The organism is Streptomyces sp. NPDC059037, from assembly GCF_042740015.1.
Taxonomy (GTDB): domain Bacteria; phylum Actinomycetota; class Actinomycetes; order Streptomycetales; family Streptomycetaceae; genus Streptomyces.
Genome location: NZ_JBHYIG010000023.1, coordinates 1 through 54475 on the forward strand (window position 1 = coordinate 1; position 54475 = coordinate 54475).

The 54475-nt window shown below is 71.6% G+C and carries 52 protein-coding genes, 1 other RNA gene and 1 pseudogene; 27 read left to right on the forward strand and 27 right to left on the reverse strand.

Annotated features, from left to right (window positions below):
• The first annotated feature begins 176 nt into the window (after nt 1–176).
• The 3 genes from ACFWY6_RS07665 to ACFWY6_RS07675 are packed head-to-tail and all read left to right on the forward strand — an operon-like array spanning nt 177 to nt 3036.
• Nucleotides 177–1031 carry a Nif3-like dinuclear metal center hexameric protein gene (locus ACFWY6_RS07665; RefSeq protein WP_384687334.1) on the forward strand — a complete coding sequence of 285 codons (855 nt, stop codon included), beginning with the start codon at nt 177–179 and terminating at the stop codon, nt 1029–1031.
• A complete protein-coding gene (locus tag ACFWY6_RS07670; RefSeq protein ID WP_361824283.1) occupies nt 1028–1771 on the forward strand; it encodes a C4-type zinc ribbon domain-containing protein in 744 nt (247 codons plus the stop codon). Before ACFWY6_RS07665 ends, ACFWY6_RS07670 begins: the two co-directional genes overlap by 4 nt.
• Before the next feature lie 11 nt (nt 1772–1782).
• Nucleotides 1783–3036, forward strand: a complete 1254-nt coding sequence (locus tag ACFWY6_RS07675) for a bifunctional RNase H/acid phosphatase (RefSeq protein WP_384687335.1) — start codon at nt 1783–1785, stop codon at nt 3034–3036.
• Nucleotides 3037–3196: 160 nt separating this feature from the next.
• On the opposite strand, the gene eda is transcribed toward ACFWY6_RS07675, so the two are convergent.
• A complete protein-coding gene (gene eda / locus ACFWY6_RS07680; RefSeq protein WP_384687336.1) occupies nt 3197–3850 on the reverse strand; it encodes a bifunctional 4-hydroxy-2-oxoglutarate aldolase/2-dehydro-3-deoxy-phosphogluconate aldolase in 654 nt (217 codons plus the stop codon).
• Nucleotides 3851–4164: 314 nt separating this feature from the next.
• Between eda and yaaA the strand changes: the two genes are divergently transcribed.
• The 3 genes from yaaA to ACFWY6_RS07695 all read left to right on the forward strand — a co-directional run bounded on the left by yaaA (nt 4165) and on the right by ACFWY6_RS07695 (nt 6971).
• Nucleotides 4165–4971, forward strand: coding sequence for a peroxide stress protein YaaA (gene yaaA, locus ACFWY6_RS07685; protein WP_384687337.1), 807 nt, complete (start codon nt 4165–4167; stop codon nt 4969–4971).
• 88 nt (nt 4972–5059) lie between these two features.
• On the forward strand, nt 5060–6502 hold the full coding sequence (locus ACFWY6_RS07690) for an RNB domain-containing ribonuclease (protein ID WP_384687338.1): 1443 nt from the start codon (nt 5060–5062) through the stop codon (nt 6500–6502).
• A gap of 58 nt (nt 6503–6560) precedes the next feature.
• On the forward strand, nt 6561–6971 hold the full coding sequence (locus ACFWY6_RS07695) for a VOC family protein (protein ID WP_384687339.1): 411 nt from the start codon (nt 6561–6563) through the stop codon (nt 6969–6971).
• On the opposite strand, the gene ACFWY6_RS07700 is transcribed toward ACFWY6_RS07695, so the two are convergent.
• Together ACFWY6_RS07700 and ACFWY6_RS07705 are read right to left on the reverse strand one after the other, a co-directional pair.
• Nucleotides 6968–7762 carry a hypothetical protein gene (locus ACFWY6_RS07700; protein WP_384687340.1) on the reverse strand — a complete coding sequence of 265 codons (795 nt, stop codon included), beginning with the start codon at nt 7760–7762 and terminating at the stop codon, nt 6968–6970. The genes ACFWY6_RS07695 and ACFWY6_RS07700 overlap by 4 nt on opposite strands.
• A complete protein-coding gene (locus ACFWY6_RS07705; protein WP_384687382.1) occupies nt 7759–8595 on the reverse strand; it encodes a MerR family transcriptional regulator in 837 nt (278 codons plus the stop codon). The genes ACFWY6_RS07700 and ACFWY6_RS07705 overlap by 4 nt, the downstream gene beginning before the upstream one ends.
• Nucleotides 8596–8788: 193 nt before the next feature.
• On the opposite strand from ACFWY6_RS07705, the gene ACFWY6_RS07710 reads away from it, so the two are divergent.
• From ACFWY6_RS07710 to ACFWY6_RS07735, 6 genes and pseudogenes are all read left to right on the forward strand, one after another.
• Entirely contained in the window at nt 8789–9358 is a 570-nt protein-coding gene (locus tag ACFWY6_RS07710; RefSeq protein ID WP_384687383.1) for a Uma2 family endonuclease, read from the forward strand.
• An 82-nt stretch (nt 9359–9440) separates the two neighbouring features.
• Nucleotides 9441–10340: an AraC family ligand binding domain-containing protein gene (locus ACFWY6_RS07715; RefSeq protein ID WP_384687341.1), complete on the forward strand. Its 900-nt coding sequence runs from the start codon at nt 9441–9443 to the stop codon at nt 10338–10340.
• 82 nt (nt 10341–10422) lie between these two features.
• Nucleotides 10423–11139 (forward strand): annotated as a pseudogene (locus tag ACFWY6_RS07720) (DMT family transporter); the annotation flags it as partial.
• 121 nt (nt 11140–11260) lie between these two features.
• Nucleotides 11261–11680: RNase P RNA component class A (rnpB, locus tag ACFWY6_RS07725), an RNA gene on the forward strand.
• Between the two features lie 240 nt (nt 11681–11920).
• On the forward strand, nt 11921–12349 hold the full coding sequence (locus tag ACFWY6_RS07730; RefSeq protein ID WP_384687342.1) for a DUF6299 family protein: 429 nt from the start codon (nt 11921–11923) through the stop codon (nt 12347–12349).
• Nucleotides 12350–12691: 342 nt separating this feature from the next.
• Nucleotides 12692–13096 (forward strand): hypothetical protein, encoded by a 405-nt coding sequence (locus ACFWY6_RS07735; protein ID WP_384687343.1) that lies wholly within the window; start codon nt 12692–12694, stop codon nt 13094–13096.
• A gap of 32 nt (nt 13097–13128) precedes the next feature.
• Here the strand turns inward: ACFWY6_RS07735 and ACFWY6_RS07740 are convergent, their stop codons facing one another.
• A complete protein-coding gene (locus ACFWY6_RS07740) occupies nt 13129–13932 on the reverse strand; it encodes a hypothetical protein (RefSeq protein WP_384687344.1) in 804 nt (267 codons plus the stop codon).
• Between the two features lie 123 nt (nt 13933–14055).
• Here ACFWY6_RS07740 and ACFWY6_RS07745 point away from each other — a divergent pair, with 123 nt between their 5' ends.
• Nucleotides 14056–15033, forward strand: a complete 978-nt coding sequence (locus tag ACFWY6_RS07745) for an aminoglycoside phosphotransferase family protein (protein WP_384687345.1) — start codon at nt 14056–14058, stop codon at nt 15031–15033.
• Between the two features lie 59 nt (nt 15034–15092).
• On the opposite strand, the gene ACFWY6_RS07750 is transcribed toward ACFWY6_RS07745, so the two are convergent.
• A complete protein-coding gene (locus ACFWY6_RS07750; protein WP_384687346.1) occupies nt 15093–15860 on the reverse strand; it encodes an SAM-dependent methyltransferase in 768 nt (255 codons plus the stop codon).
• Nucleotides 15861–16024: 164 nt separating this feature from the next.
• Complete coding sequence (locus tag ACFWY6_RS07755; protein WP_384687347.1) at nt 16025–16591, reverse strand: DoxX family protein; 567 nt, start codon at nt 16589–16591, stop codon at nt 16025–16027.
• 152 nt (nt 16592–16743) lie between these two features.
• Here ACFWY6_RS07755 and ACFWY6_RS07760 point away from each other — a divergent pair, with 152 nt between their 5' ends.
• A complete protein-coding gene (locus ACFWY6_RS07760) occupies nt 16744–17067 on the forward strand; it encodes a nuclear transport factor 2 family protein (protein ID WP_384687348.1) in 324 nt (107 codons plus the stop codon).
• Nucleotides 17068–17249: 182 nt separating this feature from the next.
• On the opposite strand, the gene ACFWY6_RS07765 is transcribed toward ACFWY6_RS07760, so the two are convergent.
• Together ACFWY6_RS07765 and ACFWY6_RS07770 are read right to left on the reverse strand one after the other, a co-directional pair.
• Nucleotides 17250–17717 carry a lamin tail domain-containing protein gene (locus ACFWY6_RS07765; protein WP_384687349.1) on the reverse strand — a complete coding sequence of 156 codons (468 nt, stop codon included), beginning with the start codon at nt 17715–17717 and terminating at the stop codon, nt 17250–17252.
• 181 nt (nt 17718–17898) lie between these two features.
• The gene (locus ACFWY6_RS07770; RefSeq protein ID WP_384687350.1) at nt 17899–18678 is read right to left on the reverse strand and encodes an SDR family oxidoreductase; all 780 of its coding nucleotides are present in this window, start codon (nt 18676–18678) and stop codon (nt 17899–17901) included.
• 133 nt (nt 18679–18811) lie between these two features.
• Between ACFWY6_RS07770 and ACFWY6_RS07775 the strand changes: the two genes are divergently transcribed.
• A complete protein-coding gene (locus ACFWY6_RS07775) occupies nt 18812–20446 on the forward strand; it encodes an alkaline phosphatase D family protein (protein WP_384687351.1) in 1635 nt (544 codons plus the stop codon).
• 92 nt (nt 20447–20538) lie between these two features.
• On the opposite strand, the gene ACFWY6_RS07780 is transcribed toward ACFWY6_RS07775, so the two are convergent.
• On the reverse strand, nt 20539–21543 hold the full coding sequence (locus ACFWY6_RS07780; protein WP_384687352.1) for a Gfo/Idh/MocA family protein: 1005 nt from the start codon (nt 21541–21543) through the stop codon (nt 20539–20541).
• A gap of 106 nt (nt 21544–21649) precedes the next feature.
• On the opposite strand from ACFWY6_RS07780, the gene ACFWY6_RS07785 reads away from it, so the two are divergent.
• The 3 genes from ACFWY6_RS07785 to ACFWY6_RS07795 all read left to right on the forward strand — a co-directional run bounded on the left by ACFWY6_RS07785 (nt 21650) and on the right by ACFWY6_RS07795 (nt 25649).
• Nucleotides 21650–23173 carry a Bcr/CflA family efflux MFS transporter gene (locus ACFWY6_RS07785; protein WP_384687353.1) on the forward strand — a complete coding sequence of 508 codons (1524 nt, stop codon included), beginning with the start codon at nt 21650–21652 and terminating at the stop codon, nt 23171–23173.
• Nucleotides 23128–24297: a serine hydrolase domain-containing protein gene (locus ACFWY6_RS07790; RefSeq protein ID WP_384687354.1), complete on the forward strand. Its 1170-nt coding sequence runs from the start codon at nt 23128–23130 to the stop codon at nt 24295–24297. Before ACFWY6_RS07785 ends, ACFWY6_RS07790 begins: the two co-directional genes overlap by 46 nt.
• Before the next feature lie 344 nt (nt 24298–24641).
• Nucleotides 24642–25649 carry a small ribosomal subunit Rsm22 family protein gene (locus ACFWY6_RS07795; protein WP_384687355.1) on the forward strand — a complete coding sequence of 336 codons (1008 nt, stop codon included), beginning with the start codon at nt 24642–24644 and terminating at the stop codon, nt 25647–25649.
• Nucleotides 25650–25656: 7 nt separating this feature from the next.
• On the opposite strand, the gene ddaH is transcribed toward ACFWY6_RS07795, so the two are convergent.
• Together ddaH and ACFWY6_RS07805 are read right to left on the reverse strand one after the other, a co-directional pair.
• Nucleotides 25657–26481: a dimethylargininase gene (ddaH, locus tag ACFWY6_RS07800; RefSeq protein ID WP_384687356.1), complete on the reverse strand. Its 825-nt coding sequence runs from the start codon at nt 26479–26481 to the stop codon at nt 25657–25659.
• 165 nt (nt 26482–26646) lie between these two features.
• Nucleotides 26647–26829 (reverse strand): DUF6243 family protein, encoded by a 183-nt coding sequence (locus ACFWY6_RS07805; RefSeq protein ID WP_266867620.1) that lies wholly within the window; start codon nt 26827–26829, stop codon nt 26647–26649.
• A gap of 138 nt (nt 26830–26967) precedes the next feature.
• Between ACFWY6_RS07805 and ACFWY6_RS07810 the strand changes: the two genes are divergently transcribed.
• Nucleotides 26968–27600 carry a TetR/AcrR family transcriptional regulator gene (locus ACFWY6_RS07810; RefSeq protein WP_384687357.1) on the forward strand — a complete coding sequence of 211 codons (633 nt, stop codon included), beginning with the start codon at nt 26968–26970 and terminating at the stop codon, nt 27598–27600.
• Between the two features lie 13 nt (nt 27601–27613).
• Here the strand turns inward: ACFWY6_RS07810 and ACFWY6_RS07815 are convergent, their stop codons facing one another.
• Nucleotides 27614–28507: a glycerophosphodiester phosphodiesterase gene (locus ACFWY6_RS07815; RefSeq protein ID WP_384687358.1), complete on the reverse strand. Its 894-nt coding sequence runs from the start codon at nt 28505–28507 to the stop codon at nt 27614–27616.
• A gap of 170 nt (nt 28508–28677) precedes the next feature.
• Between ACFWY6_RS07815 and ACFWY6_RS07820 the strand changes: the two genes are divergently transcribed.
• Nucleotides 28678–29427: a bifunctional DNA primase/polymerase gene (locus tag ACFWY6_RS07820; RefSeq protein ID WP_384687359.1), complete on the forward strand. Its 750-nt coding sequence runs from the start codon at nt 28678–28680 to the stop codon at nt 29425–29427.
• A gap of 44 nt (nt 29428–29471) precedes the next feature.
• On the opposite strand, the gene ACFWY6_RS07825 is transcribed toward ACFWY6_RS07820, so the two are convergent.
• The 7 genes from ACFWY6_RS07825 to ACFWY6_RS07855 form a co-directional block, all read right to left on the reverse strand.
• On the reverse strand, nt 29472–30410 hold the full coding sequence (locus tag ACFWY6_RS07825) for a hypothetical protein (RefSeq protein WP_384687384.1): 939 nt from the start codon (nt 30408–30410) through the stop codon (nt 29472–29474).
• Nucleotides 30313–31323, reverse strand: coding sequence for an iron uptake transporter permease EfeU (efeU, locus tag ACFWY6_RS07830; RefSeq protein WP_384687360.1), 1011 nt, complete (start codon nt 31321–31323; stop codon nt 30313–30315). The genes ACFWY6_RS07825 and efeU overlap by 98 nt, the downstream gene beginning before the upstream one ends.
• 17 nt (nt 31324–31340) lie before the next feature.
• Nucleotides 31341–32621, reverse strand: coding sequence for an iron uptake transporter deferrochelatase/peroxidase subunit (efeB, locus tag ACFWY6_RS07835; RefSeq protein ID WP_384687361.1), 1281 nt, complete (start codon nt 32619–32621; stop codon nt 31341–31343).
• 33 nt (nt 32622–32654) lie between these two features.
• On the reverse strand, nt 32655–33824 hold the full coding sequence (gene efeO / locus ACFWY6_RS07840) for an iron uptake system protein EfeO (RefSeq protein WP_384687362.1): 1170 nt from the start codon (nt 33822–33824) through the stop codon (nt 32655–32657).
• Nucleotides 33825–34061: 237 nt separating this feature from the next.
• Nucleotides 34062–34907, reverse strand: coding sequence for a heme ABC transporter ATP-binding protein (locus tag ACFWY6_RS07845; RefSeq protein WP_384687363.1), 846 nt, complete (start codon nt 34905–34907; stop codon nt 34062–34064).
• Nucleotides 34904–35989 (reverse strand): FecCD family ABC transporter permease, encoded by a 1086-nt coding sequence (locus ACFWY6_RS07850; RefSeq protein WP_384687364.1) that lies wholly within the window; start codon nt 35987–35989, stop codon nt 34904–34906. Before ACFWY6_RS07850 ends, ACFWY6_RS07845 begins: the two co-directional genes overlap by 4 nt.
• Nucleotides 35990–36033: 44 nt before the next feature.
• Nucleotides 36034–37050: a hemin ABC transporter substrate-binding protein gene (locus tag ACFWY6_RS07855; protein WP_384687365.1), complete on the reverse strand. Its 1017-nt coding sequence runs from the start codon at nt 37048–37050 to the stop codon at nt 36034–36036.
• Nucleotides 37051–37185: 135 nt separating this feature from the next.
• On the opposite strand from ACFWY6_RS07855, the gene ACFWY6_RS07860 reads away from it, so the two are divergent.
• The 3 genes from ACFWY6_RS07860 to ACFWY6_RS07870 all read left to right on the forward strand — a co-directional run bounded on the left by ACFWY6_RS07860 (nt 37186) and on the right by ACFWY6_RS07870 (nt 40906).
• Nucleotides 37186–38637, forward strand: a complete 1452-nt coding sequence (locus tag ACFWY6_RS07860) for an HtaA domain-containing protein (protein ID WP_384687366.1) — start codon at nt 37186–37188, stop codon at nt 38635–38637.
• Nucleotides 38638–38698: 61 nt separating this feature from the next.
• Nucleotides 38699–40213, forward strand: a complete 1515-nt coding sequence (locus ACFWY6_RS07865; RefSeq protein ID WP_384687367.1) for an HtaA domain-containing protein — start codon at nt 38699–38701, stop codon at nt 40211–40213.
• A 33-nt stretch (nt 40214–40246) separates the two neighbouring features.
• Complete coding sequence (locus ACFWY6_RS07870; RefSeq protein WP_384687368.1) at nt 40247–40906, forward strand: PhzF family phenazine biosynthesis protein; 660 nt, start codon at nt 40247–40249, stop codon at nt 40904–40906.
• Between the two features lie 304 nt (nt 40907–41210).
• Here ACFWY6_RS07870 and ACFWY6_RS07875 read toward each other — a convergent pair whose 3' ends face one another.
• From ACFWY6_RS07875 to ACFWY6_RS07885, 3 genes are read right to left on the reverse strand one after another with little or no spacing between them, the layout of a single operon-like run.
• On the reverse strand, nt 41211–42170 hold the full coding sequence (locus ACFWY6_RS07875) for a 3-oxoacyl-ACP reductase (protein ID WP_384687369.1): 960 nt from the start codon (nt 42168–42170) through the stop codon (nt 41211–41213).
• A 47-nt stretch (nt 42171–42217) separates the two neighbouring features.
• The gene (locus ACFWY6_RS07880) at nt 42218–43294 is read right to left on the reverse strand and encodes a Zn-dependent alcohol dehydrogenase (protein WP_384687370.1); all 1077 of its coding nucleotides are present in this window, start codon (nt 43292–43294) and stop codon (nt 42218–42220) included.
• 47 nt (nt 43295–43341) lie between these two features.
• Nucleotides 43342–44196: a MaoC/PaaZ C-terminal domain-containing protein gene (locus ACFWY6_RS07885; protein WP_384687371.1), complete on the reverse strand. Its 855-nt coding sequence runs from the start codon at nt 44194–44196 to the stop codon at nt 43342–43344.
• Between the two features lie 291 nt (nt 44197–44487).
• On the opposite strand from ACFWY6_RS07885, the gene ACFWY6_RS07890 reads away from it, so the two are divergent.
• Genes ACFWY6_RS07890 through ACFWY6_RS07905 form a run of 4 tightly spaced genes read left to right on the forward strand, consistent with a single transcriptional unit; the run spans nt 44488 to nt 48030 of the window.
• The gene (locus tag ACFWY6_RS07890) at nt 44488–45429 is read left to right on the forward strand and encodes an ABC transporter ATP-binding protein (RefSeq protein WP_384687372.1); all 942 of its coding nucleotides are present in this window, start codon (nt 44488–44490) and stop codon (nt 45427–45429) included.
• Nucleotides 45429–46151: an ABC transporter permease gene (locus tag ACFWY6_RS07895; protein WP_384687373.1), complete on the forward strand. Its 723-nt coding sequence runs from the start codon at nt 45429–45431 to the stop codon at nt 46149–46151. The genes ACFWY6_RS07890 and ACFWY6_RS07895 overlap by 1 nt, the downstream gene beginning before the upstream one ends.
• 38 nt (nt 46152–46189) lie before the next feature.
• Complete coding sequence (locus ACFWY6_RS07900) at nt 46190–47428, forward strand: sensor histidine kinase (RefSeq protein WP_384687374.1); 1239 nt, start codon at nt 46190–46192, stop codon at nt 47426–47428.
• Entirely contained in the window at nt 47425–48030 is a 606-nt protein-coding gene (locus ACFWY6_RS07905) for a response regulator (protein WP_384687375.1), read from the forward strand. Before ACFWY6_RS07900 ends, ACFWY6_RS07905 begins: the two co-directional genes overlap by 4 nt.
• Nucleotides 48031–48093: 63 nt before the next feature.
• On the opposite strand, the gene ACFWY6_RS07910 is transcribed toward ACFWY6_RS07905, so the two are convergent.
• The 5 genes from ACFWY6_RS07910 to ACFWY6_RS07930 form a co-directional block, all read right to left on the reverse strand.
• A complete protein-coding gene (locus tag ACFWY6_RS07910) occupies nt 48094–48897 on the reverse strand; it encodes a hypothetical protein (protein WP_384687376.1) in 804 nt (267 codons plus the stop codon).
• Entirely contained in the window at nt 48897–49433 is a 537-nt protein-coding gene (locus ACFWY6_RS07915; protein WP_384687377.1) for a SigE family RNA polymerase sigma factor, read from the reverse strand. The genes ACFWY6_RS07910 and ACFWY6_RS07915 overlap by 1 nt, the downstream gene beginning before the upstream one ends.
• Nucleotides 49434–49515: 82 nt before the next feature.
• On the reverse strand, nt 49516–50958 hold the full coding sequence (locus ACFWY6_RS07920) for an MFS transporter (RefSeq protein ID WP_384687378.1): 1443 nt from the start codon (nt 50956–50958) through the stop codon (nt 49516–49518).
• A 130-nt stretch (nt 50959–51088) separates the two neighbouring features.
• Nucleotides 51089–52276 carry a lipid-transfer protein gene (locus ACFWY6_RS07925; protein ID WP_384687379.1) on the reverse strand — a complete coding sequence of 396 codons (1188 nt, stop codon included), beginning with the start codon at nt 52274–52276 and terminating at the stop codon, nt 51089–51091.
• 9 nt (nt 52277–52285) lie between these two features.
• Nucleotides 52286–54451 carry an acyl-CoA dehydrogenase gene (locus ACFWY6_RS07930; RefSeq protein ID WP_384687380.1) on the reverse strand — a complete coding sequence of 722 codons (2166 nt, stop codon included), beginning with the start codon at nt 54449–54451 and terminating at the stop codon, nt 52286–52288.
• Nucleotides 54452–54475 lie beyond the last annotated feature (24 nt).

The following is a 54475-nucleotide window of genomic DNA, read 5'->3' on the forward strand; positions in this document are numbered from 1 at the left end:
GCCATCCCCCCTCTACCGGCCCCAGCGGCGTCGGCTCAGCGCTGTGCAGACGCGTCTGCGGCTCTTCTTTGGTTGCTCGCGCAGCTCCCGCGCCCCTTACGGGGCCCTCGGTAGCAGCCCGGTAGCGGCGCGTAACGCACGACATGCCGAGCGCAGCGGGAAGGTAGCCTTTCACCGTGCCCCGTCTGTCTGAAGTCATCGCCGCCCTCGACGCCCTGTGGCCCCCCGAGCGGGCCGAGCAGTGGGACGCGGTCGGCACCGTCTGCGGCGATCCCGACGCGGAGGTCTCCCGGGTCCTCTTCGCCGTCGACCCCGTCAAGGAGATCGCCGACGAGGCGGTGAGACTGGGCGCCCAGCTCCTGGTCACCCACCATCCGCTCTATCTGCGCGGTACGACGACGGTCTCGGCCGGCACCTTCAAGGGCCGCGTCGTGCACGACCTGATCAAGCACGACGTCGCGCTGCACGTCGCGCACACCAACGCCGACCAGGCCGATCCCGGCGTCTCCGACGCCCTCGCGGGCGCGCTCGACCTGCGCGTCGTACGGCCCCTGGTGCCGGACCCGGCCGACGCGCACGGCCGCCGCGGGCTCGGCAGGATCTGCGAGCTCGAACACCCGCTGACGCTGAGCGAGCTCGCCGAGCGCGCGGCGAAGCGGCTGCCCGCCACCGCGCAGGGCATCCGGGTCGCGGGCGATCCGGAGCAGCTGATCCGCACCGTCGCGGTCAGCGGCGGCTCCGGCGACAGCCTCTTCGACGACGTACGGGCCGCCGGCGTCGACGCCTTCCTCACCGCGGACCTGCGCCACCACCCGGCGTCCGAGGCCCGCGAACGCACGCCTCTCGCGCTGCTCGACGCAGCCCACTGGGCCACCGAGTGGCCCTGGTGCGAGCTGGCCGCAGCCCAGCTCGACGAGATTTCCGACCGGAACGGATGGGGACTGCGCGTCCACGTCTCGAAGACGGTCACCGACCCCTGGACCGCCCACGCGGCCGCACCGCTTACCGACTCATCTGGAGCCCCCAACTGAACGCCGCGCCCGCCGACCAGATCCGACTGCTCGACGTCCAGGCCCTGGACGTACGCCTGCAGCAGCTCGCGCACAAGAAGAAGTCGCTGCCCGAGCACGCCGAGATCGAGTCGCTGAACAAGGACCTCGCGCAGCTGCGCGACCTGCACGTCGCCTCGACGACCGAGGAGAGCGACTGCGCCCGCGAGCAGACCAAGGCGGAGCAGGACGTCGACCAGGTGCGTCAGCGCGCGGCCCGTGACCAGCAGCGCCTGGACTCGGGCGCGGTCACCTCGCCCAAGGACCTGGAGAACCTCCAGCGCGAGATCGCCTCGCTCGCCAAGCGCCAGGGCGACCTGGAGGACGTGGTCCTGGAGGTCATGGAGCGCCGTGAGTCCGCCCAGGAGCGGGTCTCCGAGCTGGGGAAGCGGGTCTCCTCCGTGCAGGCGAAGATCGACGACGCGACGGCCCGCCGTGACGCGGCCTTCGAGGAGATCGACGGCGAGGACGCCACGGTCACCAAGGAGCGCGAGGTCGTGGCGGGTTCGGTCCCGGCCGACCTGCTCAAGCTCTACGACAAGCTGCGCGTCCAGCAGGGCGGCGTCGGCGCGGCCAAGCTCTACCAGCGGCGCTGCGAGGGCTGCCGCCTGGAGCTGAACATCACCGAGGTCAACGAGGTGAAGGCGGCGTCCCCCGACACGGTCCTGCGGTGCGAGAACTGCCGCCGCATCCTGGTCCGTACGTCCGAGTCGGGACTCTAGGAGCCTTGCCCGTGCGGGAGTTCATCGTCGAGGCCGACGGCGGGTCGCGGGGCAACCCGGGGCCCGCGGGCTACGGCTCCGTGGTCATCGACGCGGCGACGGGGGAGACCCTGGCGGAGGCCGCGGAGTACATCGGCGTCGCGACGAACAACGTCGCCGAGTACAAGGGGCTTGTGGCCGGTCTGAAGGCAGCGCACGCCCTCGACCCCTCGGCTTCCATCCATGTCCGGATGGACTCGAAGCTGGTCGTCGAGCAGATGTCGGGCCGCTGGAAGATCAAGCACCCGGACATGAAGCCGCTGGCCGCCGAGGCGGCGCGGGTCTTTCCCGCGCCGCAGGTGACGTACGAGTGGATCCCGCGCGAGAAGAACAAGCACGCGGACCGGCTGGCCAACGAGGCGATGGACGCGGGCAGGCGGGGGCAGCAGTGGTCGGCTTCGGCTTCCACCGCTGAGCTGGACGCGAAGGCGTCGGTCCCGGTGCCTTCGGGGCCGCCCGGTGACGCCGCCGCGGGTGCGGCCAAGGCGCGGGCGGCGCTGGCGGAGCGACGGGCTCCGGAAGTGCCTTCCGGTAGTGCGGCGGATGTCCGCGCCGCGGGCAACGTGGCCGCGCAGGCGCCGTCGGCGGGTTGGGGTCCGGATCTCGGCGCCCCCGCGACGTTCGTCCTGCTGCGGCACGGCGAGACCGCGCTGACCCCGCAGAAGCGGTTCTCGGGCAGCGGCGGCTCCGATCCTTCGCTCTCGGACGTCGGCCGCGAGCAGGCCGAGCGCGCTGCGGCGGCGCTCGCCGCCCGTGGCACGATCCAGGCGATCGTCTCCTCGCCGCTGAAGCGCTGCCAGGAGACCGCGCAGGCCGTGGCCGCCCGCATCGGGCTCGACGTACGCATCGAGGACGGGCTGCGCGAGACGGACTTCGGGGCCTGGGAGGGCCTGACGTTCGGCGAGGTGCGGGAGCGTCAGCCGGAGGAACTGAACGCCTGGCTGTCATCGGCGAAGGCGGCGCCGCCCGGCGGCGAGTCCTTCGCGGCGGTGTCCCGCCGGGTCTCGGCGGCGCGGGACCGGCTGACCGCCGAGTACGCGGGCCGGACGGTGCTGCTCGTCACGCACGTCACGCCGATCAAGACCCTGGTCCGCCTGGCGCTGGGCGCCCCGCCGGAGGCGCTGTTCCGCATGGAGCTCTCGGCGGCCTCGCTGTCGGCGGTGGCGTACTACGCGGACGGCAACGCGTCGCTGCGCTTGCTGAACGAGACGGCGCACCTTCGCTGAGCGCTCAGCGGGATGTGCGGTACTAGTCCGCGCGCCGGTGAGGGCTGGTCGCGCAGTTCCCCGCGCCCCTTCGGGGCACGGCTGGTACTAGTCCGCGGGTCCGTTGTGGCTGGTCGCGCAGTTCCTCGCGCCCCTGACGGGGCGCGGTATCGCGGTGGTGTCAGCGGAGGGCTGCCGCCTCGCGGGCCAGGGACTCGACCCGGGCCCAGTCCTTCGCCGCCACCGCGTCGGTGGGCAGCATCCAACTGCCGCCCACGCAGCCGACGTTGGGCAGGGCGAGGTAGGAGGGCGCGGAGGTGAGCGAGACGCCGCCGGTCGGGCAGAAGCGGGCCTGCGGAAGCGGGCCCCCGAGGGACTTGAGGTAGGCGGTCCCGCCGGCGGCCTCCGCCGGGAAGAACTTCATCTCCCGCACCCCGCGCTCAAGCAGCGCGAGAACCTCCGAGGTCGTCGAGACACCCGGCAGGAACGGCACCCCCGACTCCCGCATCGCGCCGAGCAGCGTGTCCGTCCAGCCCGGACTGACCAGGAAGCGGGCCCCGGCGGCCACGGAGTCCGCGACGCCCTGGGCCGAGATGACGGTGCCGGCGCCGACCACGGCGTCCGGGACCTCGGCGGCGACGGCCCGGATCGCGTCGAGCGCGGCGGGCGTCCGCAGCGTCACCTCGATGGCGGGCAGCCCACCCGCGACGAGCGCACGCGCCAGCGGCACGGCGTCGGCGACGTCATCGACGACGACCACGGGGACGACGGGGGCGAGATCGAGCACGGAGGCGGAGGCGGAGGCAGAGACGGAGACGGGGCCCGAGGAATTCATGCCCTCATCCTGCCCCGCACCGTTCAACATGCGCAAAGCCCATTGCATACCTTGCAACGCCTTGTTCGCGCCCTTACATGGCAGGGCAATCACCCCCCCCGTGCACCGCAGGGCAATCCCCCCGTGCACCGCAGGGCAATCGCCCCCCCTGCGCCGCAGGACAATCACCCCCTGCACCGCAGGGCAATCGGGCGGGTGGGCGGGAAATGCTCGTGCGTGCACCCCTGCACCGCGGGGTGATCCGCCGCCCCCGGGGCCGACTACCCTGGCCCGGGGGCCGCACCCCCCACCCGCATCCCTCCGAAGGAGACCCCGTGCTCGTGCTGCTGCCGCCCTCCGAAGGCAAGGCCCCCTCCGGCCGCGGCGCCCCCCTCAAGCCGGAGTCGCTCTCCCTCCCGGCCCTCGCGGACGCACGGCAGGCCGTCCTCGACGAGCTGGTCGACCTCTGCCTCGCCGACGAGGAGAAGGCCCGCGACGTACTCGGCCTGAGCGAGGGCCTGCGCGCCGAGGTCGCCAAGAACACCGAGCTCCGCACGGCCGGCGCGCGTCCCGCGGGGGAGATCTACACCGGCGTGCTGTACGACGCCCTGGGCCTCGCATCGCTCGACGCGGCCGCCAAGCGCCGCGCGGCCCGCTCCCTGCTGGTCTTCTCCGGCCTGTGGGGCGCCGTCGGCATTACCGACCGCATCCCCTCCTACCGCTGCTCGATGGGCGTAAAACTGCCGGGCATCGGCGCGCTCGGCGCCCACTGGCGTACGCCGATGGCCTCGGCGCTGCCCGATGCGGCGGGCGACGGCCTCGTACTCGATCTGCGGTCGTCGGCGTACGCGACGGCGTGGAAGCCGAAGGGCGAGGTCGCCGGGCGGACGGCGACGGTCCGGGTGCTGCACGCGCAGATCGACCCGGCGACCGGGGCCGAGAAGCGCTCCGTCGTCTCGCACTTCAACAAGGCGACGAAGGGCCGCATCGTCCGCTCCCTCCTGGAGACCGGCGCGCAGCCCAAGAACCCGGCCGAACTGGTCGATGCGCTCCGGGACCTGGGCCACGTCGTGGAGGCCGAGGCCCCCGCGAAGCCGGGCAAGGCATGGGCGCTCGACGTGGTGGTACGAGAGATCCACTGAGGCCGGGGCGGGCGGGGCGGGCGGGGCGGCTGCTCCGAGCGGCCCGGCGGGACGAGCGCCCGCGGCCCGCCCGGCCTACGCTCGGTCCATGCCCCGCCGCCATCTCCACGTGACCGGCGCAGCCGAGGCTCCGTTGCGGGGCGTGCTGCGTGAACTGCGGACGAAGCTGGACGTGCCGGAGGAGTTCCCGGCCGACGTCCTCGCGGAGGCGGAGCGCGCCGCCGCCGCGCCACGGCTCCCCGACCACGACGCGACCGACATCCCCTTCTTCACCATCGACCCGCCGGCCTCCGTCGACCTCGACCAGGCGATGCACCTGTCCCGGCGGGAGAGCGGCGGATACCGGGTGCGGTACGCCATCGCCGACGTCGCCGCGTACGTCACGCCGGGGCAGGCGCTCGACGCCGAGGCCCACCGGCGCGTCACCACCCTCTACTTCCCCGACGAGAAGGTGCCGCTGCACCCCACCGCGCTGAGCGAGGGCGCGGCCAGCCTGCTGCCTGGGCAGGACTGCCCGGCCGCGCTCTGGACGATCGACCTCGACGACGAGGGGCGGACCCTCTCGACGGACGTCCGCCGCGCCCTCGTACGCAGCCGCGCCAAGCTCGACTACGACGGGGCGCAGCGGGCGATCGACGACGGCACCGCCGAGGAGCCGCTCGCGCTGCTCGCCGACATCGGGCGGCTGCGCGAGCGCCTCGAGGTCGAGCGCGGCGGCATCTCCCTCAACGTCCCCGAGCAGGAGATCGTCGAGCGGGACGGCACCTACGAACTCGCCTACCGGGCGCCGCTGCCCGCCGACGGCTGGAACGCCCAGATCTCCCTGCTCACCGGGATGGCGGCGGCGGACCTGATGATCGCGTCGGGGACGGGCATCCTGCGCACCCTGCCCATCGCCCCCGACGGCGCGGTCGGCCGCCTCCGTCGCACCGCGAAGGCCCTGCGCATCGACTGGCCGCACCACGTCCCGTACGCCGAACTGGTGCGCTCGCTCGATCCGGCCCGGTCCCACCACGCGGCGTTCCTGCAGGAGTGCACGACGCTGCTGAGAGGCGCGGGCTACACCGCGTTCAGCGGCGGCCAGGTCCCCGAACTCACCACGCACGCCGCCGTCGCCGCCCCCTACGCCCACTGCACGGCACCGCTGCGCCGCCTCGTCGACCGATACGCCGCCGAGCTCTGCCTCGCGGCCTGCGCGGGCGCCGGCGTTCCGGAGTGGGTGCTCGCCGCGCTGCCCGAGCTGCCCAAGGAGATGGCGGACGGCACGCGGCGCGGCAACACCGTGGAGCGCGCCTGCGTGGACATCGTCGAGGCGGCGCTGCTCAAGGAGCGGGTCGGCGAGATCTTCGACGCGGTGGTGGTGGACGTGAAGGAGGACGAACCGGCCGCCGGCACCGTCCAGTTGACGGAGCCCGCGATCGTCGCCCCGATCGAGGGCGGCACGGGGGAGCTGCCGCTGGGGGAACGCCTGCGGGTCCGCCTCACGCAGGCGGACCCCGGGGTGGCGGAGGTGCGGTTCGCACCCGCGTGAGGGCTGAGCCCCAGGAACTGTCTCGAAGTCGGGTGTGAGCGTGTGGCAAGATCGCGGGATGCTGCGACTCACCGATTTCATCATCGACTGCCCGGACACGATGAAGCTGGCGGCCTTCTACTCAGAGGTGACGGGCCGTCCGGTCAAGGAAGGCAGCTCCGAGCACTGGGCCGGCATCCAGTTCGGCGAGATCGAGCTGGCATTCATCCAGGTGGACGACTACCGCGCTCCGCAGTGGCCCGACAGCGAGCACCCCAAGCAGTTCCACCTCGACTTCGAAGTGGACGAGATCGAGTCCGAGCAGCGCCGCGTCCTCGACCTCGGCGCGACGCTGAGGCAGGACTTCATCGGCCCCGACGGCTACGGCTGGCAGGTCTACACCGACCCGATCGGCCACCCCTTCTGCCTGTGCCGCAACAAGGGCGTCATCTGGACCGACCAGGGCCCGGTCTGGCCCAAGGGCGACTAAGCGGCTCGATCTTCCCGCAGGCGGGCTGTGAGCGCGGCCAGCAGCCCCGCCGGATCGTCGGCGTGCAGCCGCACCGTCGTCACCGGGCGGCGCTTCCCGAGGAACCCGACGGCCGTGACGGGCTCCGTCAGCTCCAGGGTGAGGGAGGTCTGGGAGGCGACCGCCAGGTCGAGCACGCCGTCGGCGGGCTCGTGCGCGTAGCGCCGCTCACCGTGTACGGCGGCGATCCGATCCAGCGGTATCCGCAGGTCGCAGTGGGCGCCCTTGCGTACGCGGAAGGCGTCGGCGGACAGCACGTGCGGCCGGGTCACGGACGCCGCCTGCACGCCGAGCATCAGGACGACGCTGTAGACGTCGACGAAGAGCGTGACCTCGTGGAGCACGGGCACATTCCGCAGCAGCACGGCAAGTGCGACGGTCTCCACGGCACACACGAAGATGAAGCCGTACATGATCGCCGCCTGATCGCGCGCGTGCCCGAACGCCGTTTCGCCCCGCCGCACCCCGTGCCGTCGCCGCGCCACCCACAGGAAGAGGCTGACCAGGGCCTTCAGTTCATGCCCGACGAGCCGTCGCACGGGCTCGGGCGCGACGTCCCGGACGGCCTCCGCCCCGCCCCGCCGGTACAGGACCGCGAGCCCCGCGCCCGCGACCACGAGCAGTGTCAGCGCGACGGCCTCGGCGCCGACGAGCACGGCGGCGGGCAGCGCCACACCCGCCAACAGGACGGTGACAAAGGCGAGTTCAAGGGGCACGGAGATCCAGAGCAGGCCCCGCAGGAGCCGCGTCATCGCGCACCCCGCTCGGCGAGCAGCCGCATGGCACGGCGCACGGCCGCCGCCTGCGCGGGGGCGAAGTCGGCGAAGAAGGCTTTGAGGAAGGCGGAGTTGACGGCATCGGACTCGCGCGCCCCTCCTTCTGCTTCCGTTGCGAACGCCGCAAGCTGCTCCCGCCCCAGCTCCTCGGCGAGCGTGTCCGGCAGACAGTCGGCGAGTGCCCGCGCCGTCTCGTCCACACGCGGATCGCCGGGATCGACGTCAGCGAGAGCCTCCAGGCGGGCGTACACGTCGTACGCGGCCTCCACCGCTTGGGGCCCTTCGAGCACCGGACGCAGCGCCGCGAGCAGCCGGTCCCGGTCCTGCGCGGGCGCGGCGGTCTCGATCAGGGCGAGCAGCTCCCGGTCCTTCGCGGCCATGGCGGAGCCGGGGTGGCCCTCGCGATGGCCGGCTGCGAGGCCCATCTCGCCGAAGAATTCGGCCAGTTCGGGAGAGACGGGACCGTCGGCGGGCAGCCGTCCGCCGTTCGTGTCGGCGAGCAGTTCGCGCAGCCGCTCCCTGCGCCCCCTGATCGCGGCCTCCTGCCGGGCGAGGTCCTCGTCCAGCTCGGCGAGCACCTCGGCGAGCTCGCGCCCCGCGTCGTCCGCGAGCACGTCCCGCACCTCGGCGAGCCCGAGCCCCAGCTCGGTCAGCCGCCGGATCCGGGCGAGCACGACGGCATGCCGCAGGGTGTACTCCCGGTACCCGTTGGGCCGTCGCTCGGGCTCGGGAAGCAGCCCGAGGTGGTGATAGTGCCTGATGGCCCGCGTGGTGACACCCACGACGCCGGCGAGCTCGCCGATCCGCATTCCGCTCATGGGGCCAGTAGAAACGTTGACGCTGCGGCAAGGTCAAGCACACGGCACGTACGGCGGGCGATGTCTGACAACGACCCGTGATCCTGTGCCACGATCGGAGGAACAACTCCTGATCTCATGGACGGCGGATCAAGCGATGTCCCAGTCTGGCGAGCGACCGAGGAAGGGGCGTGACATGACTGCCATGGCACACGAGCCGCTCACGCGGGCGGAGGTCCTGCTGGAGGGCTTCCTGGCCCTGGACACCCCGGAGGGTTTCCGGGCGGAACTGATCGAGGGGGAGATTGTCGTGACGCCGCCGCCGGATGGGGACCACGAGGACTACATCGGCCTGGTCGTGGACCAGGTGATCAGGCGTTCCAGGACCAAGATGCAGTTCTCCGGGAACAAGGGCTTGAAGCTCAAGAGCGGGGAGGGCTGTCCGAAGAGCCACGCGATCCCGGACGGTACCTTCGCTCCCATGGAGCTGCGGCTCTTCAGGGGCGCAGAGCCCTGGATGCCCTGCGAGGGGGTGGCCCTGGTCGTCGAGGTCACCTCGGCCAAGCCACAGGCGGACCGGGAAGCCAAGCGGCGCTGTTACGCCCGCGGCGGCATCCCGCTCTACCTGCTCATCGACCGTGACGAATCGTCGGTGACGCTGTTCAGCGAGGCCGAAGGCGACGACTACCGGCAGCACTGCACGCTCCCCTTCGGCAAGGCGGTCGCCCTCCCCGAACCGTTCGGCTTCGAGCTGGAGACCTCGGAGTTCGTCTGACTCTCCCTCCCGCGCCCGGCATGGAAGCGGGGCGCGGGGGCGTTGCACCCTTGAGCGGGGCGACGGAGCGAGGGAGTAAGACATGGGCGGCGAGGCACCGAACGCCAGAGCTGTCGGCAGCCGGGAGCACGCCGTCTGGACCCGCGCCCCGCTCGGTCCCGGCGGTGGCACCCTCGACCTCCTCACCGCCCGCTTCGACCAGCACCGCTATGCGCCGCACTACCACGAGGAGTTCACCGTCGGCGTCTGCATCGGCGGCTCCGAGATCATCGACTACCGGGGTGGGCGGCTGCACCTGGGGCCGGGGTCCATCGTCGTGCTGGCGCCGGGCGAGGTGCACACCGGAGGGCCCGGCCACCACGGCGGCTACGCGTACCGGGCGATGTACCCAGGCCGGACGCTGCTCTCCGAAGGCACCGCCCTCTCCGAAGCCACGTCCCTGTTCCCCTACTTCCGCGACCCCGTCGTGGACGACCCCGAACTCGCCGCCGCCTTCCGAGCCGCCCACACCCGGCTCAGCGACCGCCCCGACCCGCTGGAGGCCGAATCGCGGCTGCCCTGGCTGCTCGCCGCCCTCGCCCGCAGGCACAGCACCGCCCGGCCCCTGTGCGACACCATCCCGGGCGCCGACCACATAGCCCGCGCCGTGCGCGACCGCCTCGCCGACGAGCTCCTCGCCCCGCCCTCCCTGGCCGAACTCGCCACCCCCCTCGGCCTGTCCCGCTACCAACTCCTGCGCGCCTTCCGTACGTCGACGGGGATGCCGCCCTACGCCTGGCTCGCCCAGCACCGCGTGACCCGGGCCCGCGCCCTGCTCGACGCGGGCCTGCGGCCGGCCGATGCGGCAGCCCTCGTTGGCTTCGCCGACCAGGCGCACCTGACCCGCTGGTTCCGCCGGATCCTGGGGGTGACCCCGGCGGCGTACCGCAGAAGCGTCCAGCCCGCACACTGCCGCAACAACGTTCAAGACGTCGCACGTTGAACAACCCGAAACTACCCGCATGACTGCACGCGGCTGGTTCCTCTTCTCCCTGATGGGTGTCCTCTGGGGCATCCCGTACCTGATGATCAAAGTGGCCGTCGAAGAGCTCTCGCCGTCGATGGTGGTCTTCGCCCGCTGCGCACTCGGCGCCGCGCTGCTCCTGCCGTTCGCGCTACGACAAGGGGGCCTGCCCCGTGTCGTACGCGCCCACTGGAAGCCCATGCTGGCCTTCGCCTGCATCGAGATCCTTGGCCCCTGGTGGACCCTCACCGACGCCGAGCGCCGCCTCTCCAGCTCCACGGCGGGCCTGCTGATCGCGGCGGTCCCGATCATCGGCGCGGTCCTTGCCCGCTTCTTCGGCGACACGGAACGCCTCGGCGCCCGCCGCCTCACGGGCCTCGGCCTCGGGCTCGGCGGAGTCGCCGTCCTCACCGTCCCCCACCTCACCGGCGGTGACGCCTGGTCCCTGACGGAGGTCCTGCTCACGGCTCTCGGCTACGCCATCGCCCCGCTGATCGTGGCCCGCCACCTCAAGGCGGTCCCCACCCTCCAGCTGATCGCCCCCTGCCTGACGCTGGCGGCGCTGGTCTACGCCGTCCCCGCCATGGCCACCTGGCCGGCCACCACCCCCAGCCCGCAGACCCTGGCCTCCCTCGCGGGCCTGGGCATCATCTGCACAGCCCTCGCCTTCGTCGTCTTCCTCGAACTCATCCGCGAGGCGGGCCCGACGCGGGCCGTCGTCTTCACCTACGTGAACCCGGCGGTGGCGGTCGCCGCGGGCGTGGCCTTCCTCTCCGAACCCCTCACGGCGGGCATCGCCGCGTCGTTCGCACTGATCCTGGCGGGCTCGTTCCTGGCTACGGCGGGGTCCGCGGGGCGGAGCTCCGGTACGCGGCGGGTAGCATGGTCGCTACGGCAGACGAGCCGGGCGGACGGCCGCGTGAAGCTCCCCTCACCAGGGGCTCTTCCCGAGGAACGTCCGGGCTCCACAGGGCAAGGTGGTGGCTAACGGCCACCCGGGGTGACCCGCGGGACAGTGCCACAGAAAACAGACCGCCGGAGGCTTCGGCCTCCGGTAAGGGTGAAACGGTGGTGTAAGAGACCACCAGCGCCTGAGGTGACTCAGGCGGCTAGGTAAACCCCACCTGGAGCAAGGTCAAAAGGAAACGCCGCTTTGCAAAAAGGGGCGGTTCTGCGCGGACGTTCGAGGGCTGCCCGCCCGAGTCCGCGGGTAGACCGCACGAGGCCCGCAGCAATGCGGGCCCTAGATGGATGGCCGTCTCCCCGGCCGCCGCGAGGCGCCCGGGCGACAGAACCCGGCGTACAGCCCGACTCGTCTGCCTTTACCTTCCTGACCAGGGAAAACGCCCTGCCTCGTCGCCCCGAGGCGGGGCTCTTTCGTATGCCTGGCGGCCATTGCCCGCCTCCGTCGGCTCCCTCTGCGGATTCGGACGGAAGGCCTCGCGGATCCGTCCCCCAGGCCCAAAACTCGTCCCCGAACGAGTGACGTTGCGAGCGACAAACCGTACGTTCCGATATGCCTGGCCGCAGCAGTACCCCCACCTCCCGAAAGGCCAGTCATGCGTGTCCGCCTCGCCCTCAGCGCCGCCGCGATTCCCCTGCTCATCGCGGGCCTCGCCGCCGCCACGCCCGCCCACGCGGGCCAGTTCGACGACCTGACCGTCAACGGCACCGGCACGATCGCCGCCGACGGAATCGTCACGCTCTCCGGTACGTACCGCTGCCTGCCCGACGACACTCCCGGCCCGGTGTTCGTCGGCAGCACCCTCGTCCAGGGCAACGAGTCCACCGGTATCGGCGGCACCCACGCCGTCTGCGACGGCAAGGTCCGCGCATGGACCAACACCAGCAGGGGCACCGACACCGGCTCCCGCTACGAGCGAGGTGAGGTCACCGTGCGGGCCCACCTGTTGAAGCTGGACACGAAGAGCGGCCTGCCGATGCCGCACCTGCTCGCCGAAGAGGAGGCGCGGGGCGAGCTGAAGTAGGCGAGGCTGCCGAGGAAGCAGCTCGTCTGCTGCTCCCCTTCCTGACCCGGTCAGGAAGGGGGGTCGGCCGTTCTTGCCGCGGCTGGAATTGGCCGTAGCATGTCAAGAATCATGAAGGCGTGCCTTGCCTCCTCAAGATGCCCGTGCCTCAATGGGCAGCGGTCGAGATGCTGACGGTGTGTCATATCTCGTACTCATCACCCCCCCCGCATTCCCCCCACTTGAAGGCAGGACCCCATGAGGCATGGCAGCAGCATGTTCCGCAGGCAGCACGGCAGATTCAGTGTCGGCAGGCTCGGCGCCGGGTCGGCGTTAGGGGTTGGGCTTGTTGCCGTCGGTGCGATGGTGATGGCTCCGGCCGCCGCCGCCGTGACGCCGGACACCGCGACCATCTCGTTCGACTGTGGTTCCTACGGCTCCGGCACGGCGACGCTCAAGGCCACCCAGGACGGCACGGCCGCGACCATCAGCGTGTCCACGTCCGCGATCACCGCGCCCATCGACATCGCGGCCAACTCCGTCGAGTCGACGCTCTCGCTCACCAAGAACGGGTCGGACACGGCTACCTTCACCGGTAAGTCCAACCCGGCCATACCCGCCGGCGGCGAAGTCTCCACCGGGCCGCTCAATGGGACCGTCGCCATCGGCGACAGTCTTGAGGGCAAGTCGCTGCAGGTCGTGGTCCTCGGGATCAGCGTGACCTGCAATGCCACATCGGCGCAGGCCCCCGGGCCGTTCGTCTTCTGAGTCTGAACAGGCGCGCAAAGGGGCGGTGCGGATCAGGGCCGGGCCGTGCCGTCCCCTTCGGCCGCCGCCAGTCGGCGCCAGTACTGGTTCTTCTCGTTGTCGCGTACGACGTAGCCCAGGTCCTGCAGGCTCTCGACGATGTCCCGTGCGTCCTCGGCCGACTTGCGCTTCAGTGCCGCCTTGCGTGCCGCAAGCAGCGCGTGGGCCTGCGCGGGGAGGGCGGGGACCCCGGGGATCCAGCGGTGGAACAGGGGTGCGTGCGGGTCGGACTCCCGCCAGGGGTAGCCGTGCGTGCGGAAGGCCTTGGCCAGGGTCGACGGCGATGCCGTGCGGGGGCCGCGTGCGAACTGGCGTGATGTGCCGTCGAGGATCACCAGGTCCTTGCCGTCCAGGAACACCGCCGAGACCTCGGCACGTGCGATCGTGCGGGTCAGGTCGTTCCGGTCGGTCTCCAGGCGGTCGTCGGTCAGCTTCAGTTTCAGTGCTTCGGTGACTTCCGTGAGGGCGATGAGGAGGCCCGCCACCAGGCCTGCCGCCAGGCCCACCGCCATCGCGATGCCCCTCTGCCACGGCGTGTCCAGCGAGCCGACGAACGTGATGCCGTCCCGCCAGGGCAGCACCGGCGCCTTGGCCAGCAGGCGGGCGAGCGGCGGCAGGGCCGCGCCGAGCAGCAGGCCGAGGACGGGCATGCCGATCAGTACGACGAGCAGGTCGCCCCGCGGGTAACCCAGCACCGTCGTCCGGTCCTTGACGAGAGGGAGGGGGTGGGGGAGAGAGCCGGGGTGGCTCATGGCCTTCTCGCCGGGCGTTCCGTGCGCTGCCTCTTTGCGGGTCATGTTCACGACGCTAGGGGCGTCGGAGCCGCCGTGGCTGCGGCCTAAAGTCGATGGGCCTCAGACTTCGGTCGGTACTCCATATTGCGTTGCCCGTGCCACCGCCCGGCCCTTACCGTCCCGATCATGCTGCCCACCGTGGACACCGACGAGCAATGGGACGCCGTCGTCCCCGACGAAGCCCTCATGCGGCCCGGCGTCGAGGACCTCTGCCGCAGGCTCGGGCTCGCGGGGGCGCCGCTGGTGCGGTTCCCTGCGGGGTCGCAGCCCGTGTACGCGGTCGGGGGCGAGCTCGTGCTCAAGCTCTTTCCCGGTGCGGCGGCGGCCGACGGCCTCGTCGAGGAGCGGGTGTTGAGCCATCTCGACGGGCGCCTTCCGGTCCGTACGCCACGGGTGCACGCGGCAGGCGCGTACGAGAACGGATGGCGGTACGTCCTGATGTCCCGGCTGCCCGGCGAGGAACTCGTCGCCGCCTGGCCGGGCATCCCGCGAGGGGGACGTGAACACCTCGTCGAGGAAGCCGGCGCGGCGCTCGCCGCGCTGCACGCCCTGGACCCCGCGCCGCTCGCCGACGTGCTCGGGCCCGGCGAGTCCGACGTACTCGGACCCGGCGACTGGGGCGCCTTCCTCGGCAGGCAGCGGGCCGGGGCCGAGCGGCGGCAGCGGGAGCGCGGGCTGCCGGAGAGCTGGGTCGAGCAGATCCCGGACTTCCTGAACTCCGTTGCCCTGCCCGGCGATCCGCCGCCCGCCCTGCTGCACACCGAGTTCATGCGTCAGCATCTGCTGGTCGAGGCCGGTCCCGGTGGCCGGCCCGAACGCCCGTGCCTCAGCGGGCTCTTCGACTTCGAGCCCGCCATGATCGGGGACCGGGCGTACGACTTCGTGGGCGTCGGCCTCTTCGTCACGCGCGCGGAGCCGGGGCTGCTCGGCCGCTTCATGCGGGCCTACGGCCGCACCTTCGACCCCCGTGAACTCCTCGCCCACACCCTGCTGCACGTCTACAGCAATCTGCCCTGGTACCTGCGCGAGCTGCCCGCCCCGCCGGAGCCGACGCTCGAATCGCTCGCGGAGACGTGGTTCGACGCAGGCACCGGAGCTGGCTGAGTCACGGGCCGAGTCACGGGCCGAGTCACGGGCTGAGTCCGCCTTGCGGGCAGCCCCGCTCAGGCCACCGGCATCAGCGTCAGGTAGGCGAGGCCCAGGGCGCTGCGGTAGCCCCGCAGCCAGCTGTTGCGCTGGCGGTCCACCTTCTCGCGGGTCTCGGCGGCAAGGGGGTGGTCGGGGAACGTGGCCAGCCACTCCTCCACGTCCGAGCGGTAGCCGGACTCGAACTCCTCCCACTCCTCCGGGCTCGCGGTCTCCACCCACAGGGGGCGGAAGCCGGCCGCGATCGCCGCGTCCACCAGGTCGCCCAGGTACAGGTGTTCGCCGACGTGGGCGTCCGGCCACATCGCGGCGAGTTCCTCGGAGGTCGGCGTGCGCTGCCAGAAGCCTTCGCCGAGCACGACGCGGCCGCCGGGGCGGACCAGGCGGCGCAGCTCGCGCAGGGCCTCCGCGGTGTAGTGGGGCGGTTCGGCGGCGCTGAGCGCATGGCTCGCGCCGAGGCACAGGACCACGTCGGCGGGGTCGCGGGTGGTGTCCCGCGCCGACTCCTCGGCGAAGGTGACCCGGTCGGCGAGCCCGCGCTTCTCGGCGTCGGCGCGGGCTCTGGCCAGGTCGTCCCCGTTCAGGTCCACGCCGGTGCCGGTGGCTCCGGGGGCCGCCTCCAGGACGTGCAGCAGCAACTCGCCCCAGCCGCAGCCGATGTCGAGCACGGAGCCGGCTCCCGGTGAGACGCGCTCGACGAGGCGCGCGGCCCGCGCCTCGGAGAGCGGGCCGTGGAAGGTGAGACGGGTGAGGCGGGGCGGGACGTTCGTGGTGGTGTCGGTCATGGGAGGGGACGGTAATCGGTTAACTGGGCCGGGGGACACCGACTTTCGGTGCGGTGTACGTCATGTACGCCGTGTACGCCATGGGTCGCGCCGCGCGGTCCGGGGCGCCCTCCCAAAAGTGCCCTTCCCTGAAGGTGCCCTCCCAAAGGCGCCCCTAAGGGCGTTCAGTCCGCCACCGGCCCTTCCTCGTTCACCTCGTTCTCCCCGCCCGCCTGCTCCTCCCGTACGTTCCGCTGCCGCGAGCCCACCGACACGAGCACCCCCACCGCCGTGCCCGCGAGAGCCGCCGGCACCATCCACGCCCGGTTGAAGGAGTGGCCGAGCGCTTCGTCGACCGAGTACGCGCCGGGGCCCGTGATCGCGAGGGTGGCGGAGACCAGGCCCAGGAACGCCGGGTACTCATAGCCGCCGCCCATGCTGAAGAAGCCGTTGGGGGCGTGCACGGCGGTCGCTCCCGCCATGGCGCCCGCCGCCGCGGAACCGGCGGCCGGGGTCGCCAGGCCGAGCGCGAGGAGCACGCCGCCGCCCGCCTCGGAAAGGCCCGCGATCATGGCGTTCGCCTTGCCCGGCTTGTAGCCGATGGACTCCATGAACGCGCCGGTGCCTTCGATGCCGTGGCCGCCGAACCAGCCGAAGAGCTTCTGGGCGCCATGCGCGGCGAGCACGCCGCCCGTACCCACACGGAGCAGGAGCAGACCCAGGTCGCGGCGGTCGAAGCAGGAACTGGTCATGGCGGCGTCTCCTGGAGTGGGGGAGGGGGGCCGGGTACGGCTCCTCCTCCACCGTCCGCCAGAGCCGCCCCGCACACCCGGCTCGGTCGGCCGTACGAGTGACCCCGCCGCGTCCGGTGGCGCGCGGGCACGGCCGGTGTGACCGTGGGGCCATGAGCATTCAGGTAAACCGGCTCGGCGACCCCACGGTCCGGGCCTTCGTCACCGCGGTGAACGCCAACGACCGGGCCGCCTTCCAGGCCGTCCTCACGCCCGACGCGACCATGTCCGACGACGGTTCCGACCGGGACATCTCCGACTGGACCGAGCGCGAGATCTTCTCCTCCAACGGCCATATGGAGGTGGAGAACGAGTCGGACGGCGGGCGCACGCTGGTCGTCTCGTACCGCAATGACACGTGGGGCGAGATGCGCACGAAGTGGCGGTTCGATGTCGACGGCGGGAAGGTGTCCCGCTTCGAGACGGGCCAGGCCTGAGCCTCGCCCCGGAGGCAGGCTGCCGGGCCTGAGCCTCGCCCGGAGGCAGGCTGCCGGGCCTGACGTATCGGCAGGGCAACCGTTCCGCGCCCCGGTGCCGCCCGCCGCTCCCCGACGGGCATCACGGATCGGCACGGAGCGGCTGCCCTGCCCCCTCCCCCTTCACAGTGGCCTGTGGTGCCTCAGTGGCAGTTCTTGGCGCCGCTGTCGGCCGTCGTCCATGAGCAGGAGTCCTTGAGCGAGCCGCTCGGCCTGATGAGGCGGGCCTTGTCGCTGGTGTTGTTCCAGACGTACGAGCCGCGGCCCCAGTAGCGGACGCCCGAGGCGTCGGTGCCCTTGCCCGTGCGGACCTTGACGGTCTTGCCCGCGCCGATCTTGTAGCTGCCGAAGGTGTACGTGTAGCCGGTGTTGTCCTTCAGCTTGTAGCCCTTGAGCTGGATCGCCGAGCCGGAGTTGTTGTGGATGTTCACCCACTCCGCGTTCAGCGAGGAGTTGGTACGGCTGTCCCGGCCCGGACTGTCGTACTGGATGTAACCGAGGTGAAGCCCGCTCTGGTGGCGCGCGGCCGCGTTCGCCGGGGACACGGCGAGCAGCGAGGCCGACAGCGCGGCGGCGGCGAGGACGGCCGGGACCGCGGAACGTATGCGCAAGATGTGCTCCGAGTGTGCTCTGAATGTGGAGTTCTCGTGGAGGGCTCGCTGAGCATACTGGGCGCGATACGCGTAATTGACGTGGAGCGTCCTATTCCCTTTGTGCAGATGTTGGCCGACCGTGAGCGGCGGGTCACGGTCGGCCACTTGGGCGCGCGGTGTGCACGGTGCGCGCGGTGCGCTAACCCCGCCCGATGAACGGCATGTTCGTCGCGAGCACCGTCGCGAACTGCACATTCGCCTCCAGCGGCAGCTCCGCCATGTGCCGCACCGTCCGTGCCACGTCGGACACGTCCATCACGGGCTCGGGCATCAACTCCCCGTTGGCCTGCAGGATTCCGGACCGCATCCGCTCGGTCATGTCGGTCGCCGCGTTGCCGATGTCGATCTGGCCGCAGGCGATCCGGTAGGGGCGGCCGTCCAGGGAGAGGGACTTCGTCAGGCCGGTCAGCGCGTGCTTCGTCGCCGTGTACGCGATCGAGTGCGGGCGCGGGACCTGCGCCGAGATGGACCCGTTGTTGATGATCCGGCCGCCCTGCGGGTCCTGCTCCTTCATCTGCCGGAACGCCGCCTGCGCGCACAGGAACGCACCGTTGAGGTTCGTGTCGACGACGTGCCGCCAGGCGTCGTAGGGCAGCTCCTCGACCGGGACGCCGCCGGGGCCGAACGTGCCGGCGTTGTTGAAGAGGAGATCGAGGCGGCCGAAGTTCTCGCGTACGGACGAGAAGAGCGCGGCCACGTCCTGCGGCTCCGACACGTCGGTACGTACGCACAGGGGTGTACCCGAGGACGTGCCCTCAGGGGTAAGCGCCGCCGTCTCCTCCAGCGTCTCGATGCGGCGCCCCGCCAGCGCCACGGACCATCCCGCGCGCAGCAGTTCGACCGCGACGGACCTGCCGATCCCGGACCCCGCGCCGGTCACCACGGCCGTCTTCGTTTCCCCAGTTAGCTCTGCGTTCATGGCCCCGCAGCGTACGGGAGGGGTGTCCACGCGGACCTCATCCGCCCGCCATGTGGCTGTTGTGTACGCGACAGTCGGGCGTCGTCCCCCGCCACTTGCATGCCCCTGACAGCAATCGTCAGGGGAGGGCCAGATGACACCCGCAGGCCGGCACCACGCACCCGAACTCCAAGCTGCCGCCCGCCACTTGGGGCGCCGCCGCTTCCTCACCGTCACCGGCGCGGCGGCCGCGCTCGCCTTCGCCACCAACCTGCCGACGGCGGGCGCCGCGAGCGCCGCCGAGCTCGACGCGCGAAAGATCAACAAGGATCCGTTCACCCTCGGCGTCGCATCGGGTGACCCGCTGCCCGGCTCCGTCCTGCTCTGGACCCGCCTCGCCCCGTCCCCGTACGAACCGGGCAGCGGCCTGCCGGACGAGCGCGTCACCGTGCAGTGGGAGCTCGCCCACGACGCCCGCTTCCGCCGGATCGCCAGACGCGGATCGGTCACCGCGCACCCCGAGTTCAACCACTCCGTGCACGTCGAGGTGGACCACCTCGATGCCGGGCGCGGCTACTACTTCCGCTTCAAGGCCGGCCGGTGGATCAGCGACACCGGCCGCACCCGCACCGCGCCCGCCACCGGCAGCAAGGTGAGCGCCCTGACGCTCGCCGCGGTGTCCTGCCAGGCGTACCACGACGGCTACTACACCCCGTACAAACACCTGGCACAGGACGACGTCGACGTCGTCTTCCACCTGGGCGACTACCTCTACGAGTACGCGGTGAACGCGGTCGGCGGCGCCCGCAACTACACCGACCGCACGCTGCCCGCGCTCTACAACCGCGAGACGCAGACCCTTGAGGACTACCGACTGCGGTACGCCCTCTACAAGTCGGACCCCGATCTGCGCGCCGCGCACGCCGCGCACCCCTTCGTCGTCACCTGGGACGACCACGAGACCGAGAACAACTACGCGGGCGACCTCGACGAGAACGGCAACCCGCCCGCCGAGTTCCTCATCCGCCGCGCCGCCGCCTACCGCGCGTACTGGGAGAACCTGCCGCTGCGCAGCCCCCAGAAGCCGAGCGGCCCCGACCTCCAGCTCTACCGCCGCGTCAAGTGGGGGCGGCTCGCCCAGTTCGACATCCTGGACACCCGGCAGTACCGCTCCGACCAGGCGTACGGCGACAAGGCCCATGTCCCCGGACCGGAGACGGACGACCCGGCGCGCACCATCACCGGTGCCACGCAGGAGCGCTGGCTGATCGACGGCTGGCGCCGCTCGCAGGCCCTGTGGAACGTCGTGCCGCAGCAGGTCACCTTCTCCGAGCGGCGGCTCGACCTCAACGCCGATGCGAAGCTGTCGATGGACGCCTGGGACGGCTACCGCGCATCCCGGCAGCGGGTCCTCGACGGTGCGAAGTCCACCGGCATCGAGAACCTGATGGTGCTCACCGGTGACGTACACGTCGGGTACGCCTTCGACATCAAGGAGGACTTCGACGACCAGTCGTCCAGGAACGTCGGTACGGAGATCGTCGCGACGTCCGTCGCGAGCGGCAAGGACGGCGCCGAGAAGCCCGCGAACTGGGAGACCTACACCAAGGCCAACCCGCACATGAAGTTCTACAACGGGCGGCGCGGGTACGTGACCATCGGTCTTGGGCAGGAATCCGCGCGCGCCGATTTCAAGACCGTGTCCGCGGTGACGACGCCGGGAGCGCCGATCCGGACGGCAGCGTCTTTCGTGACGGAGGCAGGGAATCCGGGGCTGAAGCCCGTCTAAAGGCTCCGCTGGGAATCTGATGTCCGGCTGCGGGTTCGTCGTGGCTGGTCGCGCAGTTCCCCGCGCCCCTTCGGGGCTCGGATACGGGTGCGCTACTCGCCCGGGTAGCGCACCCCGATCCGCTCCCGCACCGCGTCCAGGGTCCGCATCACCGCGAGGGTGCCGTCGAGGGGGACGAGGGGGGACTCGGTGTCGCCGGCGCGCAGGCGGTGCATGACCTCGGCGGCCTCGTGCCGGAGGCTGTCGCGGGGGCCGTCATCGGGCGTGGCCGTGAACTCCTCGGGGTCGCGGCCGTCGCGGTGCAGCACGAAGCGGTCCGGGAAGAAGAAGCCGTACGGGATGTCGATGCGGCCCCGCGAGCCGGTGACGGAGGCGGTGACGGGGGTGCCCGCGTTGATGGAGCAGTGCAACACGGCGTGAGCACCGCTCTCCCACGAGAGCAGCATTCCCGTCTGGAGATCAACGCCCTCATCCGAGAGCGCTGCTCTCGCACTCACCCCCGACGGCTCCCCGAGCAGCAGCTGCGCGAACGACACCGGGTACACCCCGAGATCGAGCAGCGCGCCACCGCCCTGCGCCGGATCCCGAAGGCGGTGCGCGGGCGGGAAGGGCCCCGCGAGCCCGAAGTCGGCCTGCACGGTGCGCACTTCACCGATCGCACCGTCGTCGACGAGCGTCTTCAGCCGCCTGACCAGCGGATGGCAGTACATCCACATGGCCTCCATCAGGAACAGGCCGCGCCGCCTGGCCAGCGTGACCAGCTCCCGCGCCTCCCGCGCGTTCAGCGCGAACGCCTTCTCGCAGAGCACCGCACGACCGGCCTCCAGACAGAGCCCGGCCGCCGCCCGATGCGCCGAGTGCGGTGTCGCGACGTACACGACATCGACGTCCGTGTCCTCGGCGAGCGCGCCCCACTCGCCGTACGCGCGGGGTATCCCGAACCGCTCGGCGAACGCCTTCGCCGACGCGTCGGTGCGTGAGGCCACCGCCACGACCTCCGCGTCCGGCATGTCGAGCAGATGCGCCGTGAACGACGCGGCGATCCCGCCCGTCGCGAGGATGCCCCAGCGCACGGGCTCACGGTTGTCTTCCACCATTGGGGCCGCCCCTGTCCGTACCGCGCGGTACCGCGGAAATGGTCTCAACCAGCACAGCTGAGCTGAGAGCATAGGTAATCGCACGCCTAATCGGGAGGGAATCCGCATGCCGGAACACGGCAGCCGCACGACGGGAGGGGCCGAGGGTCCGCGCAGACGGCAGTCCGGAACGGCAGAGCCGAGCGCCTCCGGCGAGCAGGCCGCAGCGGGAGCCGTCGCCGGACCGGACAGTCCCGGACCGGACCGTCCCGGAACGGGTGGTCCCGCCGGGCGACGGCGGCACGTCCCGGCTCAGGGCTCCGCCCGATCCGCCCGATCCGCCCGACCCGCGCGGCCGGCCGGAGAGCCGAGCGGCTCGTCCCTCGTCGCCGACACACCCGGCCCGGAGCCCCACGCACCCGGCCTCGCCGCACGGCGCCGCACCGGCCTCCTCGTCACCCTCGCCCTCGGCGGGCTCACCGCGGTGCCGCCGCTCTCCATGGACATGTACCTCCCGGCCCTCCCGGAGGTCACCCGCTCGCTGCACACGTCCGCCGCGACCGCCCAGCTCACGCTCACCGGCTGCCTCGCCGGCATGGCGCTCGGGCAGCTGGCCGTCGGGCCGATGAGCGACAAGTGGGGGCGGCGCAGACCCCTGCTCATCGGCCTGTTCGTCTATGTCTTCGCCACCGCGATCTGCGCCTTCGCGCCCACCGCCGAACTCCTCATCGGATTCCGGCTGTTGCAGGGCCTCGCGGGCGCCGCGGGCATCGTCATCGCCCGCGCCATCGTGCGTGATCTCTACGACGGCGTGGAGATGGCCCGGTTCTTCTCCACCCTCATGCTGATCTCCGGGGTCGCCCCGGTCGTCGCGCCCCTCATCGGCGGCCAGGTCCTGCGCTTCACCGACTGGCGCGGCGTCTTCGCCGTCCTCACCGTCGTCGGCGTCGCCCTGACGGTCCTCGTCTGGCGGCGGCTCCCCGAGACGCTCGCCCCGGAGAAGCGGCACAGCGGCGGGACCGCCGAAGCCCTGCGCACCATGCGAGGACTGCTCGCCGACCGCGTCTTCACCGGCTACATGATCGCGGGCGGCTTCGCCTTCGCCGCGCTCTTCGCCTACGTCTCCGCGTCGCCGTTCGTCATCCAGGAGATCTACGGCGCGTCCCCGCAGACCTTCAGCCTGCTCTTCGGCGTCAACTCCGTCGGCCTGATCGTCGTCGGCCAGATCAACGGCAAGATCCTCGTCGGCCGGGTCAGCCTCGACAAGGCGCTCACCTTCGGCCTCACCGTCATCACCCTCGCGGCGGCCGCGCTCCTCCTGATGACCTCGGGCGTCTTCGGCGACGTCAGCCTGTTCCCCGTCGCCGCCGGGCTCTTCGTCCTGATGTCGGCGATGGGCCTCGCGATGCCCAACACCAACGCGCTCGCCCTGATGCGCACCCCGCACGCCGCGGGCTCGGCCTCCGCGCTGCTCGGCACGTCCTCCTTCCTCATCGGCGCGATCGCCTCACCGCTGGTGGGCATCGCCGGCGAGGCCACGGCCGTCCCGATGGCCCTGGTGCAGCTCGTCTGCGCCCTGGCGGCGATCGGCTGCTTCGTGGGACTGTGCCGACCCTGGCAGCGGACTACGCGGGGGGAGGCGGACCACTGACCGCGCCCCGTCTCCTGCGCCCCGGAACACCGGACCGCGCGGGACTCGACACGGATGAGATGACCCGTCTCGTACGAGAGGTGCGCGCCCTGACGCGCGGCGAGCGGCCCTGGTGCGCGGGCGCCGTGGTGCTCGCGGGACGCGGCCCGGTGATCGCCGTCGAGGAGGCCGCGGGATACGCGGTGCGCTACAGCGCTTACGACCCGGTGGCCGACGCGGGTGTCGAACTGCCGCCCGAGCAGCGGGTGCCGGCCCGCACCGACACGCCCTTCGACCTGGCCTCGCTGACCAAGCTGTTCACCACCGTCGCCGCCATGCAGCAGCTGGAGCGCGGCACGCTCGGCATCGACGCGCTGGTGTCGGCGTACCTCCCCGAGTTCACGGCGGCCGCCGAGCACCGGATCAGCGTGCGCCAGCTGCTCACCCACACCTCGGGCCTGCGCCCCGAACTCCCGCTGTACGCCTGCCCGGACGACCGGGCGCGGCTCGACGCCCTGCGCTCCGAGGCCCCCTCCGCCGAGCCGGGCACGCACGTCTACTCCGACCTGAACATGCTGCTCCTCCAGCACGTCCTTGAGCGCATCACCCGCCGCCCGCTCGACGTCCTCGTACGCGAGGGCATCACCCGGCCGCTCGGCATGGCGGCCACCGGCTTCGGGCCGCGCCCGGACGCGGCCGCCACCGAGGACCAGCGCACCCCCTGGGCCAAGGCCGACCGGGGGATGCTGCGGGGCGATGTGCACGACGAGAACGCCTGGGCGCTGGGCGGCGTCGCGGGCCACGCCGGGCTCTTCTCCACGGTGCGCGACCTCGCGGTGTTCTGCCGCGCGCTGCTGTGCGGCGGCTCCTACGGCACCGCGCGCATCCTCGGCCCGGACTTCGTGGAGCTGATGCTGGCGGCGCCGGGGCTCGGCTTCGGCCTCGACCAGGAGTGGTTCATGGGGTCTCTCGCGGGGCGCGGGGCGGCGGGGCACACGGGGTTTACGGGGACGTCCCTGGTCATGGACCCCGCGACGGACACCTTCCTGATCCTGCTCGCGAATACCGTGCATCCGCGCCGCCGGTCTGCCGACAGCGGGCCGCGGGCCCGGGCGGCCACCCGCCTCGCGCGGGCGGCGCGGTGACGCTCCGCTGCGGGGTGCGGTGATTCGCCTGCGGGCCCGGTGGGGGCTTGACGCGCAGCCCCTAAAGGGGCGCGTCCCGCCCTCGGGCGTCGAGTTCTCCGCCCCGGGCGTGCGGTGGACCATCTGCGGGCCCGGTGGGGGCTTGTCGCGCAGTTCCCCGCGCCCCTTCGGGGCCCGGTGAAGGCTTGTCGCGCCCGCGCGGCGGAGCCGCATATGTCACAGCCCCGCGCCCCTTCGGGGCGCGGGCGACGCCGGCCCATTCAAAAAAGGGGGGGGCCCCCCCGGCCCCGGGCCCCCCCCCCCGCCCCTTCGGGGCGCTCCCTCGCGGGCCGTAGAATCACCGGGTGAACCCCCCGATCTCCCAGGCCTCCCCCGCCGAAGCCCTGCGTGCCGCCCTCGCCGGGCTGCTTGACGGGCTGCCGCCGAAGCAGGCCGCGCAGGCCGTTGAGCGGCTGATCGCCAGTTATCGGGGGCGTACCCCTACCGACGCCCCGATTCTGCGTGACCGCGCGGATGTCGCCGCGTATGCCGCGTACCGGATGCCCGCGACCTTCGAGGCGGTGCGTTCCGTGCTCGGTGCTCTCGCGGACGCGGCGCCCGAAGGGTGGGTGCCCGGCAGTCATGTGGATGTCGGTGGTGGCACCGGCGCGGCGGTCTGGGCGGCGAACGCGACGTGGGGCGGTGAGCGGCCGGTGACGGTCCTTGACTGGGCCGAGCCCGCCCTTGCCCTGGGGCGTGAACTGGCGGCCGGGGTCCCGGAGTTGAAGGCGGTGCAGTGGCAGCGCTCTCGTATCGGAGCGGCGCTCAGCATCGAGAGCACTGATCTCGTCACGGTGTCGTACGTACTGAATGAGCTGACCGAGGCCGACCGGCGGGCCCTCGTGGACGCGGCGGCGGCAGCGGCACAGCAGGCCGTCGTCATCATCGAGCCCGGCACCCCCGACGGTTACGCACGCGTCATCGAGGCCCGCGACCGGCTGATCGCCGCGGGCTTCCGGATCGCCGCGCCCTGCCCGCACAGCGCCGCCTGCCCGATCGTGCCCGGCGCGGACTGGTGCCACTTCTCGGCGCGCGTCAGCCGCTCCTCCCTGCACCGGCAGGTCAAGGGCGGCTCATTGGCGTACGAGGACGAGAAGTTCAGCTATGTGGCGGCCGTCCGCTTCGACGCGGAGCCCGCGGCCAACCGCGTCGTGCGCAAGCCGCAGATCCGCAAGGGCCAGGTCCTGCTCGACCTGTGCGCGGCGGACGAGACGCTGGGCCGCGAGACGGTGACCAAGCGGCACGGCCCGCTGTACAAGGCGGCCCGCGACGCGGAGTGGGGCGACCCGTGGCCGCCCCACCAGGAGAGCTAGCCGGGAGTCACCCGCGCAGCTCCTGCGTGCAGCACTTCACGCTGCCGCCGCCCTTGAGCAGCTCGGTCAGATCCATGCCGATCGGTTCGTAGCCGCGGGCCCGCAGCGGCTCGAAGAGGCCGACCGCGGCCTGCGGGAGCAGGACGTGCAGGCCGTCCGACACCGCGTTGAGCCCCAGGGCCACCGCGTCCGGTTCCTCCGCGATCAGCGCGTGCGGGAAGAGCCGCCGCAGCACCGCCTGGCTGCCCGGTGAGAACGCCGGCGGGTAGTACATGACGTCGTTCGCCGCGTCGTCCAGGACGGCGAGCGCGGTGTCCAGGTGGTAGTAGCGGGGGTCGACGAGGTCGAGTCCGAGCACCGGGCGGCCGAAGAACTCCTGGGCCTCCCCGTGCGACAGCGGGCTGGCCCGGAAACCGCGGCCCGCAAGGACCCAGGAGGACGTGACGGCGAAGTCGCCCTCGCCCTCGTTGATGTGCACCGGTTCGTGGAGGTCCGTGAAGCCGTGCTCCCGGAACCACTCCAGGTGGGCCTCGGCCTCGGGTCCGCGCTCCGGGTGGGCGAAGCGGGCGCCGAGCACGCGTCCCTCGACGACGGTCGCGCCGTTCGCGGCGAAGACCATGTCCGGCAGGCCGGGACGCGGGGTGAGCTCTTCGACGGTGTGGCCGAGCGAGCGGTAGCGGTCGCGCAGGTCTTCCCACTGCGCGACGGCCAGTGGCACGTCGACGGGTTTGGAGGGGTCCATCCACGGATTGATGGAGTACGTGACCTTGAAGTGTGCCGGTGAGCACATCAGATAGCGCCGGGGTGTGGCGCGACGAGGAAAACGACTCAACGAGGGCTCCTCACGTACCGCGGTGGTCAGTTGGTGCTGCCTTCTGTGGGGCAGGTGCTGACCATGGTGCGGTGTGCGGAGCCCTCGCGCAGTGATCTGAACGGGTGGTTCGACAAGTGGTCACCCGGGGCGGGGGATGGTTAACACGCCATCCACGTCCCGGTCTCATGACCCGTCGTGCGCCGAGCGGCCTTCCTGGAGCTTGCGAAGGAGTTCACGCTTCTGCGCCTGCGGGCTGAGTCCGCCGCCGATCTGGCCGTCGCGGCCCGAGCCCCGCAGTGCCTTGCGGGACAGCTTCGAGCGCGTACCGCCGACGCCCAGCATGTTTCCTGCTCCACCTCGTGACATGTGCGTACCTCCGGATCGAGAGTTCCCTTGGCGAGACGCATCGTCTCGCCTCCTTGAATACTTTGAACGAGACGGTGCGTCTTGTCAAGGGCATTCGAGACGGTACGTCTCGCCTCGTTCGCTGCTACATTCGGAGACATGGCCACGAAATCCGCCCCTGACTCCACGCGCCGCAGCGAGCGCTCGCGCCGCGCCATCTATGACGCCGCCATGGACCTCGTCACCGAGGTCGGCTACGGCAAGCTCACCATCGAGGCGATCGCCGCCCGCGCGGGCGTCGGCAAGCAGACGATCTACCGCTGGTGGCCGTCCAAGGGCGCCGTCCTGCTCGACGCCTTCCTCGACCTCGGCGCACAGGCCACCCAGGAGGCGAGCGACGCGGCGGGCCACGAGACGACCCAGTACGAGATCCCGGACACCGGAGACCTGGAGACCGACCTCAAGAACGTCGTGCGGTCCACCATCGACGAGTTCAAGAACCCCAAGTACGACGCCCCTTGGCGCGCGCTCGCCGCCGAAGGCATGATCAACCCGGAGCTCAGCGCCGAGTACGTGGAGAAGCTCCTCGAACCCTCGCTCCAGCTCTTCGTGAAGCGCCTGGAGATCGCCAAGGAAGCCGGCCAGGTCGCCCCCCATGTGGACCCGCGCATCGCCCTGGAGCTGTGGAGCGGCCCGCTCGCCCAGCGCTGGCTGCAGCGCACCGGACCGCTCACCCACGAGTACGGCGACAAGCTCGTCGAGTACGCCCTCTACGGCATCGCGCCGCGCTGATCGCCCGCCGCGGTCAGTTGACCGGCCACCACGACTGCAGTCCGGCGGCGCTCACGCCCTTCACGCCCTTCACCGGCGTCCGCGCGAGCCGCCCCGGCGCGTCCGTGATCACGCCGTCGCAGCCGAGCCGCAGCGCCCGGTCGCGCTGCTTCGGGGTGGTCACCGTGTGCGCCCACACCCGCGGGACACCGGAGTTGACCGCGCGGACCAGGTCGCGGTCGCGCGCCTTGTGGTCCACGTCCAGCACGTCCACGAAGTCCGCCCAGCGCTCGGGCCGGTCGCCGAGCATCTGCTGCCTGGTGCGCCACAGCTGCGCGAGCAGGCCCATGCGGTGCGCGCGCAGCGCCACGGCCGGCTCGTTGGAGTTCACGAACACCGAGCGGGTCAGGCCGCGCGCCCGGATCAGCGCGCCGAGCGCGCGCAGACTGTGCGGGTCCTTCGCCTCCAGCATCAGCACGACCCGCCCGCCGAACCGGTCCAGGATCTCCGCGACCGTCGGCGGCCGCTCGGCACGCCAGCTGCCGGGCAGCGCCCGGCCCGGCCGCAGCCGGACGTCCCGCGACTCCCGCAGGGTGAGCGCCCGCACCGGCCCGGTGGACGTCGTCGTACGGTCCAGGGTCGCGTCGTGCATGGCGACCAGCGTGCCGTCGCGCAGCATCCGCGTATCGACGTCGATGACCTCGGCCGTGCCACGCTCGTAGGCCGCCATCAGGCCCGACATGCTGTTCTCCGGAACCTCCAGGGCGCCGCCCCGGTGTGCGGTGTAGGCGACGCGGGGGAGTGCCTTCACCGTCAGCGGGCCGCCGCCCCATTCCAGCGGGGCCAGCGGGCCGGTGGGTGCCGTGAGGGCCAGCGTGGTGAGGCTCGTGAGCCCCGTGAGTCCCGTGAGCACAGTCCTGGTGACCATGGCGAACACGGTAGGTCGGTATATCCCGTCTTCATACGCAATGACGCGCTATGTCACCCTGCGCCTTGCATCACCCCTGCTACCCCGGATGTGGGCTCTGGCCCCCCGAGGCGCAGGATGGTGCGACCATGGGAGAGGCTTCTCGGCACAAGTGTGAGGTGAGGGGATAGATGGGCGCGGAGTTCGGCCGCCGTTCCGGCGGGCAGAGCAGGATTTCCCAGTGGCTTCGCCGCCGCCCCCGTCCGCAGGACGCGGACGCGACGGGCGACGCGGCGGAGCGCGAAGCGCTGCTCGTCGCCGCCGCGGGGGCAGGGCTGCCGCTCTCGCCGGCCGCGCACCCTTCCGCGTACCGATGTTCCTGCGACCGCATCGGGTGTCCCACGCCCGCGCGGCATCCGCTCTCCTTCGCCTGGCAGACGCAGGCCACCACCGATCGTGCGCAGATCGAGCGCTGGGCAAGGCACCAGCCGCAGGCCAACTTCATCACCGCCACGGGGATGGTGCACGACGTCCTCGACGTCCCGCTGGCCGCCGGACGCGCGGCCCTGGAGCGGCTGCTCGCCGAGGGCATCGACGTGGGGCCGGTCGCCGAGTCCGACGGCGTCATGGACGAGGGGCGGATGCTCTTCTTCACGCTCACCCGCGGCACCCCCGAGGACGAGGACGAGTGGTGGCCCTGCGAGCTGGACTGCCACCCCGAGACGACGAACGAACACCCGGGCTTCCGGTGGCACTGCCGCGGGTCGTACGTCCTGGTGCCGCCCGCGCGGCTGCCGGGTGATCTCGCGGTCCGCTGGATCCGGGGCCCCGAGCACGCGCTGCCGGATCCGCTGACGCTGCTCGAGGCCCTCACGGACGCATGCGCCCGGGTCGCGGGCGAGCCCCAACACGACGTGGCCGCCTGGCCGTTGAGGGGCTGACACCCCCAACGGGCAGACGCCCGCAACAGGCAGACGCCCGCCCGCTACTCGCCCTTGGCGCCGGTCAGGCCCTGGATGCGGCTCAGGAAGGCCACCGGCTCCGAACCCGCCGGGTCGACGACGAGCTGGTTGGAGACGCGCTCCAGCGTCACCGACTGCTTGACCTCGCCCTTCATCAGGGGCTTCACATCGGCGTCGACGGTGAGGTCGACGCCCTTCGCGGCGGTCTGCTTCTCGTAGTGGTGCGTCGCGAAGAAGACCATCGCCCCGCCGTCCTTGGTCCGCAGGCCCACCGGCGCGAACGTGCCGGCGTTCTGCGGCTCGTCGATGTACTGGACGGCGATGCCCCGGCGCTTGGTGTTCTTGTCGCGGAACGCCTTCCACGTCGACGTGTGATCGCCCGGCGCGAACGTGTCGCCACCCGACTTCAGATACGTCACGTACTCCTCGCCGAGATTCCTCGGCGCCACCGCGAGACCCGGAGCACCCGCCTCGACCGGCTCGGCCCAGCCGTCCTTGTCCTTCTTCAGCTCAGGGACCTTCCCGGGCGCCACCAGGTTCAGATAGGACGCCTCCCACAGCTGGTCCTTGCCGCCCTTGGTGAAGACGAGCACCCAGCGCAGATCGCCCCGCCGGTTGGACTTCGTGTCCGCGACGAACCACCGCGGCCAGCCGGCCTTCTTGGGGATCGCGAACTTCGCGTCCGTCAGCTCCAGCGGCACATGCTTGGGGTTGCCGCCCGGGTTCTGCGCGCCCCGCGACTTCAGGCCCGCCTGGTTGATGGCGCTCAGCGGGCCCGTGACACGGGCCGCGTCCAGGGCGGGGTCGTACGCCTTCTCCGCCTTGTTGTACGCGGTGAGGAAGTCCTCCAGCGCCCGCTCGGCCTCAGCCTTCGTCGCCGACGGGACGACTTCCCGCTCCCCGTGCACCGTCACGCAGCCGCTCGCCGTCACGGTCAGTACGGTCACCGACGACGCCACCATCGCGTACCGGACCGGCCGCCGTGCCCGACCCCGCATCGGAGTGCGCGACATCGGGGTGCGCTGCCTTGGAAGCCTGCTCATGCGTTGCGTTCACCTTCCCCTTCCCGGGCCCGAACCCTACCGGGGCGAAGAAGAACGCGAGCGTCGGGATCAGGTACAGCAGCCACACCGTGACCTGGGCGACCGTCGGGTCGGGCTGGAAGTTGAAGATGCCCTTCAGGAGCGTGCCGTACCAGCTGTCCGGAGGGATCGTCGCGCTGATGTCGAACGCCTTGTCCCGCAGGCCGCCGAGGAACTCCGCCTCCTGCAGGTCGTGCACGCCGTACGCGAGGACGCCCGCCGCCACGACCACCAGCATGGCGCCGGTCCAGGTGAAGAACTTCGCCAGGTTGATGCGGACCGTGCCCTTGTAGAACAGCCAGCCAAGCGCGATCGCGGTGGCAAGGCCGAGGAGCACGCCGATCAGCGGCCCCGGCGTGCCGTCGCCCGATGCCCGCACCGAGGCCCACACGAACAGCGCCGTCTCCAGGCCCTCGCGGCCCACGGCGAGGAACGCCGTGGCGACCAGCGCACCCGTGCCCATCTGCAGGGCCGCGTCCAGCTTGCCGTGCAGCTCGGCCTTGAGATGACGGGCCGTACGCCGCATCCAGAAGACCATCCACGTCACGAGCGCCACGGCGAGGATCGACAGCGAACCGCCCAGCGCCTCCTGCGCCTTGAACGTCAGTTCCTGCGAACCGAACGTCAGCGCGCAGCCGAAGCCGAACGCGATGGCGCACGCGACACCGATGCCGACCCAGATGGGCCGCAGCGCGTCGCGGCGCTCCGTCTTCACCAGATAGGCGATGAGGATGCAGACGACCAGGCTGGCCTCAAGGCCTTCGCGCAGGCCGATCAGATAGTTGCCGAACATGAGTCAGTCAGTTCCCCTCAGCTGAACAGTGCCCGGCCCCACCAGTCGTCCTTGTCGCGGACGCCCGGCGGGATCGCGAAGACCGCTGAACCCACGTGCTGGATGTACTCGTTGAGAACGTCGGCGCGCGCCAGGCTGCGCTGCACCGGAATGAAGCCCGTGCGGACGTCCTTCTGGTACGCGAGGAAGAAGAGCCCCGCGTCCAGGCGGCCCAGGCCGTCGGTGCCGTCCGTGAAGGAGTAGCCGCGGCGCAGGATCGTCGCACCGTCGTTGCTGTCCGGGTGCGCGAGCCGTACATGCGCCTCGGGCTTCATCGCCTTCAGGAACGGCTCGTCGTGCTCCTTGGCCTTGCCGACCGGGGCGCCCTCGCGCTTGTCGCGCCCGAAGATGTCCTCCTGCTCACCGAGCGGAGTACGGTCCCAGGTCTCGACGTTCATCCGGATGCGGCGCGCGACGAGGTAGGAACCGCCGGCCATCCACTCCGGCCCCTCCTTCTCGCCCACCCAGACATGCTTGGCGAGCGCGGAGTTGTCCTCGCCCGAGACGTTGCGGGTGCCGTCCTTGAACCCGAAGAGGTTGCGCGGCGTCTGCGCGCCCGGCGTCGTCGACGACGTCTTGCCGAAGCCGAGCTGCGACCAGCGCACCGCGACCTTGCCGAAGCCGAGGCGGGCGAGATTGCGGATCGCGTGCACGGCGACCTGCGGGTCGTCCGCGCAGGCCTGTACGCAGATGTCGCCGCCGCCACGGGACTTGTCGAGGTTGTCGCCGGGGAACTTGGGCAGATCGACCAGGGCTTCGGGCCGCCGGTCCTTGAGCCCGAACTTCTCGAAGAGGCTCGGACCGAAGCCGATCGTGAGCGTGAGCCGGGACGGCTTGAGGCCGAGCGCCTCACCGGTGTCGTCCGGCGGCGCCTCGGCGAGACCGCCGTAGGCGCCCTCGCCGACCTCGTGCCCCGCCGTCATCCGCGCGGCGGCCTTCGTCCAGTCCTTGAGGAGCTGCACGAACTGCTCGCGGTCGTCCGTCTTCACGTCGAACGCGGCGAAGTGAAGCCGGTCCTGGACGGCCGTGGCGATGCCCGCCTGGTGCCTGCCGTGGAAGGCGACCGCGCCGCCCGCCGACGCCGCGGGCACGGTCTCGTCACCGGACCGCGCCACCGCCGCCACGCCGCCCGTGACCGCGGCACCGAGCGCGAGCCCGGCGCCGCCCCAGCCGAGGAGTGAACGCCGGGAAGGGGAGGCGGAGTTGGTGTCCTCGTCCGGTATGGACGCACTGTCGGTGCCGTTCGTGATCTCAGTCATCGCTCGGTTCCCCCTTTGCCTCTGCCCTTGCCCCTACTTGGACTTGCCGACGACGGCGGCGGCCAGCTTCGACAGCGGCTCCGCGAGGGCGTTGACGCCGTTCTGCAGCTCCTTGACGTCCGCCTTGCCGAGCTTGTCGTACGACGTGAAGGTGTACGAGTCCTTGCCGCCGCCCGTGCGGTACTTGCCGAGCAGCTTGTCCAGGGCCGCGAACTGCTTGTCGAGCTCCTTGGTGAGCGCCGGGTCGTTCTCGGACGCGACGGCCTTCAGCAGTCCGTACGCCTTCTCGGCACCCTCGACGTTCGCCTTGAAGTCGACGAGGTCGGTGTGCGAGTAGCGCTCCTCCTCGCCGGTGACCTTGCCGGTGGCGACCTCGTCGAGGAGCTCCTTGGCGCCGTTGGCCATGGAGGTCGGGGTGATCACGGCCTTGCCGACACGGTTCTGCCAGTCCTTGAGGTCCTTGTCCAGCCGGGTGGCGAGCTCCTTGTCGCGCTCGCCGAGCTTCTTGTCCTTCCACAGGGACCGCTCCAGACGGTGCCAGCCCGTCCAGTCCTTCTCCAGGTCCTGGTCGTCCGCCAGACCGTCCTCGCGGAGGTCGACCTTCGGGTCGATGTCACCGAAGGACTCGGCGACCGGCTCGGTGCGCTCCCAGCCGATGCGGGAGTTGGCGTACGCCTTCTTCGCGGCCTCGATGTCGCCCTTGCGGACGGCGTCGGTGAAGAGCTTCACCTTGGGCAGCGTCGCGTCGGCCTGCTCCTGCGCGTAGGCGCGGTAGTCGGCGACGGCCTTGTCCAGGCGCGGGTCGCGCTTGACGGCCTTGCCGCCGCTGACGGTGACCTTCTGGCGGATGCCGTCGCCCTTCATGCCCGGCTTGCAGGCGATCTGGTACGAACCGGACTTCACCTCGGCGGTCAGCTTCTGCTTGGTGCCGGGGCCGATGTTCTCGCGCTCGCTGACGATGCGGTCGTCGGGGAAGAGGAGGTAGACCTCGGTGACCTTGGAGCCCTTGTTCTCGATGGCGAGCTCGACGTGCCCGGCGGAGAGCTTGGTCTTGGAGACCTCGCACTTCGTGTCGGTGGCGGTCACCTCGACGGTGTTCCCGCCGCCGCCCTTGGCGTCGCTTTTCTCGGTGCAGCCCGTGACGGCGGTGAGCGCTGCTGCTGCGGCGATGGCAGTGGCGGCGGAGAGGCGGACGGGGCGCATAGGGGCTCCAAGACGGTTCACGGACGGTTCCGGGGTGCCGGTGAGGCGGACCTAACTTAACTGAGCCTTACCTGGTCGATACCCAGCCGTTCCGTGATTCACCTCTCAGTGTTCGGCGGTGCTTACGGGGGTGTCACGGTGGGGTGATGGGGGCTTCATGGGGTGGCAAAGCGCGGGTCAAGGAGTTGATCACCGGCTCTGCCGAGTCCGTCATCAGAGGCCGGACGGGATGACTCTTCAGCCCCGCACCGGAGTCACGAGCGGAGCCCCCGTACGGGGATGCGGGAACACCTCCACCGGCTGGCGGTAGACCTTGCTCAGGAGCTCCCCGGTGAACGCCTCGCCCGGAGGGCCCTCCGCGGCCACCGCCCCGCCGCGCAACACCACCGCCCGGTCCGCGTACGCCGCCGCGAGCCCCAGGTCATGCAGGACCACGACCACCGCGTCCCCCGCGGCGGCCCGCTCCCGGCAGATCCGCAGGACCAGCTCCTGGTGGCGAAGATCCAGTGCCGCCGTCGGCTCGTCGAGCAGAAGGAGTGGTGCCCGCTGGGCCAGGACCCGGGCCAGCGCGACCCGCGCCCGCTCGCCCCCGCTCAGCGCGGAGAAGGAACGGGCGGCGAACTCGCCGACCTCCGTCGCGGCCATCGCCTCATGTACGACCCGGTCGTCGTCGTCCTCCAGGGCCGTCCCCGCCCAGGGCGCGCGCCCCATGCAGACGACGTCCTCCACCGCGAACGGAAAGGACAGCGCGGCCGCCTGCGGCAACACCGCACGCCGCAGGGCGAGTTCTCGGGCCGGCCACTGGGCGACCGGGCGCCCGCAGACGCGCACACTCCCCTCGTCCGCCGCGATGTCCGCCGCCAGGGCCGCCAACAGGGTTGATTTACCTGCCCCGTTGGGCCCGACGAGGGCCAGCACCTCGCCCGCCCGCGCGGTGAGGGACACCCCGGCGAGCACCTCGCGCCCCCCGAGCCGCACCCGCAGGTCCGAAACCTCCGCGAGCGCATCACCAGGGGAGACCGGCCCCGGCAGGACACGCCCGCCGCCGGAGGAGAACAGCCGGTGGGCGATCCGCCCGATCATGCCCAACCCCCTTGCCTGCGACGGGTCCTGCGCAACAGCCAGAAGAAGAACGGGCTGCCGAAGAGCGCCGTGAGCACCCCCAGCGGCAGCTCGGCCGGCGCCGCGACCGTACGCGCCGCCAGGTCCGCGCCGACCAGCACCACCGCCCCGCCCAGCGCACTGCCCGGCACCAGGAAGCGGTGCCCGGGGCCCGCCGCCATCCGCAGCAGATGCGGCACGAGCAGCCCCACGAACGTGATGATCCCGGCGACGGCCACCGCGGCCGCGGTCAGCAGCGCCACCACGAGAACCAGCACGAGCCGCAGCCGCTCGACGTCGACCCCCAGATGCCGCGCGGGTCGCTCGCCGAGCGCGAGGAGGTCCAACTTCCGTGCGTACAGCGGCGCGAGCGCAAGTCCGGCCACCGCGCACGGCAGCACGGCGAGCACCTTCGGCCAGGTCGCACCGGCGAGCGAGCCGAGCTGCCAGAACGTGATCTGGGTGATCTGCGCGTTGTCCGCGAAGAAGATGCAGAGCCCGATCAGCGCCCCCGCGAAGGCGTTCACGGCGATCCCGGTGAGGATGAGCGTGACGACCTCTGTGCGCCCGCCGTCGCGCGAGAGCACGTACACGAGAAGGACGGTCGCGAGCCCGGCGACGAACGCGCACACCGTCACCGTCCAGTTCCCGAAGAAGCTCAGCCCGAGCGCGATCGACGCGACCGCGCCGACGGCCGCGCCCGCCGATATCCCGATGACCCCCGGCTCGGCGAGCGGATTCCCGAACACGCCCTGCATCAGCGCCCCGGCGCACCCCAGCGACCCGCCGACCAGCAGGGCGAGCGTCACCCGTGGCAGCCGCACGTTCCACAGCACGCTCTCCCCGACCCGGTCGAGCGCACTCCCGCCGAGCCCCATCCGATGCCGGACCGAACTGAGGACGTCCCCGAGCGGGATGTCGTACGCACCGATTCCGGCGGAGAGGAGGCAGAGGAGAACGAGTACGCCGATGAGACCGAGGGTCAGGAGGAAGGGCGCGCTGCGCTTGGAGGTCCCGCCCTCGTTGTGGGCAGGCGTTCCGCAGGGCGGAACGGGTGGGCACAACGCCTCACCTCCGGGTACGGATGAAGCGGCCTTGGAGGTAACCGTCACTTCTCGGCGCCCCCGTACAACTGCCCCACCAAAGACTTCAGCACCTCATCCGTCCGCGGCCCGTAGTTCAACAGCACCCCGTCGTCGATCGAGACGACACGACGGTCGAGACCGGCAGGGGTCTCGGCGACGCCGGGGATCTTGAGCAGCCCGTCCACGCCGTCCACCGATTCGAGCCCCTTGGACATCACGAGAATCGCGTCCGGCGCCGCCTCGGCCAACGCCTCGCTGGTGATCGCGGTGAAGTCCTTCTTCAGGCCTGACGCCTTGCCCGCGTCGACCGCGCCCGCCGCCTCCAGGAGCGAACTCGCCCCCGACTCGCGCCCGCCGAGCAGATAGACGGAGGCGGACCCGCGCAGATAGAGGAAGGCCACGCGCGGCTTCTCGGTGCGGGCGGACGCCGGGATGGACTTCCGCACCGCCGAAATCCGCTTCTCCGTACGGGACTTCAGCTCGTCGCCCGCCTTCTTCACGCCCAGGGCCTTGGCCACCGCGTCGATCCGCGGGCCCACGTCGTCGAGGCTCTTCGCCGGGTCGAGGACGACCAGCGGGACGCCCGCGTCGCGGATCTGGTCGATCGCCTCGGCCGGGCCCGTTGAGGTGTCCGCGAGGACGACCGTCGGCTTCAGGGAGAGCACGCTCTCCGCCGAGACGTCGTGCGCACGTGTCACCACCGGCAGCTTCTCGGCCTGCTCGAAGGTCGCGGTGATGTCGCGGGCCACGACGTTCTCGCCGAGGCCGAGCGTGAACACGATCTCGCTCAGGCTGCCGGTGAGCGGCACGATCCGCCTTGTGTCCTTGACGGTGACCTTCTTGCCGTCGGCCGACGTGACGGTGGCGGGGAGCACGGGGTCGGGGCGGGACTTCAGGGGCTCGACCCGGTCGGGTGCGGAGGCCGCCGTCTTCGCCTTCGGGGACGTGGCGCCACCGTCGTCCGACGATGACCCACAGCCCGTGAGGGCCAGGGCGAGAACGGCGGTCCACGCACCGGCGATACGGAGTGGGCGCGGCATGCGAAGCACCGAATTCCACCGTCCTGTCGTGTTGTTGGGCCGGCCGGGATCCGGGTGGCCGGGGTTGGGGGTTCCAGCCGGAGTGATCGTAGTTTAGGTTAGCCTTACCTCATTAGCCACACTCGGAGGGGTTCCATGTCGTCGTCAAGACAGACGCGAGCCATCGCCCGCGCCGGAGCGGTGGCGGTGCTCACCGCGCTCGTCGCAGCACTGCTGCCCGCGGCCGCCGCGCACGCGGAGAGCCGCACGGTCCAGGGCGGACGGCTCGACTGGGGCATCAAATCCTCCTTCCAGAGTTACGTGACCGGGCCGATCGCCCAGGGGAGTTCGACCCTGCAGGGCGGCGCGGCCACGGTCGGCGGCAGTCAGTTCCGCTTCCATTCGGCCAAGGGGTCGTACGACCCGGACAGCGGGGCCCTCACCGCCGGGTTCTTGGGCGGGGTGCGCTTCCTGGGGCACAAGAAGGGCGGCTCGTACGAGCTGGACCTCACCATCAGCAACCCCACCGTCAAGATCTCCGGCGGCTCCGGCACGCTCCACGCCGACATGGTCAGCAAGGAGAAGGGCACGGGCAAGGTCACGACCAACGCCCAGGTGCCGCTCGCGACCCTCGGCATGTCCGGCATCGACATGAAGGGCGGCTCGGGCCCGATCGCCCTCAACAACCTTCCCGCGACGCTCACTTCACAGGGGGCGAAGGCCTTCGCCGGGTACTACACGGCGGGCACCGAGCTCGACCGGGTGAGCCTGTCGACGGACCTGGCGGCGAAGTCCGGCTCCGACAAGCCGTCGAAGAAGCCGTCGGAGAAGCCGTCGGAGCCCGAGAAGAAGACGAAGGCGGGCCGCGTCGAGGACGCCGCCGTCGACTGGGGCGTGCGCCGCACCTTCCGGGAGTACGTCACCGGCTCCATCGCCAAGGGCGAGTGGAAACTGTCCTCCGGGGCGCAGGACGGTGCCGCGTACTTCCGCTTCCCCGAGGGCCGGGGAACGTACGACAAGAAGAAGCAGACCCTCGGCGCGGACTTCGCTGGGACGGTGCGCTTCACCGGCGCGCACGGCCTCGACCTCGCGCTGAGCAAGGTCGCCGTCGAGGTGAAGGACGGCAAGGGCACGCTCCTCGCGGACGTCGAAAGCAAGGGCGACAAGGGCGTCACGCTGAAGAAGGCCCCGCTGATCACCTTCGCGGCCGGGGAGCTGAAGCCGAAGGACGGCCTCGTCTCCCTCACCGAGGTGCCGACGAAGCTCACCGGCGACGGTGCGAAGGCCTTCGGGTCCATGTACAAGGCGGGCTCCGCGATGGACCCGCTGTCGCTCGCCGTCGCCCTCGACGCCGACGCGAAGCTGCCCGCGCTGCCGGACCTCGGCTCGTCCGCGAGCCCGACGCCGCAGCCGAAGAAGGCGACCGGGCCGAAGACGCAGAACGCCGCCGACTCGGCCGACTCCTCATCGTCCGCCGTGCCGATCGGCGTGGGCGCGGGCGTGGCGCTGCTGCTCGCCGCGGCGGTCGCGTTCGGCGTCGTACGCAAGAAGCGCGCGACGACCGAGGCGACCGCGACGACCGAGCAGACCGCAGGCTCCGATTCCTGACCCTTCCGGGTCACCCACCCCAGCTCACTTCCTCACCCGTCTCTCAAGGAGAAGACCGACCATGGCCGCCATTCGTCGTCCCATAACCCTCGCCGCAGCCGTCGCGACCGCCGTCACGCTCGGCGCGACCGCCCTCACCCTTCCCGCGCTCGCCGCCGACGGCGGCGCCGCAGCGGCGCCGCAGGTCGAGCTCAAGGACGGCACGCTTGAGTGGGGCTTCAAGGAGTCCTTCCGCAAGTACGTCACGGGCATGGCCCTGGGCAAGATCGAGGCCACGGACGGCGCCAAGCAGGCGGCGGACAACGGGGTGTTCACCTTCACCGACGGCACGGGCACGTACGACACCGGGACGCACGCCACCGACACCGCCTTCAAGGGCGCGGTCCGCTTCTCCTCCACGGCGCACGGCTTCGACATCAAGATGTCCGACGTGCAGGTCCGCACCGAGGGCACGGGCGGCGCCATCCAGGCCGACGTCAGCCTCAACGGCACCGCCCAGAACGACATCGACCTCGCCAAGCTCGACCTGACCGGCATCAAGCCCGGCCAGGGCGAGGGCGGCGCGATGACGTTCAAGGACATCCCGGCGACGCTGACGGCGGACGGCGCCAAGGCGTTCAACGGCATGTACAAGGAGGGCGACAAGCTCGACCCGGCCACCCTGACGGTGAAGGCGGCCGGCGCCCCGACGCAGAAGCCCACGGAAACCCCGAAGCCGACGGACAAGCCCACGCAGACGCCGAAGCCGACGGAGAAGCCCTCCGAGACCCCGAAGCCGACGGACAAGCCGACCGCGACCCCGAAGCCGACCACCACGTCCGACGCCGAGGCGCCCGCAGGCAAGGTCTACGACGGCTCGCTCGCCTGGGGCGTCAAGGAGTCCTTCCGCCGCTACATCGAGTCCGGCGGCGGCGCCACGCTCTCCGGCGGCGCCGAGAAGAACGACAACGGCTACGACTTCCCTTACGCCAAGGCCGACTTGGACGCCGACGCCAAGAAGCTGACCGCGTCCTTCGGCGGCGCCGTCCGCTTCGCGTACAAGGCGCACGGCATCGACATGAAGTTCAGCGACATCAAGGTCGCGGCGGACGGCGCCAAGGGCACGCTGACCGTGGACGTCACCACGCCCAAGGGCACCAACGACGACGTGAAGTTCGCGACGCTTGACCTCTCCAAGGCCTCGTACGAGGCGAAGGACGACGTCGTGCTGCTCGACAAGATCCCGGCGGCGTTCACGGCGGCGGGCGCGAAGCAGTTCGCCAACGAGACGACGGGCTCCATGTACAAGGAGGGCGACGCGATCGACCCGGTCACGGTGGCGCTCTCGGTCGCCGACGGTGCCGAGCTGCCGGGCGGCAGCGGCGGCTCCACCGGTGGTGGCGGCTCGGCCGACTCCGGTTCCACCGGCGGGGGTTCGGCTTCGCTGGGCGGCGGCGGTTCGGTCGGCGGGGGTACGGGGGGCTCGCTGGCGTCCACCGGTTCGTCGACGCCGACCGGTGCGCTGGTCGGCGTGGCCGGGGCGGTCGTCGTGGCGGGCGCGGGGGCGGTGTACGTGGCGAGGCGCCGCGTTTCCTGAGAAGGCTTCGACTGAGGATGCTTGAATGCCCGGATGACGGAACTTCCTGACGGGCTTGATGTACTGAGGGTCTTCTGCGGGCCCGACGGTCGGCACGGCAATGAACTGGGTGTCGTGCGCGACGGGGCCCGCGTGGCCGCTCGCGGTGACCGGCAGGCGGTGGCCGCGAAGCTGGGCTTCAGCGAGACGGTGTTCGTCGATGACCCCGAGCGCGGCGTCATCGACATCTACACGCCCACGCTGCGCCTGCCGTTCGCGGGACACCCCTGCGTCGGTACGTCCTGGCTGCTCGACGTCCCCGAACTGGTCACGCCCGCGGGCGTGGTGGAGGCTCGCCAGGACGGGGAGTTCAGCTGGATCGCTGCGCGGGCGGAGTGGGCGCCGGGGCGGACGCTGCGTTCTTACGGGAGCGTGGCCGAGGTGGAGGCGCTGCGGGTGCCGCCGCCGGGGGAGTGGATCTATGCGTGGGCGTGGGAGGACGAGGCGGCGGGGCGGGTGCGCGCCCGCGCCTTTCCCGGCAGGGACGACGGGATCGACGAGGACGAGGCCACGGGGGCGGCGGCGTTGCTGCTGACGCATCAGCTGGGGCGGGCGCTGAACATCACGCAGGGGCGTGGCTCGCAACTTCTGACTGCACCGGGCCCGGGGGGTCTGATCGAGGTGGGAGGTCGGGTGCGGCTCGTCTCGGGCTGAGGTCTGCCTCCGGCGGTTCTTTCCCCAACCCCACCCCTACCCGAATCCCTTCCGGCTCCGCCGGCCGCGAGCTGACCGTCGATCACCGCCTCCGGCGAGTTCGTCCTCAAACGCCGGACGGGCTGATATGCCTGCGGCCGGGCTCGAAGACCTATCGATGGGTGGGCGGGCAGCTGCCGGGCAATCGGGCGGGTGGGCGGGAAAAGATCCGCCGCGAAGCGGCGGGCAGGATCTGCGCCGTACGCGGGGTGGGGTGAGGGGGCGGAGCCCCATGGTTTCGGGAAGGGGCGGGGTTGGGGAAAATCTAACCCCGCTTCAGCCCCAGCACCTCCGCCGCCGCGAACGTCTCCCCCTCCGGACGGCCCGCGTAATAAGGAGACAGCGCCTCGTCCAGCTCCTCGTACGTGAACACGCCCTTCGCCGTGTCGAACTTCGCGGCCACCTTCGGGCGTTCGACCACGGCCACCATCCCGCCGTGCACCACCAGCAGCTGACCGTTCACCGCGGCGGCCGCGGGCGAGGCCAAGTAGCCGACCAGCGGAGCCACATGCTCCGGGGCCAGCGCGTCCAGTTCACCCGCGCCCGGCTCCTGGAACCCCGCGAACACGTCCTCCGTCATCCGCGTCCGCGCCCGCGGACAGATGACGTTCGCCGTCACCCCGTACTTGCCGAGCGCCAGCGCGCTCGACGTGGTGAGACCGACGATGCCGCCCTTCGCCGCCGCGTAGTTCGGCTGCCCCGCCGACCCGGCGAGGAACGCCTCCGACGACGTGTTGACGATCCGGCCGTACACCGGCTCCCCCGCCGCCTTGGACCGCTCACGCCAGTGGACCGACGCGAAGTGGGTCGTGTTGAAGTGGCCCTTGAGGTGGACGCGGATGACGGAGTCCCATTCGCCCTCGCTCATCGAGAAGATCATCCGGTCCCGCAGAATGCCCGCGTTGTTGACCAGGATGTCCAGCTTTCCGTACGTGTCGATCGCCAACTGGACGAGCCCGCGCGCCTGTTCGTGGTCCGCGACATCGCCCAGGTGCGCGACCGCCTGCCCGCCCCCGGCCCGGATCTCCGCGGCGACCTCCTCGGCCGGCGTCGCCGAGGCCTCGCCCGAGCCGTCACGTCCTGGCTGCCCGAAGTCGTTGACGACGACGCTCGCGCCGAGCCGAGCGAGTTCGAGGGCCTCGGCGCGGCCGAGGCCCCGGCCCGCCCCCGTGACGATCGCGGACAGACCCTCAAGCGGCAGTGACGGTGACGGTGACAGTGACATCAGTGATCAAAGTCCTTTCAGAACCGGGGAGTTCAGAGCCGGGAAGTTCAGATCTCGATGCAGGTCCGCAGCGCGACCCCCGTACGCATCTGATCCAGCGCCTCGTTGATCTCGGGCAGCTGCACCCGGTGCGTGATGAGGCTCTCCAGGTCGATGCGGCCCGCGCGCCACAGCGCGATGGCCCGCTCGTAAGAGGTGAGGACGTCACCGCCGCCGTACATGGACGGCAGGATCTTCTTCTCGTCGAAGAACAGCTCGAACATGTTGAACTGGAGGAAGTCGTCGAGGGCGCCCGCGCCCACGACGCACAGCGTGCCGCCGCGCCGCGTCGTCTCGTACGCCGTGCGGGCCGTGGCGGACTTGCCGACCACCTCGAAGACGTAGTCGAAGCCCTCGCCCGCGGTCACCCGCTGCTTGGCGTCGGCGAGTTCGTCGGGGGCGACCGCCTCCGTCGCGCCGAACTTCAGCGCGGCCTCGCGGCGCGATGCCACCGGGTCGACGGCGATGATCTGCGCCGCCCCCTTGAGCCGCGCGCCCTGGATCGCGGAGATGCCGACACCGCCGCAGCCGATCACGGCGACCGATGAACCGGTGGCCACATCGGCGGTGTTGATGGCCGCGCCGAGCCCCGTCGTCACGCCGCAGCCGATCAGCGCCGCGATGTCGAAGGGCACGTCGTCCGGGATCGGCACGGCGCAGCCCGCGTCGACCACGACCTCCTCGGTGAAGGTCCCCGTACCCGCGAAGCCGAAGACGTCCCCGCCGGGCCGCTTGAAGTTGGGCGTGCCCGCGTTCATGAATCCGGCAAGGCACAGCTGGGTCTGGCCGCGCTTGCAGGCGGGACAGGTGCCGCACGCGGGCAGCCAGCACAGCAGCACCCGGTCGCCCTGGGAGAGCCCGGTCACGCCGTCGCCCACGTCGATGATCTCGCCCGCGCCCTCGTGGCCGGGGATGAACGGCGCGGGCTGCGGCAGTACGCCGTTCATCGCCGATATGTCGGAGTGGCACAGGCCGGTGGCCCGCACCCGGATCTTCACCTTGCCGGGGCCGAAGCCCGTCGCCTCGACGTCGTCGAGGACTTCCAGCTTCTCCTGGCCTATCTCGTGCAGTACGGCTGCGCGCATGGTGCGGCTCCTCTCGTACGAAGATTCAGCGACGACTCAGCGAAGATTCAGGCGTGTTCGACGACCGTGTCGGCGAGCACCGGCGCGTCGTCCCGCTCCACCGCCGTCACGGTCGCCTGGACGCGCCCCTCGGTGCGCCACATCCGGATCCGCAGGGTCTCCCCGGGGAAGACGACACCGGTGAAGCGCGTGCCGTAGCCGCGCACCCGCGACACATCGCCGTCGAGCAGCGTGTCCACGACGGCCTTGAGCGTCATCCCGTAGGTGCACAGGCCGTGCAGGATCGGCCGCTCGAAGCCCGCGAGCTTGGCGAACTCGGGGTCGGCGTGCAGCGGGTTCCAGTCGCCGGAGAGGCGGTAGAGCAGCGCCTGGTCCTCGCGCACGGGTCGTTCGACGGTACGGTCCGGCTCGCCGTCGGGGGCCGGGACGCGGGCGGAGGGGCCGCGGTCGCCGCCGAATCCGCCTTCACCGCGTACGAAGATCTGGGCGTCGCTCGTCCACAACGGGCCCTCTCCGTCGGCCACTTCGGAGCGCAGGACGAGGACGGCGGCCTTGCCCTTGTCGTACACGGCGGCGACCTTGGAGGTGGCCGTGGCGCTGCCCTTGACCGGGATCGGGCGGTGCAGGGTGATGGTCTGGCCGCCGTGCAGGACGGCGGCGAGGTTCACCTCGATGCCGGGGGCGGAGAGGCCGCCCATCATGCCCATGCCCGCCCCCGCGACGGTGGCGAAGCTGGGCAGGACGTGCAGCCTGGACTCCAGGGTGTAGCGCAGCTCGTCGGGGTCGGTGGCGGGGACACCGGCTCCCAGACCCAGATGGTAGAGCTGGATGTCCTTGTGGTCCCAGGCGATCTCGGCCGACCTGGGCTGCGCGGCCAGGGCCTTCGCGGCGTCGATGGGCATGTGTGGCAGCTCCTTGGGAGGAGGGCAGAGACCTCGGCGCGGCCGTCCGCACCGTCGGCCGCACCGAGGTCGTAACGGGGCCGGAGAGCCGGTCGTCGAACCGGCCCGTTCTAGAACGCGTTCCAGTCCGGCGACCCCATGTATAGCCCAGCACCCAGGACTTGTGAAGACTCCTGACGTCACGTCAGATTCAGCGGGCGGGGCGGGGCGGCGAGCCGTGACATTTGTACCGGCCTGGTCCGTACAACCGCATCTGCCGCCGCCCCGCCCCGAGTTCGTAGCGTCGAAGCCATGACGAAGACCTCAGAGAGCAGCCACGCGCACGGACCCGCCGTGGCCTTCACCGGCGTGGTCAAGGCCTTCGGCCCGCTGCGTGCCGTCGACGGCGTCGGCCTGCGGATCGAGCCCGGCGAGACCGTGGCCCTGCTCGGCCGCAACGGCGCGGGCAAGTCCACCGCCATCTCCCTGCTGCTCGGCCTCGACGACCCCGACGCGGGCGAGGTCCGGCTCTTCGGCGGCCCGCCCGGGGCCGCCGTGCGCGCGGGGCGGGTCGGCGCCATGCTCCAGGAGGGGCGGCTCGTCCCGCGGGTCACCGTCCGCGAGCTGGTCTCCTTCGTGGCGGGCCGCTATCCGGCGCCGATGCCGCTCGGCGACGCGCTGGCGCTCGCCGGGATCGAGGAGCTCGCCGGGCGGCGCGTGGACAAGCTGTCCGGGGGCCAGACGCAGCGGGTGCGGTTCGCCGTGGCGCTGGCCGGGAACCCGTCGCTGATCGTCCTCGACGAGCCGACCGCCGCGCTCGACGTGGAGGCGCGGGCGGCCTTCTGGGCGTCGATGCGCGGCTACGCGCGGCGCGGCCACACCGTCCTCTTCTCCACCCACTACCTGGAGGAGGCGGACCGGCACGCCGACCGGATCGTCGTCATGGACCACGGCAGGATCGTCGCCGACGGCAGCGGCGAGCAGGTCAAGCGGGCCGCGGGCGGCAGCTCCGTCTCCTTCGACCTGGCCGGGCGCGGCACGGAAGGCCTGACCCTGCTGCCCGGCGTGCGGTCCGTGGAGGTGCGCGGGGGCCGGGCCACGCTGCGTACGGAGGACTCCGACGCGACGGTGGTCGCGCTCGCGGAGCTGGGGGCGGTCCGTGGACTGCGGGTCGCGGCGGCCTCGCTCGACGACGCGTTCCTCGCGCTGACGTCACCCGCGTCCGCTGCCGCGTCCGCCCTGGAGGCCGTGTGATGGTCGCCTACCTCGGGCTCGAAGTGCGCAGGACCCTGCGCGACACCGGCTTCGTGATCGGCGGCATCGGCCTTCCGGTCCTGATGTATCTGCTGTTCACCAACGTCGGCGGCGGCTCCGCATACGCCGAGTGGAAGACCACGTCCATGGTCGGCATGGCCGCGTACGGTGCCGTGATCGCCGCCCTGAACACCGGCACCGGCGTCGCCGAGGACAAGACGATCGGCTGGCTGCGGCAGCTGCGGGCCACGCCGATGACGCCCCGCGATGTCGTGCTGGGCCGGGCCCTGACCGGGGCGGTGACGGTGCTTCCGGCGATCGTGGCCGTGTTCGCCGCGGGTGGCCTGGTCAACGGCGTACGCATGGCGCCCTGGCAGTGGGCGGCCGCCGTGGTGCTGCTGTGGGCCGGCTCGCTGCCCTTCACGATGCTGGGGCTCGGCAACGGCTACCGACTGACCGCGCAGACCACGGGCGTGGTGAACACGGCGTGCAATCTTGGGCTCGCGGTGCTCGGCGGCCTGTGGTTCCCCGTCGACCTGTTCCCCGGCTGGCTGCGCGCACTGTCCGACTACACACCCACGCACCGCTACGCGGAGCTCGGCACATCCGTGACGGACGGCTCCGGGATCGGCCTCGGCACGGTCGCGGTGCTCACCGCCTGGCTGCTGGCGTTCGGTTCGTACGCTGTGGTCTCGTACCGCAGGGCTGCGCGGACGGTATGACGACGCCGGCGAGGCGCCATGGCACGACAGGAGAGGTCATGTCAGCGATATCCGGGAAGCGCGCCCGGCGCCAGGAGTTCGGGCGTCGCATCGCCCGCTGGAAGGCGGGTGCCGGGGCGCAGCTCTCCGAGATGCGGGCGAAGGAGAAGTCGGGGCGGAGCGATCCCGGCGATCTGGGTCCGCCCAACGGCTTCTCGATGCTGCCCTGGCTCCTGATGGGCATGGGCTCCTTCTCCAACGTCATCCAGGGCAAGACCGGCAACCCCTGGATCGGCGGCCTCGGCCTGCTGGCCTTCAACTCCCTCTACATCAACGTGGTGTTCCGGGCCTTCCACAAGCAGGCCAGGGAGGCGCGCGTGACGAAGCACAGCCTGCTCGCGCTGACCGCGGTGACCTTCGCCCTCGCCATCGGCTACGGCGGCAGCTGGCTGATGTTCTTCCCGCTCCTGGGCCTGGCGACCGGCGCGGTCCTGCGCGGCAGGCAGCTCGCCCCCGCCGGGATCGCCCTGAGCATCGCCGCGGCCGTGGTCGGCGGCCTCCGGGACGGCTGGGACGCCGCGGGCATCGCCTACGGCACGTTCATCTCCGTCATGGTGACCGGGGCGATCCTCGCCCTCTCCGAGACGGTCAAGGAACTGCGCTCCACCCGCGAGGAGTTGGCCCGCAGCGCCGTCGAGAAGGAACGTCTGCGCTTCTCCCGCGATCTGCACGACCTGCTCGGCCACACCCTTTCGGTGATCGTCGTGAAGGCGGAGGCCACCCGCCGCCTGGCCCCCCGCGACCTGGACGCGGCCCTCGGCCAGGTCACCGACATCGAGTCCGTCGGCCGCCAGGCCCTGACCGAGATCCGCGAGGCGGTCACCGGCTACCGCGAGGGCAGCCTCGCCACGGAGCTCGACCGGGCCCGCGATCTCCTGGAGGCGGCGGGCATCGACGCGGTCGTACGCCAGTCGGGGCCGCCGCTCGCCCCGCAGACGGCGGCGCTGCTCGGCTGGGTCGTCCGTGAGTGCGCCACCAATGTCGTACGCCACTCCCGCGCGACCCGCTGCGAGATCGAGGTCGCGGGCACCGCCGAACGGACCCGGCTGCTGATCACCGACGACGGCCGCGGCGTAGGCTCGACCGCGCCCGGCAGCGGGCTGAAGGGCCTGGCCGAACGCCTGGCGGCGGCGGGCGGCTCCCTGGAGTCGGGGCCCGCACCGCACGGCGGCTTCCGGGTCACCGCGACGCTGCCGGTCACCGAGTTGAGCACCGTCCCGGAGGAGCGCACCCCATGATCAGAGTCCTGCTCGCCGAGGACCAGGGCATGATGCGGGGCGCGCTCGCCCTGCTGCTCGGCATGGAGGAGGACATCGAGGTCGTGGCGCAGGTGGGGGCGGGCGACGAGATCGTGGACGCCGCGCTGACCGCGCGCCCCGACGTGGCGCTGCTCGACATCGAACTGCCGGGCCGCAGCGGTCTGGAGGCCGCGGCGGACCTGCGCGAGGAGTGCCCCGAGTGCCGGGTCCTCATCCTCACCACCTTCGGCAGGCCCGGCTATCTGCGCCGTGCCATGGAGGCGGGAGCGGTCGGCTTCCTGGTCAAGGACGGGCCGGTCGAGGACCTGGCCGAGGCGATCCGCCAGGCGCTGCGGGGCGAGACGGTCATCGATCCGGCGCTCGCCGCGGCAGCACTGAGCGCGGGGCCGAACCCGCTGACCGCCCGCGAGGCGGACGTGCTGAAGGCCTCGGTGGACGGTGCCACGGTCGCCGACATCGCGGGCAAGCTCCATCTGTCGGAGTCGACCGTGCGCAACTATCTCTCCGCGGCGATCGGCAAGACGGGGACGCGGAACCGGATGGAAGCGGTGCGGGAGGCCCGACAGCAGGGCTGGCTGTGACCCCGCACCCACGGTGACACCGGTCTCTGCGGCACCGCGGGTGACGCCGTTCCCCGGCCGCGCTCAGTCCTGCACCACCGTCTCCACCTTCCCCGCCCCGTCGTAGAGACGTATGGCCACCAGCTTGCCGCCCGGGCCCGGTCCGTCCTCCTGCTGCGTGAACCACAGGTACCCGGAGCCCGCCGCCTTGGTCAGCTCCGGCTCGGACGTGCCGTTCGCGTACTCGAACTCGATGCGCCTGGTCTTCGGGCCGACGTGCCCGACCGTCAGTTTCTTGCCCTTCACCTCGATCTCCGCCGAGGCGAAGCTCAGCCCGTCGTCGCCGCCGGGGTCCTTGTCCTGGAGGCCGAAGTACGTCACCTTCTTCTTGCCGTCGGCCGCGATGGTGACCGCGTACCACGGAACGTCGAAGTTCGGGACGGGGTCGCTCGTCCGCTCGTCCCACACACCGGCCTTGATCATCGCCTTCTTCTGGCCGCGCGCCTCCGCGTCGTCGCGCGGAGCGCCCCACACCTGCAGCTCCATCTGGGTCACCGGGGTCCCCGTCTCGTCGAAGACCTCGGTCAGCGGGGTGAACTGAGGTGTGTAGACGTGCCGTTCCCTCGCCGTGCCGTCCTGTGACGCCACCTGGGCCTGGTCGCGTCCGTCCACCATCGCGAGCGCCAGCGAGCCCGTGGAGCCGGCGATCGCCACGGCCGCCACCGCACCGACCACCCAGCGGCGCGCCTTCCTGCGCCGTCCGCCGCGCAGCACCGCCTGGTACGGGGCCGTGCCGATCTCGACCTCGTCCGCCACGGTCGCGAGGCGGTGGGCGATGTCACTGTGCGCGGCGGTGTCGTGCTGCGCCGGGTCCTGGTCCCTGGTCATCAGTTCTCCCCTCGGCTTCCGACCTTCTCGGTCAGTGCGGGTATGGCGCGCAGCTTGGCGATCCCCTTGGCTGCGTTGCTCTTCACGGTCCCCACCGAGCAGCCCATGGCCTCGGCGGTCTGGGCCTCGCTCAAGTCCTCCCAGTAGCGCAGGACGACCGCTTCGCGCTGGCGCACGGGCAGTTGGGCGAGGGCGCGCAGCAGGGCCGCCCGGTCGTCCGCCTGTGCCATGCGGTCGCCGCGCTCGCAGGTGTCGAGCACCGGGGCCTCATCCTGCAGCGACAGGAACTCCTTGAGCTTTCTCCGGTGTCTGCGCGCATGGGTGTTGATCATGATCCGGCGCACATACGCGTCCGGATCACCTGCCGCGCTCACCTTGCGCCAGGACACGTAGGTCCGCTCCAAGGACGACTGCACCAGGTCCTCTGCCGCGTGCTGCTGGCCCGTCAGAAGAAAGGCCGTGCGCATCAGCTGCGACCAGCGGTTGGTGACGAAGCCCTGGAACTCTCCGTCCAAGACCTGCTTTCGCTCCCCCATGAATACCTCCTTGCACATTGGAGTCCATGAGGGCCACAAACCGTTGCCTCGGGCCCTGGAGGCCCTGGAGACCCTGTTTGCCTCAGCCTTCGGAGGCCCGCTGCCTCGGCATCCACAGAAGCACCACCACCACGCCCGCGAGCAGGATGAACCCGCTGGTGCGGAACGCCATCGCGTATCCGTCGGTCAGCGCCTGCCGGGACGTCGAGCCGTCCATCTGCGCGGCCGCCACCGTGGAGAGCACCGCGAGGCCGAGCGCGCCGCCCATCGTGCGGGAGGTGTTGATCAGGCCGGAGACCAGGCCCGCGTCGCCCGGCTGCGCGCCGGACGTGGCGAGCGAGGCGAGCGGTGTCGCCGCCAGGCCCGCGCCGAACATCATCACGATGCCGGGCAGCATGATCGAGGTGACGTACGCGCCGTCGACGGTCATCATCGTCGACTGCCAGCCGAAGCCCGCGGCGGCCACCACGATGCCGAGCACGGACACGTTCTTCGCGCCGAGCACCGGCATCAGGCGCGGCGCCAGCATCGAGCCGATGACGATGGTGAGGGAGGACGGGATGAGCGCGAGGCCCGCCTTGAGCGGGGAGTAGTCGAGGACGTTCTGGGCGTAGAGCGTCATGAACATCCACATGGCGAACATGCCGCCGCCGCACACGAACATCGCGGCGTTCGCGGCCGACACCGACCGCACCCTGAACAGCTTGAGCGGCATCAGCGGCACCTGTGTGCGCGACTCCACCACGAGGAAGGCCGCGAGCAGCGCGAGCCCCGCCGCCAGCGGGACCAGGGTCGCCGCCGCCGTCCAGCCCTTCTCCTCGGTCTGCACGATGCCGTACGCGAGGGTGGCGAGCCCGGCCGTCACGAGGACCGCGCCCGGCACGTCGAGGCGGCGCGCCTGCCCTGCCCTGGACTCGGTGAGCCAGGCGATGCCCGCGACGATCACGAGGGCGCCGATCGGCACGTTGATCAGGAGCACCCAGCGCCAGGAGAGCAGGTCGGTGAGGACCCCGCCGACCAGGCCGCCCGCCGCGCCGCCGCCCGCGCCCACCGCCGACCAGATGCCGATCGCCCGTATCCGCGCCGGGCCTTCGGGCACCGCCGATGTCAGGATCGTCAGGGTGGACGGGGCGAGGATCGCGGCGCCCAGGCCCTGCACGGCCCGCGCCGCGAGGAGCTGCCACTCCTCCTGTGCGAGGCCGCCGCCGAGCGAGGCGGCGGTGAACAGGCCGAGCCCGACGAGGAACATCCGCTTGCGCCCGAAGAGGTCACCGGCCCGGCCGCCGAGCAGCATGAACCCCGCGAAGGCTATGGAGTAGGCGTTGACGACCCACTGGAGTCCGATCGCGCTCATGCCGAGGTCGGCCCGCATCGACGGCAGCGCGGTGTTCACCACCGACACGTCGAGGACGACGAGGAACTGGCCCGCGCAGGCGGCGAGAAGGACCGCCCACACCGGTGCGGACTTCTTCGGCGGGGCGGTGTCGGCTTCGGTCGCGTAAGTGGTGCCGGGCGTCTTGACCATGACAGGCATCCTCTCAAGCGCCGGGCGCCGCGTGCATCGGAAATTCGCTGCACGGGTCCTCGGACAAGAGGACTAGGTCCTTCTACGCCTGCCTGCGCCTTGAGGCCCCGGTCTCCCGACCCTTCGGCCGCTACCGCCGCAGCAGCGTCACCACCGCCGCGCCGCCGAGCCCGATGTTGTGCGCAAGACCCACCCGCGCCCCCGCCACCTGCCGCTCCTCGGCCTGCCCCCTCAACTGCCAGGTGAGTTCCGCGACTTGGGCGATCCCCGTCGCGCCGAGCGGATGCCCCTTGGAGATCAGTCCGCCCGACGGGTTCACGACCCAGCGGCCGCCGTACGTGGTCGCGCCGCTCTCCACGAGCTTGCCGGACTCCCCCGCCGCGCACATGCCCAGCGCCTCGTACGTAAGAAGCTCATTGATCGAGAAGCAGTCGTGCAGCTCGATCACGTCGACGTCCTCGATGCCGAGGCCCGCCTTCTCGTACGCATCCCGGGCGGCCGCCCGCGACATCGGCTGCCCCACGACGTCGATGCACGACCCCGAGTCGAAGGACTCCCCCGTGTCGGTCGTCATCGCCTGCCCGGCGATCTCCACGGCCCGGTCCTGGAGTCCGTGCCGCTCCACGAACCGCTCGGATGCGACCACGGCCGCCGCCGAACCGTCCGACGTCGGCGAGCACTGCAGCTTGGTGAGCGGGTGGTGGATCGTCTTGGCGGCGAGGATCTCGTCGACCGTGTACGCGTCCTGGAACTGGGCGTACGGATTGTTCACCGAGTGCCGGTGGTTCTTGGCGCCGACCGCCGCGAGCTGCGCGGCCGTCGTGCCGTACTTCTCCATGTGCTCGCGGGCCGCGTTGCCGAAGATCTGGGCGGTGGGCGGGGTCATCTCGAAGCCGTGCCGGGCCGCCATCACGCCGTAGTGCCGGGCGACGGGGGACGTCTTGAAGTCACCCCCATCGCTCCCTCCCCCCAGTGCGCCGCGCGCCATCTTCTCGAAGCCGAGTGCAAGCACGCAGTCGTTGATGCCGCCCTCGACGAACTGCCGCGCCATCATCAGCGCCGTCGACGCCGTCGCGCAGTTGTTGTTCACGTTGTAGACGGGGACGCCGGTCAGGCCCAGTTCGTAGGCGGCCCGCTGCCCGGCCGTCGAGGCCTGGAAGCAGTACCCGACAGGCACCTGCTCCACTTCCTCGTACGAGATACCGGCATCCTCAAGGGCCTTGGTGCCGGCCTCTTTCGCCATGTCCCAGTACTGCCAGTCCCGCGTCTCGGGCTTCTCGAACCTGGTCATGCCGACGCCGACGATGTACGCCTTCATGTCTTCCTCTCAGTCACGCGGTAGGCCGAGCAGCCGCTCGGCGACGACGTTGAGCTGCACCTGCGTGGTCCCGCCCGCGATGGTCAGGCAGCGCGACATCAGGAAGCCGTGCAGCGCCCGCTCCCCGGCTCCCTCCCGCAACGCGCCCGCCGGGCCCAGGAGTTCGAGCGCGAGCTCGGCCACCTTCTGCTGATGCGGGGTCTGCACCAGCTTGCGGATGGAGGCACCGGCCCCCGGTTCCGCGCCCGCCACCTGCCGTATCGTGGTGCGCAGGCCGATGCAGGCGAGCGCGTGCGCCTCGGCGGCGAGCGCGCCGATCCGCGCGCGGTGCGCCCCGTCGAGCTCACCGGCGCGCGCGATGAGCGCTTCGAGCCCCGTGTCGAAGGCCAACTGGTCGGCCATGTGGACGCGTTCGTTGCCCAGCGTGTGGCGGGCGACGCGCCAGCCGTCGTTCACCTCGCCGACGACCGCGTCGGCGGGCAGCAGGACGTCGTCGAAGTAGACCTCGTTGAAGAGGGAGTCCCCGGTGATCTCCTTCAGGGGCCGGACGTCGACACCGGTGGCCCGCTTCATGTCGATGAGGAAGTACGTAAGCCCTTTGTGCTTGGGGGCTTCGGGATCCGTGCGGGCAAGGAGGATCCCGAAGTCCGCCCACTGCGCGGCGCTCGTCCACACCTTCTGGCCGTTGATCAGCCAACCGTCCTCCACCCGCTCGGCCCGCGTCCGCAGCGCGGCCAGGTCCGAGCCCGCCTCCGGCTCGCTGAACAGCTGGCACCAGAGCAGCTCGCCCCGCAGCGTGGGCGGCAGATACCGCTCCCGCTGCTCCTCCGTCCCGTACGCGATGAGCGAGGGCACCACCCAGGTGGCGATGCCCAGCTCGCCGAGCCGGACCCCGGCATCCGCCAACTCCTGCTGGACGGCGAGCTGTTGCACCGGTCCCGCGCCCAGGCCGTACGGCTCGGGCAGGTGCGGCGCCGCGTAGCCGGTCGGCGCGAGGGCCTTGCGGGCGGCCGCCGGGTCGAGTCCGCGCGCCGGGGCGACGGTCTCGCGCGCCCGCTCCCGGTACGCCGTCGCCTCCGCCGGCAGCTCGGTCCGCAGCTCCCGCCGCGCACCGCCCTCCGCGAGCCGCACCGCCCGCAGCCGGTGGGTGTCGCCCGTACCGAGCAGCTGGCGGGCCACGACCGCGCGGCGCAGATACAGGTGCGCGTCGTGCTCCCAGGTGAAGCCGATGCCGCCGAGGATCTGGACGCAGTCCTTGGCGCAGGAGTAGGCGGCGTCCAGGGCCGTCCCGGCGGCGAGCGCGGAGACAAGCCCCCGCACGTCCTCATCCGGCTCGCCCACCGCGCGCGCCGCGTCCCACACCAGGGCCCGCGCCTGCTCGACCCGCACCAGCATGTCGGCGCAGAGGTGCTTGACGGCCTGGAACCGCCCGATCGGCCGCCCGAACTGCTCGCGCACCTTGGCGTGTTCGGTGGCGGTCTCCAGGGCCCAGGCCGCGACGCCGCACGCGTCGGCCGCGTACACGACACACGCCAGATCCCGCACGAGCGCCGATCCGGCGTCGAGCACCCGCCCCGCGGGGACCTCGACGCCGTCCGCGGTCACCTCGGCGGTGGGCCGCGTCGGATCGGCGCTTTCCTGGGTACGCACGTTCAGCGCGGCCGCGTCGACGGCGAGCCACAGCGTTCCGCGCGCCGATTCGGCGGCCAGGATCAGCAGGTCGGCGTCGGCCCCGCCGAGCACCGGCGGCGCGGTCCCGTCCAGGACATAGCCGTCGGGCACGGACACCGCTGTCAGCGTGCCGGGGCCCGGTGCGACGGCGCCGATCCGCGTGCCGGACGCCAGCTGGGCGGCCTGCTCCCGGGCGCCCGCCCGGTGCAGCACGACCGACGCGAGGGCACTGGCGAGGTACGGCCCCGGCAGCGCGGCGCGGCCCGCCTCCTCCAGGACCACGGCGAGGTCGTCGAGCCCGCCGCCCCCGCCGCCGTACTCCTCGGGCAGATGCACCGCGAGCAGCCCCTGCTCCGCGAGCCCGTCCCAGTAGGCAGGTCGGCCCCGTCCTCCAGACGGAGCGTCGAGCAGCTTGCGTATCTCCTCGGGCGGTACGGCGCGGGTGATCCAGCCGCGCGCCGCGTCCGCCAACTCCCGCTGTTCCTGCGTGATTCCGATCCCCATGCGCATCCTCGCCGGTAGCAGCTT

What these genes read in the sequence shown, in the direction of transcription:
- eda (WP_384687336.1), bottom strand. Translation starts at nt 3,850, where the DNA reads ATGAATTCCTCGGGCCCCGTCTCCGTCTCTGCCTCCGCCTCCGCCTCC.
- ACFWY6_RS07690 (WP_384687338.1), top strand. Translation starts at nt 5,060, where the DNA reads ATGCCCCGCCGCCATCTCCACGTGACCGGCGCAGCCGAGGCTCCGTTG.
- ACFWY6_RS07695 (WP_384687339.1), top strand. Translation starts at nt 6,561, where the DNA reads ATGCTGCGACTCACCGATTTCATCATCGACTGCCCGGACACGATGAAG.
- ACFWY6_RS07700 (WP_384687340.1), bottom strand. Translation starts at nt 7,762, where the DNA reads ATGACGCGGCTCCTGCGGGGCCTGCTCTGGATCTCCGTGCCCCTTGAA.
- ACFWY6_RS07705 (WP_384687382.1), bottom strand. Translation starts at nt 8,595, where the DNA reads ATGCGGATCGGCGAGCTCGCCGGCGTCGTGGGTGTCACCACGCGGGCC.
- ACFWY6_RS07710 (WP_384687383.1), top strand. Translation starts at nt 8,789, where the DNA reads ATGGCACACGAGCCGCTCACGCGGGCGGAGGTCCTGCTGGAGGGCTTC.
- ACFWY6_RS07715 (WP_384687341.1), top strand. Translation starts at nt 9,441, where the DNA reads ATGGGCGGCGAGGCACCGAACGCCAGAGCTGTCGGCAGCCGGGAGCAC.
- ACFWY6_RS07730 (WP_384687342.1), top strand. Translation starts at nt 11,921, where the DNA reads ATGCGTGTCCGCCTCGCCCTCAGCGCCGCCGCGATTCCCCTGCTCATC.
- ACFWY6_RS07735 (WP_384687343.1), top strand. Translation starts at nt 12,692, where the DNA reads ATGGTGATGGCTCCGGCCGCCGCCGCCGTGACGCCGGACACCGCGACC.
- ACFWY6_RS07740 (WP_384687344.1), bottom strand. Translation starts at nt 13,932, where the DNA reads ATGACCCGCAAAGAGGCAGCGCACGGAACGCCCGGCGAGAAGGCCATG.
- ACFWY6_RS07745 (WP_384687345.1), top strand. Translation starts at nt 14,056, where the DNA reads ATGCTGCCCACCGTGGACACCGACGAGCAATGGGACGCCGTCGTCCCC.
- ACFWY6_RS07750 (WP_384687346.1), bottom strand. Translation starts at nt 15,860, where the DNA reads ATGACCGACACCACCACGAACGTCCCGCCCCGCCTCACCCGTCTCACC.
- ACFWY6_RS07755 (WP_384687347.1), bottom strand. Translation starts at nt 16,591, where the DNA reads ATGACCAGTTCCTGCTTCGACCGCCGCGACCTGGGTCTGCTCCTGCTC.
- ACFWY6_RS07760 (WP_384687348.1), top strand. Translation starts at nt 16,744, where the DNA reads ATGAGCATTCAGGTAAACCGGCTCGGCGACCCCACGGTCCGGGCCTTC.
- ACFWY6_RS07770 (WP_384687350.1), bottom strand. Translation starts at nt 18,678, where the DNA reads ATGAACGCAGAGCTAACTGGGGAAACGAAGACGGCCGTGGTGACCGGC.
- ACFWY6_RS07775 (WP_384687351.1), top strand. Translation starts at nt 18,812, where the DNA reads ATGACACCCGCAGGCCGGCACCACGCACCCGAACTCCAAGCTGCCGCC.
- ACFWY6_RS07780 (WP_384687352.1), bottom strand. Translation starts at nt 21,543, where the DNA reads ATGGTGGAAGACAACCGTGAGCCCGTGCGCTGGGGCATCCTCGCGACG.
- ACFWY6_RS07785 (WP_384687353.1), top strand. Translation starts at nt 21,650, where the DNA reads ATGCCGGAACACGGCAGCCGCACGACGGGAGGGGCCGAGGGTCCGCGC.
- ACFWY6_RS07805 (WP_266867620.1), bottom strand. Translation starts at nt 26,829, where the DNA reads ATGTCACGAGGTGGAGCAGGAAACATGCTGGGCGTCGGCGGTACGCGC.
- ACFWY6_RS07810 (WP_384687357.1), top strand. Translation starts at nt 26,968, where the DNA reads ATGGCCACGAAATCCGCCCCTGACTCCACGCGCCGCAGCGAGCGCTCG.
- ACFWY6_RS07815 (WP_384687358.1), bottom strand. Translation starts at nt 28,507, where the DNA reads ATGGTCACCAGGACTGTGCTCACGGGACTCACGGGGCTCACGAGCCTC.
- ACFWY6_RS07820 (WP_384687359.1), top strand. Translation starts at nt 28,678, where the DNA reads ATGGGCGCGGAGTTCGGCCGCCGTTCCGGCGGGCAGAGCAGGATTTCC.
- ACFWY6_RS07825 (WP_384687384.1), bottom strand. Translation starts at nt 30,410, where the DNA reads ATGGTGGCGTCGTCGGTGACCGTACTGACCGTGACGGCGAGCGGCTGC.
- efeU (WP_384687360.1), bottom strand. Translation starts at nt 31,323, where the DNA reads ATGTTCGGCAACTATCTGATCGGCCTGCGCGAAGGCCTTGAGGCCAGC.
- efeB (WP_384687361.1), bottom strand. Translation starts at nt 32,621, where the DNA reads ATGACTGAGATCACGAACGGCACCGACAGTGCGTCCATACCGGACGAG.
- efeO (WP_384687362.1), bottom strand. Translation starts at nt 33,824, where the DNA reads ATGCGCCCCGTCCGCCTCTCCGCCGCCACTGCCATCGCCGCAGCAGCA.
- ACFWY6_RS07845 (WP_384687363.1), bottom strand. Translation starts at nt 34,907, where the DNA reads ATGATCGGGCGGATCGCCCACCGGCTGTTCTCCTCCGGCGGCGGGCGT.
- ACFWY6_RS07855 (WP_384687365.1), bottom strand. Translation starts at nt 37,050, where the DNA reads ATGCCGCGCCCACTCCGTATCGCCGGTGCGTGGACCGCCGTTCTCGCC.
- ACFWY6_RS07860 (WP_384687366.1), top strand. Translation starts at nt 37,186, where the DNA reads ATGTCGTCGTCAAGACAGACGCGAGCCATCGCCCGCGCCGGAGCGGTG.
- ACFWY6_RS07865 (WP_384687367.1), top strand. Translation starts at nt 38,699, where the DNA reads ATGGCCGCCATTCGTCGTCCCATAACCCTCGCCGCAGCCGTCGCGACC.
- ACFWY6_RS07870 (WP_384687368.1), top strand. Translation starts at nt 40,247, where the DNA reads ATGACGGAACTTCCTGACGGGCTTGATGTACTGAGGGTCTTCTGCGGG.
- ACFWY6_RS07875 (WP_384687369.1), bottom strand. Translation starts at nt 42,170, where the DNA reads ATGTCACTGTCACCGTCACCGTCACTGCCGCTTGAGGGTCTGTCCGCG.
- ACFWY6_RS07880 (WP_384687370.1), bottom strand. Translation starts at nt 43,294, where the DNA reads ATGCGCGCAGCCGTACTGCACGAGATAGGCCAGGAGAAGCTGGAAGTC.
- ACFWY6_RS07885 (WP_384687371.1), bottom strand. Translation starts at nt 44,196, where the DNA reads ATGCCCATCGACGCCGCGAAGGCCCTGGCCGCGCAGCCCAGGTCGGCC.
- ACFWY6_RS07890 (WP_384687372.1), top strand. Translation starts at nt 44,488, where the DNA reads ATGACGAAGACCTCAGAGAGCAGCCACGCGCACGGACCCGCCGTGGCC.
- ACFWY6_RS07895 (WP_384687373.1), top strand. Translation starts at nt 45,429, where the DNA reads ATGGTCGCCTACCTCGGGCTCGAAGTGCGCAGGACCCTGCGCGACACC.
- ACFWY6_RS07900 (WP_384687374.1), top strand. Translation starts at nt 46,190, where the DNA reads ATGTCAGCGATATCCGGGAAGCGCGCCCGGCGCCAGGAGTTCGGGCGT.
- ACFWY6_RS07905 (WP_384687375.1), top strand. Translation starts at nt 47,425, where the DNA reads ATGATCAGAGTCCTGCTCGCCGAGGACCAGGGCATGATGCGGGGCGCG.
- ACFWY6_RS07910 (WP_384687376.1), bottom strand. Translation starts at nt 48,897, where the DNA reads ATGACCAGGGACCAGGACCCGGCGCAGCACGACACCGCCGCGCACAGT.
- ACFWY6_RS07915 (WP_384687377.1), bottom strand. Translation starts at nt 49,433, where the DNA reads ATGGGGGAGCGAAAGCAGGTCTTGGACGGAGAGTTCCAGGGCTTCGTC.
- ACFWY6_RS07920 (WP_384687378.1), bottom strand. Translation starts at nt 50,958, where the DNA reads ATGGTCAAGACGCCCGGCACCACTTACGCGACCGAAGCCGACACCGCC.
- ACFWY6_RS07925 (WP_384687379.1), bottom strand. Translation starts at nt 52,276, where the DNA reads ATGAAGGCGTACATCGTCGGCGTCGGCATGACCAGGTTCGAGAAGCCC.
- ACFWY6_RS07930 (WP_384687380.1), bottom strand. Translation starts at nt 54,451, where the DNA reads ATGGGGATCGGAATCACGCAGGAACAGCGGGAGTTGGCGGACGCGGCG.